At 65.2% G+C, this 57671-nt stretch carries 39 protein-coding genes, 1 tRNA gene, 3 rRNA genes and 2 pseudogenes (1 of these 45 running past the window's edge); 35 read left to right on the top strand and 10 right to left on the bottom strand.

Annotated features, from left to right (window positions below; translation table 11 throughout):
* The first annotated feature begins 60 nt into the window (after positions 1-60).
* The 3 genes from BVC93_RS25235 to BVC93_RS25245 all read left to right on the top strand — a co-directional run bounded on the left by BVC93_RS25235 (position 61) and on the right by BVC93_RS25245 (position 3813).
* Positions 61-3030 (top strand): acyl-CoA synthetase, encoded by a 2970-nt coding sequence (locus BVC93_RS25235; RefSeq protein ID WP_083739836.1) that lies wholly within the window; start codon positions 61-63, stop codon positions 3028-3030.
* Positions 3031-3150: 120 nt separating this feature from the next.
* Complete coding sequence (locus tag BVC93_RS25240) at positions 3151-3618, top strand: hypothetical protein (protein ID WP_157517071.1); 468 nt, start codon at positions 3151-3153, stop codon at positions 3616-3618.
* Positions 3619-3813: a Trm112 family protein gene (locus tag BVC93_RS25245; RefSeq protein WP_083739838.1), complete on the top strand. Its 195-nt coding sequence runs from the start codon at positions 3619-3621 to the stop codon at positions 3811-3813.
* Positions 3814-3869: 56 nt separating this feature from the next.
* Here BVC93_RS25245 and BVC93_RS25250 read toward each other — a convergent pair whose 3' ends face one another.
* Genes BVC93_RS25250 through BVC93_RS25260 form a run of 3 tightly spaced genes read right to left on the bottom strand, consistent with a single transcriptional unit; the run spans position 3870 to position 5988 of the window.
* On the bottom strand, positions 3870-4481 hold the full coding sequence (locus BVC93_RS25250; protein ID WP_083739839.1) for a TetR/AcrR family transcriptional regulator: 612 nt from the start codon (positions 4479-4481) through the stop codon (positions 3870-3872).
* A gap of 5 nt (positions 4482-4486) precedes the next feature.
* Positions 4487-5296 (bottom strand): ABC transporter permease, encoded by an 810-nt coding sequence (locus tag BVC93_RS25255; protein ID WP_083739840.1) that lies wholly within the window; start codon positions 5294-5296, stop codon positions 4487-4489.
* The gene (locus tag BVC93_RS25260; protein WP_083739841.1) at positions 5239-5988 is read right to left on the bottom strand and encodes an ABC transporter ATP-binding protein; all 750 of its coding nucleotides are present in this window, start codon (positions 5986-5988) and stop codon (positions 5239-5241) included. The genes BVC93_RS25255 and BVC93_RS25260 overlap by 58 nt, the downstream gene beginning before the upstream one ends.
* A 56-nt stretch (positions 5989-6044) precedes the next feature.
* Between BVC93_RS25260 and BVC93_RS25265 the strand changes: the two genes are divergently transcribed.
* The 23 genes from BVC93_RS25265 to BVC93_RS25370 all read left to right on the top strand — a co-directional run bounded on the left by BVC93_RS25265 (position 6045) and on the right by BVC93_RS25370 (position 31142).
* On the top strand, positions 6045-6650 hold the full coding sequence (locus BVC93_RS25265; RefSeq protein WP_083739842.1) for a DNA-3-methyladenine glycosylase: 606 nt from the start codon (positions 6045-6047) through the stop codon (positions 6648-6650).
* Positions 6651-6678: 28 nt separating this feature from the next.
* Positions 6679-7953 carry a tyrosine--tRNA ligase gene (gene tyrS / locus BVC93_RS25270; protein ID WP_083739843.1) on the top strand — a complete coding sequence of 425 codons (1275 nt, stop codon included), beginning with the start codon at positions 6679-6681 and terminating at the stop codon, positions 7951-7953.
* A 434-nt stretch (positions 7954-8387) separates the two neighbouring features.
* Positions 8388-9907 (top strand): 16S ribosomal RNA (locus BVC93_RS25275).
* A gap of 444 nt (positions 9908-10351) precedes the next feature.
* Positions 10352-13458, top strand: a 23S ribosomal RNA gene (locus BVC93_RS25280).
* 129 nt (positions 13459-13587) lie between these two features.
* A 5S ribosomal RNA gene (gene rrf / locus BVC93_RS25285) occupies positions 13588-13701 on the top strand.
* The 16S, 23S and 5S rRNA genes sit together here, the layout of an rRNA operon.
* A gap of 181 nt (positions 13702-13882) precedes the next feature.
* Positions 13883-14707, top strand: a complete 825-nt coding sequence (locus BVC93_RS25290; RefSeq protein WP_083739844.1) for a tetratricopeptide repeat protein — start codon at positions 13883-13885, stop codon at positions 14705-14707.
* Position 14708: 1 nt separating this feature from the next.
* Complete coding sequence (locus BVC93_RS25295; RefSeq protein WP_192860099.1) at positions 14709-15713, top strand: HAD-IIA family hydrolase; 1005 nt, start codon at positions 14709-14711, stop codon at positions 15711-15713.
* A gap of 13 nt (positions 15714-15726) precedes the next feature.
* Entirely contained in the window at positions 15727-15894 is a 168-nt protein-coding gene (locus tag BVC93_RS33660) for a hypothetical protein (protein WP_192860100.1), read from the top strand.
* 1 nt (position 15895) lies between these two features.
* The gene (locus BVC93_RS25300; RefSeq protein ID WP_083739846.1) at positions 15896-16702 is read left to right on the top strand and encodes a TlyA family RNA methyltransferase; all 807 of its coding nucleotides are present in this window, start codon (positions 15896-15898) and stop codon (positions 16700-16702) included.
* Positions 16699-17622, top strand: coding sequence for an NAD kinase (locus BVC93_RS25305; RefSeq protein ID WP_083739847.1), 924 nt, complete (start codon positions 16699-16701; stop codon positions 17620-17622). Before BVC93_RS25300 ends, BVC93_RS25305 begins: the two co-directional genes overlap by 4 nt.
* Before the next feature lie 4 nt (positions 17623-17626).
* Positions 17627-19393, top strand: a complete 1767-nt coding sequence (gene recN, locus BVC93_RS25310; RefSeq protein WP_083739848.1) for a DNA repair protein RecN — start codon at positions 17627-17629, stop codon at positions 19391-19393.
* 105 nt (positions 19394-19498) lie between these two features.
* Entirely contained in the window at positions 19499-20686 is a 1188-nt protein-coding gene (steA, locus tag BVC93_RS25315) for a putative cytokinetic ring protein SteA (protein ID WP_083741322.1), read from the top strand.
* The gene (locus tag BVC93_RS25320) at positions 20683-21624 is read left to right on the top strand and encodes a copper transporter (RefSeq protein ID WP_083741323.1); all 942 of its coding nucleotides are present in this window, start codon (positions 20683-20685) and stop codon (positions 21622-21624) included. Before steA ends, BVC93_RS25320 begins: the two co-directional genes overlap by 4 nt.
* Positions 21625-21734: 110 nt before the next feature.
* The gene (locus BVC93_RS25325) at positions 21735-23480 is read left to right on the top strand and encodes a CTP synthase (RefSeq protein ID WP_192860101.1); all 1746 of its coding nucleotides are present in this window, start codon (positions 21735-21737) and stop codon (positions 23478-23480) included.
* The gene (locus BVC93_RS25330; RefSeq protein ID WP_083739849.1) at positions 23470-24096 is read left to right on the top strand and encodes an NUDIX domain-containing protein; all 627 of its coding nucleotides are present in this window, start codon (positions 23470-23472) and stop codon (positions 24094-24096) included. Before BVC93_RS25325 ends, BVC93_RS25330 begins: the two co-directional genes overlap by 11 nt.
* A complete protein-coding gene (gene xerD, locus BVC93_RS25335) occupies positions 24093-25040 on the top strand; it encodes a site-specific tyrosine recombinase XerD (RefSeq protein ID WP_083739850.1) in 948 nt (315 codons plus the stop codon). The genes BVC93_RS25330 and xerD overlap by 4 nt, the downstream gene beginning before the upstream one ends.
* A gap of 69 nt (positions 25041-25109) precedes the next feature.
* Positions 25110-25976: a ParA family protein gene (locus BVC93_RS25340; RefSeq protein WP_083739851.1), complete on the top strand. Its 867-nt coding sequence runs from the start codon at positions 25110-25112 to the stop codon at positions 25974-25976.
* Positions 25964-26812: a segregation/condensation protein A gene (locus BVC93_RS25345; protein ID WP_192860424.1), complete on the top strand. Its 849-nt coding sequence runs from the start codon at positions 25964-25966 to the stop codon at positions 26810-26812. The genes BVC93_RS25340 and BVC93_RS25345 overlap by 13 nt, the downstream gene beginning before the upstream one ends.
* The gene (gene scpB / locus BVC93_RS25350; protein WP_083739852.1) at positions 26809-27504 is read left to right on the top strand and encodes an SMC-Scp complex subunit ScpB; all 696 of its coding nucleotides are present in this window, start codon (positions 26809-26811) and stop codon (positions 27502-27504) included. Before BVC93_RS25345 ends, scpB begins: the two co-directional genes overlap by 4 nt.
* A gap of 1 nt (position 27505) precedes the next feature.
* Positions 27506-28246 carry a pseudouridine synthase gene (locus BVC93_RS25355; protein WP_083739853.1) on the top strand — a complete coding sequence of 247 codons (741 nt, stop codon included), beginning with the start codon at positions 27506-27508 and terminating at the stop codon, positions 28244-28246.
* Positions 28243-28914 carry a (d)CMP kinase gene (gene cmk / locus BVC93_RS25360; RefSeq protein WP_083739854.1) on the top strand — a complete coding sequence of 224 codons (672 nt, stop codon included), beginning with the start codon at positions 28243-28245 and terminating at the stop codon, positions 28912-28914. Before BVC93_RS25355 ends, cmk begins: the two co-directional genes overlap by 4 nt.
* On the top strand, positions 28911-30335 hold the full coding sequence (der, locus tag BVC93_RS25365) for a ribosome biogenesis GTPase Der (RefSeq protein ID WP_083739855.1): 1425 nt from the start codon (positions 28911-28913) through the stop codon (positions 30333-30335). The genes cmk and der overlap by 4 nt, the downstream gene beginning before the upstream one ends.
* A gap of 39 nt (positions 30336-30374) precedes the next feature.
* Positions 30375-31142, top strand: a complete 768-nt coding sequence (locus tag BVC93_RS25370; protein ID WP_192860425.1) for a sulfite exporter TauE/SafE family protein — start codon at positions 30375-30377, stop codon at positions 31140-31142.
* A 6-nt stretch (positions 31143-31148) separates the two neighbouring features.
* On the opposite strand, the gene BVC93_RS25375 is transcribed toward BVC93_RS25370, so the two are convergent.
* Positions 31149-32633 (bottom strand): cryptochrome/photolyase family protein, encoded by a 1485-nt coding sequence (locus BVC93_RS25375; protein WP_083739857.1) that lies wholly within the window; start codon positions 32631-32633, stop codon positions 31149-31151.
* 100 nt (positions 32634-32733) lie between these two features.
* On the opposite strand from BVC93_RS25375, the gene BVC93_RS25380 reads away from it, so the two are divergent.
* A tRNA-Pro gene (locus tag BVC93_RS25380) sits at positions 32734-32807 on the top strand.
* Between the two features lie 369 nt (positions 32808-33176).
* The gene (locus BVC93_RS25385; protein ID WP_083739858.1) at positions 33177-33515 is read left to right on the top strand and encodes an RNA polymerase-binding protein RbpA; all 339 of its coding nucleotides are present in this window, start codon (positions 33177-33179) and stop codon (positions 33513-33515) included.
* Between the two features lie 197 nt (positions 33516-33712).
* On the opposite strand, the gene BVC93_RS25390 is transcribed toward BVC93_RS25385, so the two are convergent.
* On the bottom strand, positions 33713-33916 hold the full coding sequence (locus BVC93_RS25390; RefSeq protein WP_083739859.1) for a hypothetical protein: 204 nt from the start codon (positions 33914-33916) through the stop codon (positions 33713-33715).
* A gap of 503 nt (positions 33917-34419) precedes the next feature.
* On the opposite strand from BVC93_RS25390, the pseudogene BVC93_RS34180 reads away from it, so the two are divergent.
* Positions 34420-34622, top strand: a pseudogene (locus BVC93_RS34180) (glyoxalase/bleomycin resistance/dioxygenase family protein); the annotation flags it as partial.
* Between the two features lie 92 nt (positions 34623-34714).
* Positions 34715-35023, top strand: a complete 309-nt coding sequence (locus BVC93_RS25395) for a hypothetical protein (RefSeq protein WP_083739860.1) — start codon at positions 34715-34717, stop codon at positions 35021-35023.
* On the opposite strand, the gene BVC93_RS25400 is transcribed toward BVC93_RS25395, so the two are convergent.
* The 4 genes from BVC93_RS25400 to BVC93_RS25415 are packed head-to-tail and all read right to left on the bottom strand — an operon-like array spanning position 34981 to position 39883.
* The gene (locus tag BVC93_RS25400) at positions 34981-36417 is read right to left on the bottom strand and encodes a sugar nucleotide-binding protein (RefSeq protein ID WP_083739861.1); all 1437 of its coding nucleotides are present in this window, start codon (positions 36415-36417) and stop codon (positions 34981-34983) included. The two genes, BVC93_RS25395 and BVC93_RS25400, sit on opposite strands and share 43 nt — an antisense overlap.
* Positions 36418-36435: 18 nt before the next feature.
* Complete coding sequence (gene rfbB / locus BVC93_RS25405) at positions 36436-37434, bottom strand: dTDP-glucose 4,6-dehydratase (protein WP_083739862.1); 999 nt, start codon at positions 37432-37434, stop codon at positions 36436-36438.
* On the bottom strand, positions 37434-38303 hold the full coding sequence (rfbA, locus tag BVC93_RS25410; protein ID WP_083741326.1) for a glucose-1-phosphate thymidylyltransferase RfbA: 870 nt from the start codon (positions 38301-38303) through the stop codon (positions 37434-37436). The genes rfbB and rfbA overlap by 1 nt, the downstream gene beginning before the upstream one ends.
* Positions 38304-38314: 11 nt before the next feature.
* Positions 38315-39883 (bottom strand): hypothetical protein, encoded by a 1569-nt coding sequence (locus BVC93_RS25415; protein WP_157517073.1) that lies wholly within the window; start codon positions 39881-39883, stop codon positions 38315-38317.
* A 699-nt stretch (positions 39884-40582) separates the two neighbouring features.
* Here BVC93_RS25415 and BVC93_RS25420 point away from each other — a divergent pair.
* The 5 genes and pseudogenes from BVC93_RS25420 to BVC93_RS25445 all read left to right on the top strand — a co-directional run bounded on the left by BVC93_RS25420 (position 40583) and on the right by BVC93_RS25445 (position 55091).
* Positions 40583-42175, top strand: coding sequence for a PfaD family polyunsaturated fatty acid/polyketide biosynthesis protein (locus tag BVC93_RS25420; protein ID WP_236950115.1), 1593 nt, complete (start codon positions 40583-40585; stop codon positions 42173-42175).
* Between the two features lie 31 nt (positions 42176-42206).
* Entirely contained in the window at positions 42207-46040 is a 3834-nt protein-coding gene (locus tag BVC93_RS25425) for a type I polyketide synthase (RefSeq protein WP_192860102.1), read from the top strand.
* Positions 46041-46132: 92 nt separating this feature from the next.
* A pseudogene (locus BVC93_RS34830) lies at positions 46133-46420 on the top strand (phosphopantetheine-binding protein); the annotation flags it as partial.
* Between the two features lie 116 nt (positions 46421-46536).
* Entirely contained in the window at positions 46537-48828 is a 2292-nt protein-coding gene (locus tag BVC93_RS25440; protein WP_236950116.1) for an SDR family NAD(P)-dependent oxidoreductase, read from the top strand.
* Entirely contained in the window at positions 48825-55091 is a 6267-nt protein-coding gene (locus BVC93_RS25445; RefSeq protein WP_083739867.1) for a beta-ketoacyl synthase N-terminal-like domain-containing protein, read from the top strand. The genes BVC93_RS25440 and BVC93_RS25445 overlap by 4 nt, the downstream gene beginning before the upstream one ends.
* 7 nt (positions 55092-55098) lie before the next feature.
* Here the strand turns inward: BVC93_RS25445 and BVC93_RS33265 are convergent, their stop codons facing one another.
* On the bottom strand, positions 55099-57671 hold the 3' portion of the coding sequence (locus tag BVC93_RS33265) for an MMPL/RND family transporter (protein WP_236950117.1). Its footprint extends 340 nt past the window's final position; the window shows 2573 of its 2913 coding nt (coding positions 341-2913); the start codon falls outside the window, past its right edge; the stop codon is at positions 55099-55101.

Genomic DNA, 57671 nt, shown 5'->3' on the forward strand with positions numbered 1-57671 from the left:
TGGAATGATGTGCAGGCCGTCGGGGCGAGATGAGCAGGGCGCTGCGCAGGGAGCACTTGGATGGATCTGAACCTGACCGCGGTCACCAGGCCGGTAGAGCGGCTGGTGGCTACTGCTCAGAACGGCCTGGAGGTTCTGCGACTCGGCGGTCTGGAGACGGGTTCGGTGCCGTCGCCGTATCAGATCGTCGAGAGCGTGCCGATGTACAAGCTTCGGCGCTACTTCCCGCCCGACAGTAGACCCGGCCGGGCCAAGGTGGGTGCTCCGGTGCTCATGGTGCACCCGATGATGATGTCGGCCAATATGTTCGACGTCACCCGCGAAGACGGGGCCGTCGGCATCCTGCACTTTGCCGGTCTCGATCCGTGGGTGATCGATTTCGGTGAGCCCGACAAGGTCGAGGGCGGGATGCGGCGCACCCTCACCGACCACATCGTGGCGCTCAACGACGCTATCGACAGCATCAAGAAGACCACCGGGTCCGACGTCCACCTCGCCGGCTACTCGCAGGGTGGCATGTTCTGCTACCAGGCGGCGGCGCTGCGGCATTCGAAGGACATCGCCAGCATCATTGCCTTCGGTTCACCGGTGGACACCCTGGCCGCGCTGCCCCTGGGCATCCCGCCGAATCTCGGCGCCTTGGCCGCCGACTTCATGGCCGATCACGTGTTCAACCGGCTCGACATCACCGGTTGGATGGCCCGCACCGGCTTCCAGATGCTGGACCCGCTGAAGACGGCGAAGGCCCGGGTGGACTTCCTGCGCCAACTCCACGACCGGGAAGCTCTGCTGCCCCGGGAGCAACAGCGCCGGTTCCTGGACTCCGAAGGTTGGATCGCCTGGTCCGGACCTGCCGTGCAGGAACTGCTGAAGCAGTTCATCTCCCACAACCGGATGATGACCGGCGGCTTCGCCATCGACGGCCAGTTGCTGACACTCAGCGACATCACCTGCCCGGTGCTGGCCTTCGTCGGTGAGGTGGACGACATCGGTCAGCCGGCGTCGGTGCGTGGCATCAAGCGTGCCGCGCCCACCGCCGATGTCTACGAAACCACGCTGCGGGCTGGGCATTTCGGCCTGGTTGTGGGCTCGAAGGCCGCCGAGATCACCTGGCCCACCGTCGCGGACTGGGTGCTGTGGCTCAGTGGGCTCGGCCCCAAACCCGCCAACGTCGTCCCGATGCCGGACCAGACAGGCCAGCACACCGACAGTGGCGTGCCGCTGGCCTCCCGAGTGGCCCACGGAGTGGGGGAAGCCTCGGAGGTGGCGTTGTCACTGGCTCGCGGTGCCGCAGGCGCCGTGGTGGCCACCAACCGGTCGCTGCGCACCCTGGCCGTCGAAACGGCCCGCACGCTGCCGCGGCTGACCCGGCTGGGCCAGATCAACGACCACACCCGGATCTCGTTGGGCCGCATCCTGTCCGAACAGGCCCGCGGTGCCCCGGACGGCGAGTTCCTGCTGTTCGACGGTCGTGTGCATACCTACGAGGCCGTCGACCGTCGCATCAACAACGTGGTGCGCGGTCTCATCAAGGTCGGTATCCGCCAGGGCGATCACGTCGGCGTCCTCATGGAGACCCGACCCAGCGCGCTGGTCGCCATCGCCGCACTGTCGCGCCTCGGCGCCGTCGCGGTGTTGATGCCCCCCGACGGGGACCTGGCCGCCGCCGCCCGAGAAGGCGGTGTCGCCGAGATCCTCACCGACCCGCCCAACCTGGACGCCGCACTGCAGTTGTCACTGCAGGTGCTGGTGCTCGGTGGCGGTGACCTGCGTGAGCTGAACCTTCCCGACGACGCCGACGTCATCGACATGGAGCAGATCGACCCGGACGCGGTGGACCTGCCCGGCTGGTACCGGCCCAATCCCGGGCTGGCCCGCGACCGGGCCTTCGTCGCGTTCAGCACCGTCGGCGGACAGTTGGTGGCCAAGCAGATCTCGAACTACCGGTGGGCCATGTCGGCATTCGGCACCGCGTCCACCGCGGCGCTGGGTCGCGGGGACACGGTCTACTGCCTGACACCGCTACACCATCAGTCCGGTCTGCTCGTGGCACTCGGCGGCGCCGTGGTCGGCGGAGCGCGCATCGCCCTGTCGCGCGGACTCAACCCCCACACCTTCGTCCAAGAGGTCCGTCGCTACGGCGTCACCGTGGTGTCCTACACCTGGGCGATGCTGCGCGACGTCATCGACGACCCCGGGTTCGTCCTGCACGGCCACCACCCGGTACGGCTGTTCATCGGTTCCGGCATGCCTACCGGGCTGTGGCAGCGGGTCACCGATGCGTTCGCCCCCGCGCACGTGGTCGAGTTCTTCGCCACCACCGACGGGCAGGCCGTGCTGGCCAACGTGTCCGGCGCCAAGATCGGCAGCAAGGGGCGCCCGCTGCCCGGCAGTGGCCACGTGGCCTTGGCGGCCTACGATGCCGAATCCGATCTGATCGTCGAAGACGATCGGGGATTTGTGCGGCTCGCCGACACCGACGAAGTGGGTGTGTTGCTGGCTCGCTCGCGCGGGCCGATCGATCCCACTGCTGCGGTGAAGCGGGGTGTGTTCGCCCCGGCAGATACCTGGATCTCCACCGAGTACCTGTTTCGCCGGGATGGCGACGGGGACTACTGGCTGGTGGACAACCGCCCCGGCGTCCTGCGAACCGAGCGTGGCGTCGTGTACTCCGAGCCGATCACCAATGCCATCACCATGATTCCTGCGGTGGACCTGGCCGTCACCTACGGTGTGCAGGCCGGCGGCCGGCAGTTGGCGGTGACAGCATTGACGCTGCGTCCGGGCGCCACCGTCACTGCGGCCGATCTGGCCGAGGCGGTGGCGCATCTGGTGGTGGGGCTGCCGCCCGACATCGTGCACGTGGTGCCCGAGTTGCCGTTGACAGCCACCTATCGCCCGACCATCTCGGCACTTCGTGGTGCTGGGGTGCCCAAAGCCGGCCGCACCACCTGGCTTCTGGACCCGCGAACCGGTCAGTACAAGCGGCTGACCGCCGCCACCCGATCGCAGTTGGTGGATGCGGAGTAACACAGATGGTGCTGCTGGACGATAGCGCTGTTAGGCTCCCCGAGACAGCTGCGAGGCGTGGAACTCATCTGGGGCGCCTCCGACACATGCTCACAGGCATCGCGCTGCTGGAGGATCTTTATGACATCTCAGTCCGATAAGACGCCCACTCGTTGGCGGCGTGCCGCGGTGACCGGCCTGGCAGGCGCGGGTCTGGCCGCATCGATGATGCTCGGTTTCGCGGGCACCGCCAACGCCGACATCCTCGACGAGCTCGAGGCGCAGTACGGAACCGGTTCCGGCGGCGGCCAGATAGCCAACCTGCTCAACGACGCGATGGTGCTGCGTGCCCAGGGCATCCGTCCCAAGCCCGCTGATCTGCAGCAGGTGCAGGCCGCGGCCACCAACCGCGGACCCAACCAGGCCCCATTGGTGGGCGCGCTGCAGCAGACCGTGGCCAACCAGCAGAAGGTGCTGGCGCAGATGGGTCAGCAGAGCGGTCCCGGCGGCATCGGTTTCTCGATCAACCAGGGTCCGTGGCAGCCGAACGCGAATGGCAATCCGATGGTCCAGGAGCCGGACGCGATCTTCCCAATGCCCGGCCGGTAAGTGGTCGACGACAAGCTGCTGAGCATCATCGTCTGTCCCGCTGATCGGGGCCCGTTGATGTACACCGCAGATCTGCTGTACAACCCGCGGTTGCGCCGCGCTTACCGAATCGATGACGGCATCCCGGTGCTTCTGGTCGACGAGTCCCGTGAGGTGGGCGACGACGAGCACGCTCGTCTGGTGGGCGGCTCCTAGTCCGGTCGACGATGCGGCGACGAAGGAGCCGAGGAGAGAGGGCCGGACTACAAAGGTCAGTAGGTCGTCGGCAGTTCGCCGGTGAAGTACTGCTGCAGATTCGGTGCGATGGTGTCGATGATCTGATCGAGCGGTAGCGACGCCAGTGGTTCCAGCTTGAGAATGTGGCGCGCCATCACGACGCCGAGAATTTGGGTCGCGGCGAACTCGGCACGCAGGACCCCGGTGCCCACCGGATCATCGATCCGTGCCGCCAGAGTCTTCACCACGACATCGCGCAGGAACGACCGGAACATGTTGATGTCGTCGCCGGTCAGGGCCGAGCGCAGGGTGGCGACCATGCCTGCGCCCGCCTCGGAGTCCCACAGCGGCAGGATCAGCGCAGGGAGTGTGCGACCCAGCTCGGTGACCGGTGCGGTGGCCAGCGGCACCAGGATGTGGGCAGGGTCGACGGCCACATTGATCGCGGCGGTGAACAGCTTCTCCTTGGTGCCGAAGTAATGGTGCACCAGTGCGGAGTCGACGCCGGCGTCGGCGGCGATGGCGCGGATCGAGGTGTTGCCGACGCCGTTTCGCGCGAAGAGGTCGCGGGCGCTGGCGAGGATCCTGTCCCGGGTGTCGGATGTGCCGGTAGGACGGCCGGGCCGTCGGCGGTTCTCGGTCGTCACCGCGGCTATGGGGTCCGCCGTCGCAGCGTCACCGCTGCCAGACCCAGTGCCGCCGCTGCGAATGCCACAACCACCACGATGTCACGGACGGCGGTACCCGTCAGCTCGGGATGGGCTCCCACTTCGCGCAGCGCCTCGAGCCCGTAGCTGGCCGGCAGCATGTTGCTGATCCACTGCAGCCAATCCGGCATCAGCGCGCGCGGCACGATGATGCCGCACAGCAGCAGCTGAGGTACCACCACCACGGGCATGAACTGGACCGCCTGGAACTCGGTGCGGGCGAACGCGCTGCACAACAGTCCGAGACCGACGCCGAGGACGGCGTTGATGATGGCGATCACGAACACCCACACCGGGCTGCCCGCGGTGTCGAAACCGAGCAGCCAGAACGCGACCAGGCACGCGATGCTGGCCTGTGCCGCGGCGGCCAGCGAGAAGGCGGTGCCGTAGGCGGCCAGTAGGTCACCACGCCGCAGGGGAGTGGTGAGTATCCGTTCCAGGGTTCCCGAGACACGTTCGCGCTGCATGGAGATCGACGTGATCAGGAACATCACCACCAGCGGTAGCAATCCGAGCAACATCAGGCAGGCGGCGTTGAACGACGCGGGTGTGTTGTCGAACATGAAATACATCAGCACGATCACCAGCGTCGGAACCACCAGAATCATCGCGACACTGCGATGATCGCCGGCCAGCTGTCGCAGGATCCGGGCTGTGGTCGCGAGATAGGGCCCCAGCGTCGCACGCCGTGGGGCCGTCACGCCGCGGTGCTGTGCGTGATGACGGACAGGAATGCGGCCTCCAGTGAGCTGCATTGGGTGTCCTCTCTGAGTTGGGCGGGCGTGGTGTGGGCCAGCAGATGGCCGTCGCGCATCAGCAACAGATCGCCGCAGTGGTCGGCCTCGTCCATCACGTGGCTCGAGACCAGCAGGGTGGTGCCGCGGCGGGCGAGGTTGTTGAACCGGTCCCACAGCTCCACGCGAACCACCGGGTCCAGTCCGACGGTCGGTTCGTCGAGCACCAGCAGGTCTGGCTCACCGACCAGGGCGCAGGCCAGCGACACGCGACTGATTTGGCCGCCGGAAAGGTCAGCGCAGTAGCTGTCCCGATGGTCGGTGAGTCCGACCGAGGCGACCGCTTCGGCTGCCGCGGCGGGTGAGGCCCCGTACAGCGCGGCGAAGTAGCGCACATTGTCGATGACTTTGAGGTCGGCGTAAACCGTCGGGTTCTGCGTGACGTAGCCGACCCGATGGCGCAGGGTGTGTGATCCGGCTGGGTGGCCGAGGACCTTGACGGTGCCCGCCGCGATCACCTGAGTGCCCACGAGGCACCGCATCAGGGTGGTCTTGCCGCAGCCGGAAGGCCCGAGCAGGCCGGTGATGCTGCCGCGACTGATGGTCAGGCTGAGGTCGTGCAGCACGGTCCTCTTGCCGCGGACCACCCGCAATCCGGCGACGACGACAGCGTTTGCGCTGGTCATCAATTCATCATCCGATGAACTCATCATAGGATGAATATCCTCCCGCTTGCGTCCAGCGTCAAGGGGTTCGGCACAATCGCTGCATGCATCCACTGGCCGTCGATCCGGTGTCCGCCGCCTGTCGGCTCTTGGGTGCGCGCCTGCGCTCGCGTGGCGTCGAGTCGACGATCGTCGAGGTCGAGGCCTATGGCGGACCGGCAGACGGGCCGTGGCCCGACCCGGCGTCGCATTCGTTCCGCGGACCCGGCATCCGCAATTCGGTGATGTTCGGTCCGGCGGGTCTGCTCTACACCTACATGAGCCATGGCATTCACACCTGCGCCAACGTGGTGTGTGGTCCGGACGGAGATGCGGCCGCAGTGTTGGTGCGCGCCGCAGTGGTCGACGAAGGTGTCGAGATCGCGCAGAAGCGCCGCGGTGTGTCGGTCAGCACCCCAGCATTGGCCCGCGGCCCCGGCAATCTGTGTTCAGCTCTGGGAATTGTGATGTCGGACAATGGAACTGATCTCTTCTCCGCCTCGTCACCCGTCCGGCTGGAGCTCGCCGCCCCGCTTGAGCCCGTCACCGGCCCGCGGGTTGGGGTGAGCAGGGCCGCGGATCGGCCGTGGCGGTTCTGGCTTGCCGGGCGTCCCGAGGTTTCGGCATTCCGGCGCAGTCCGCGGGCTCCGGCGGTGGGGCTGTCGGACTAGCGCCGGGCCGGTGCGGGAAGATTTCCCCATGGGCACGACGATCCTCGACGAGTTGAACTGGCGCGGCCTCATTGCGCAGTCCACCGATTCCGACGCACTGGCCGACCAGTTCGCGGCGGGTCCGGTGACGGTCTACTCCGGGTTCGACCCCACCGCGCCCAGCCTGCACGCTGGGCATTTGGTCCCATTGCTGACGTTGCGCCGCCTCCAGGAAGCAGGCCACCGGCCCATCGTGATGGCCGGGGGAGCCACCGGAATGATCGGTGACCCGCGGGAGACCGGCGAGCGCACGCTGCACACCGCGGACGTGGTCGCCGATTGGGCTACCCGGATCCGTGGGCAGCTCGAACGATTCGTGATGTTCGACGAGTCACCTACGGGTGCCATTGTCGAGAACAATCTGAACTGGACCCAGGAACTATCGGCGATCGAGTTCCTGCGTGACGTCGGCAAGTACTTCTCGGTGAATGTGATGTTGGACCGAGATACAGTTCGGCGCCGCCTCGACGGCGAGGGCATCTCGTACACCGAGTTCAGCTACATGCTGTTGCAGGCCAACGACTTCGTGGAGCTGCACCGCAGGTACGGCTGCGGATTGCAGGTAGGAGGTTCCGACCAGTGGGGCAACATCATCGCCGGCGTCCGCCTGGTCCGGCAGAAGCTCGGAGCCACAGTGCATGCGATGACCACGCCGCTGGTCACCGATTCCACCGGGGCGAAGTTCGGCAAGTCCACCGGCGGCGGCAGCCTCTGGCTGGATCCGGAAATGACCAGCCCGTATGCCTGGTACCAGTACTTCGTCAACACTGCCGACGCGGACGTGGTCCCGTACCTCAAGTGGTTCACATTCCTGTCCTTCGACGAGATCGCCGAGCTTGACCAGGCGACCCGCGATCGACCGCATGAGCGTGCCGGCCAGCGTCGGTTGGCCAGGGAATTGACCAACCTGGTGCATGGAGAGGCGGCTACCGCCGCGGTGGAACATGCCAGCCAGGCTTTGTTCGGACGCGGTGAGTTGGGTGTCCTGGATGAATTGACGCTGGCAGCGGCGCTTCGGGAGACATCGGTGGCTGAGCTTTCGCCCGGTGGACCTGACGGCATCACCGATCTGCTGGTGGCCACCGGACTGGCCGCGAGCAGGGGCGCAGCCAAGCGCAACATCGCAGAAGGCGGGGTGTCGGTGAACAACGTCCGCATCACGACCGAGGACTGGACGCCGCACGCCTCGGACTTTCTGCACGGCCAGTGGCTGGTGCTGCGTCGAGGGAAGCGGAACGTGGCAGGCGTACGCCGGCTGACATGAGAGCCGGGAGGCAGCCGGTCTCGTGAACGGCTGGCGTCGATTCCCTCGTCTGGAAACAGCGATCTACCAGGCGATTTGACTCTGAGTTTCCAGAGCCGTAACTTAATCCAGGTCAGAGCGACCCGGCCAAGCCGGAGAGCGCGAAGACCTCCCCGGGAATCAGCCTGGTAACAGGTTGTTCCTGATAGTCCGCAGTACGAACCAGTGGCCGATGAGGCCGAAGATTTGTCGCGGGCCAGGGGAGAAATGCAGGTCTGTTGTTTGAGAACTCAATAGTGTGTTTGGTGGTTTTTGTTTGTTGACCGCATCTGTGGGGGGACTCCCCGTCTTCCTGCTTGTGGGTGTGGTTGTTTTTTGATGCCAGTTTTTGGTGTCTTTTGTTTGTGATCGGATTTTTCTGATTCGAATTCTGCCTGGCTTTGGCTGGGGGTTTTTGTTTGGAGAGTTTGATCCTGGCTCAGGACGAACGCTGGCGGCGTGCTTAACACATGCAAGTCGAACGGAAAGGCCCTTCGGGGTGCTCGAGTGGCGAACGGGTGAGTAACACGTGGGTGATCTGCCCTGCACTTTGGGATAAGCCTGGGAAACTGGGTCTAATACCGAATATGATCATTGGCTTCATGGCTGGTGGTGGAAAGCTTTTGCGGTGTGGGATGGGCCCGCGGCCTATCAGCTTGTTGGTGGGGTAATGGCCTACCAAGGCGACGACGGGTAGCCGGCCTGAGAGGGTGACCGGCCACACTGGGACTGAGATACGGCCCAGACTCCTACGGGAGGCAGCAGTGGGGAATATTGCACAATGGGCGCAAGCCTGATGCAGCGACGCCGCGTGAGGGATGACGGCCTTCGGGTTGTAAACCTCTTTCAGCAGGGACGAAGCGCAAGTGACGGTACCTGCAGAAGAAGGACCGGCCAACTACGTGCCAGCAGCCGCGGTAATACGTAGGGTCCGAGCGTTGTCCGGAATTACTGGGCGTAAAGAGCTCGTAGGTGGTTTGTCGCGTTGTTCGTGAAAACTCACAGCTTAACTGTGGGCGTGCGGGCGATACGGGCAGACTAGAGTACTGCAGGGGAGACTGGAATTCCTGGTGTAGCGGTGGAATGCGCAGATATCAGGAGGAACACCGGTGGCGAAGGCGGGTCTCTGGGCAGTAACTGACGCTGAGGAGCGAAAGCGTGGGGAGCGAACAGGATTAGATACCCTGGTAGTCCACGCCGTAAACGGTGGGTACTAGGTGTGGGTTTCCTTCCTTGGGATCCGTGCCGTAGCTAACGCATTAAGTACCCCGCCTGGGGAGTACGGCCGCAAGGCTAAAACTCAAAGGAATTGACGGGGGCCCGCACAAGCGGCGGAGCATGTGGATTAATTCGATGCAACGCGAAGAACCTTACCTGGGTTTGACATGCACAGGACGCGTCTAGAGATAGGCGTTCCCTTGTGGCCTGTGTGCAGGTGGTGCATGGCTGTCGTCAGCTCGTGTCGTGAGATGTTGGGTTAAGTCCCGCAACGAGCGCAACCCTTGTCTCATGTTGCCAGCACGTTATGGTGGGGACTCGTGAGAGACTGCCGGGGTCAACTCGGAGGAAGGTGGGGATGACGTCAAGTCATCATGCCCCTTATGTCCAGGGCTTCACACATGCTACAATGGCCGGTACAAAGGGCTGCGATGCCGTGAGGTGGAGCGAATCCTTTCAAAGCCGGTCTCAGTTCGGATCGGGGTCTGCAACTCGACCCCGTGAAGTCGGAGTCGCTAGTAATCGCAGATCAGCAACGCTGCGGTGAATACGTTCCCGGGCCTTGTACACACCGCCCGTCACGTCATGAAAGTCGGTAACACCCGAAGCCGGTGGCCTAACCCCTTGTGGGAGGGAGCCGTCGAAGGTGGGATCGGCGATTGGGACGAAGTCGTAACAAGGTAGCCGTACCGGAAGGTGCGGCTGGATCACCTCCTTTCTAAGGAGCACCACGTAGTTTCGGGTCGGCCCGCATCGTGCGGATCACCGATGTCCCGGACGGAAACGTTGGTTGGCCGGTGCCTGTAGTGGGTGTCGGTCTGGTGCATAAAGTTGTAGAGCAAACTCAAAAACCTTGTCCTGGTTGGTCTTTCGAGGCTGGTTGGGGTTGCAGGGGGTCATCGAACACACTGTTGGGCTTTGAGGCAGCAGCCTTGCGGCGCCGTTCCCGGTGGGGGATGTGCGCCGGCCCGTATCGCCGGATCGTTGGATGTGGTGGTGGTGGGTGTTGTTGTCGCTCCATCTTGGTGGTGGGGTGTGGTGTTTGATTTGTGGATAGTGGTTGCGAGCATCTAGCGCGCAAGAGTCTGCTCGGGTTCCTTTGGGGGTTCGGGTGGTTGTTGTGTGCACTTAATGATGTGCAATTTTTGCTCATTTTTGGTTTTTGTAAGTGTTTAAGGGCGCATGGTGGATGCCTTGGCACTGGGAGCCGATGAAGGACGTAGGAGGCTGCGATAAGCCTCGGGGAGGTGTCAACCGACCGGTGATCCGAGGATGTCCGAATGGGGAAACCCGGCACGAGTGATGTCGTGTCACCCAACGCTGAATGTATAGGCGTTGGGGGGAACGCGGGGAAGTGAAACATCTCAGTACCCGTAGGAAGAGAAAACAATTGTGATTCCGTGAGTAGTGGCGAGCGAAAGCGGAGGATGGCTAAACCGTGCGCATGTGATACCCGGCGGGGGTTGTGTGTGCGGTGTTGTGGGGTCAACGTTCTTCAGTCCGCCGACTGGGGCAGCAGTGAGAAAATGATGTGTTAGGCGAAGTGGCTTGGGATGGCCTGCCGTAGACGGTGAGAGCCCGGTAGTCGAAAACATGTTGTCTGTTGTCGTTGTGTCCCCGAGTAGCAGCGGGCCCGTGGAATCTGCTGTGAATCTGCCGGGACCACCCGGTAAGCCTGAATACTTCTCAGTGACCGATAGCGGATTAGTACCGTGAGGGAATGGTGAAAAGTACCCCGGGAGGGGAGTGAAATAGTACCTGAAACCGTGCGCTTACAATCCGTCAGAGCCCTCCTTTGTGGTGGGGTGATGGCGTGCCTTTTGAAGAATGAGCCTGCGAGTCAGGGGCATGTCGCGAGGTTAACCCGGGTGGGGTAGCCGTAGCGAAAGCGAGTCTGAATAGGGCGTATCCCCGTATGGGGTGTAGTGGCGTGTTCTGGACCCGAAGCGGAGTGATCTACCCATGGCCAGGGTGAAGCGCGGGTAAGACCGTGTGGAGGCCCGAACCCACTTAGGTTGAAGACTGAGGGGATGAGTTGTGGGTAGGGGTGAAAGGCCAATCAAACTCCGTGATAGCTGGTTCTCCCCGAAATGCATTTAGGTGCAGCGTTGCGTGTTTCTTGCCGGAGGTAGAGCTACTGGATGGCCGATGGGCCTCACAAGGTTACTGACGTCAGCCAAACTCCGAATGCCGGTAAGTGTAAGCGTGGCAGTGAGACGGCGGGGGATAAGCTCCGTGCGTCGAGAGGGAAACAGCCCAGATCGCCGGCTAAGGCCCCTAAGCGTGTGCTAAGTGGAAAAGGATGTGCAGTCGCGAAGACAACCAGGAGGTTGGCTTAGAAGCAGCCACCCTTGAAAGAGTGCGTAATAGCTCACTGGTCAAGTGATTGTGCGCCGATAATGTAGCGGGGCTCAAGCACACCGCCGAAGCCGCGGCAATACGTAAGTATTGGGTAGGGGAGCGTCCTGCATCCGGTGAAGCAGCCGAGTGATCGAGTTGTGGAGGGTGTGGGAGTGAGAATGCAGGCATGAGTAGCGATAAGGCAAGTGAGAACCTTGCCCGCCGAAAGACCAAGGGTTCCTGGGCCAGGCCAGTCCGCCCAGGGTGAGTCGGGACCTAAGGCGAGGCCGACAGGCGTAGTCGATGGACAACGGGTTGATATTCCCGTACCCGTGTGAGCGCGTCCCTGATGAATCAGCGGTACTAACCGCCCAAATCCAGATCCACGGATCCCTTCGGGGTGATGGTTTCTGGGGCTGCGCGGGACCTTCGCTGGTAGTAGTCAAGCGATGGGGTGACGCAGGAAGGTAGCCGTACCAGTCAGTGGTAATACTGGGGCAAGCCTGTAGGGAGTTGGATAGGTAAATCCGTCCAGCACATATCCTGAGAGGTGATGCATAACCGTATGAGGTGAATTCGGTGATCCTATGCTGCCGAGAAAAGCCTCTAGCGAGCTCTCACACGGCCCGTACCCCAAACCAACACAGGTGGTCAGGTAGAGAATACCAAGGCGTACGAGTGAACTATGGTTAAGGAACTCGGCAAAATACCCCCGTAACTTCGGGAGAAGGGGGACCTACATACCGTCAACACCTTTGCGGTGGGCAGCGGGAGTGGGTCGCAGAAACCAGTGAGAAGCGACTGTTTACTAAAAACACAGGTCCGTGCGAAGTCGCAAGACGATGTATACGGACTGACGCCTGCCCGGTGCTGGAAGGTTAAGAGGACCCGTTAATCGTAAGGTGAAGCGGAGAATTTAAGCCCCAGTAAACGGCGGTGGTAACTATAACCATCCTAAGGTAGCGAAATTCCTTGTCGGGTAAGTTCCGACCTGCACGAATGGCGTAACGACTTCTCAACTGTCTCAACCATAGACTCGGCGAAATTGCACTACGAGTAAAGATGCTCGTTACGCGCGGCAGGACGAAAAGACCCCGGGACCTTCACTACAACTTGGTATTGGCGTTCGATACGGTTTGTGTAGGATAGGTGGGAGACTGTGAAGCTCACACGCCAGTGTGGGTGGAGTCGTTGTTGAAATACCACTCTGATCGTATTGGACTTCTAACTTCGAACCGTATATCCGGTTCAGGGACAGTGCCTGGTGGGTAGTTTAACTGGGGCGGTTGCCTCCTAAAATGTAACGGAGGCGCCCAAAGGTTCCCTCAACCTGGACGGCAATCAGGTGTTGAGTGCAAGTGCACAAGGGAGCTTGACTGTGAGACGTACATGTCGAGCAGGGACGAAAGTCGGGACTAGTGATCCGGCACCCCCGAGTGGAAGGGGTGTCGCTCAACGGATAAAAGGTACCCCGGGGATAACAGGCTGATCTTCCCCAAGAGTCCATATCGACGGGATGGTTTGGCACCTCGATGTCGGCTCGTCGCATCCTGGGGCTGGAGCAGGTCCCAAGGGTTGGGCTGTTCGCCCATTAAAGCGGCACGCGAGCTGGGTTTAGAACGTCGTGAGACAGTTCGGTCTCTATCCGCCGCGCGCGTCAGAAACTTGAGGAAATCTGTCCCTAGTACGAGAGGACCGGGACGGACGAACCTCTGGTATACCAGTTGTTCCGCCAGGAGCACGGCTGGATAGCCACGTTCGGACAGGATAACCGCTGAAAGCATCTAAGCGGGAAACCCCTTCCAAGACCAGGTTTCTCACCCTCTAGGAGGGATAAGGCCCCCCGCAGACCACGGGATCGATAGGCCAGACCTGTACACACAGCAATGTGTTAGGGAACTGGCACTAACCGGCCGAAAACTTACAACAACCTCCATTATTGCTGCTCGCAACCACGCAACCACATCTCACAACGCACTCCACCACCAAAAACACTTGTTCTTGGACACGGACCGAAACCCCCACACCCGGGGTGTTTCGCCGACAAGAAAATAGAGTTACGGCGGTCATAGCGACAGGGAAACGCCCGGTCCCATCCCGAACCCGGAAGCTAAGCCTGTCAGCGCCGATGATACTGCCCTGCACGGGCGGAAAAGTAGGACACCGCCGAACACACATTGAGAAATGCCCCCCACGCAAGTGGGGGGCATTTCTATTTGTCGGCCGCTCTTTCGGAAAATGGCGAGCAACGGCGTCGGAAACAAAGGCGATTTGTCGTCGGGGAATGGCGAATTGTGGCTAAAACGCTGCTACCCGTATCCTGACGTGGAGGTTACGAGCCGGAAAGGCAGCAGTGGTCGAGAACAGAGGTGGTGGAGACCGCCGGTCAGGGCGCCCCGACCGTGATGGCGCACCGCGGTGGAAAGACCGGGCGAAGCCGCCGGCACGATCAGGCCCCGACCGGGCGCGTCGCACCCAGCCGCGTCCGCAGCATGACGGCGACGCCGAGAACCGGCCTGCAGGCCCGCGGATTCCGCCGAACATCGACGCCAAGCAGTTGGCCCCCGATGTGCGCCGTGAGTTGAGCACTCTCGACAAGACGACTGCCGACACCATCGCCCGCCATCTCGTGGCGGCAGGTGAACTCCTCGATGAGGATCCCGAAGCGGCCTTGGAGCACGCACGTGCGGCACGTCAGCGCTCGGGGCGTATCGCCGCCATCCGCGAGGCCGTCGGCATCGCCGCCTACCACTGCGGCGACTGGGCACAGGCACTCTCGGAGCTGCGGGCTGCCAAGCGGATGGGTGCCAAATCCGAACTGCTGGCTCTCATCGCCGACTGCGAGCGGGGCGTGGGTCGACCGGAGCGTGCCATCGAGCTGGCACGCAGTGCCGAAGCTCTGGCGCTGACCGGTGATGAGGCCGATGAGCTGCGCATCGTCGTTGCCGGAGCTCGCGCCGACATGGGCCAGTTAGAGCAGGCACTGGCAGTCCTGGCGTCACCGCCGCTGGACCCCACCCGTGCTGGGCAGACCGCCGCTCGGCTGTTCTATGCGTACGCAGAAGCCCTGCTGGCGCTGGGCCGCAACGAGGAAGCGTTGCAGTGGTTCTTCCATGCCGCCAGTGCGGACACCGACGGCGTCACCGACGCCGAAGACCGCATCAGTGAGCTCGCCTGACGTGACGACCTTTGCCGAACACTTTGATTGCCTGCTGCTTGACCTCGACGGAACCGTGTTCCGTGGGCACGAGCCCACCGAGGGCGCCGTGGAAGCACTGGCACAGGCGTCGTCGCGGACATTCTTCGTCACCAACAACGCTTCACGCAGCGCCGGCGAGGTCGCCGAGCACCTGACCGAACTCGGGTTCGCGGCCGACAGCGCCGACGTCGTGACCAGCGCCCAGGGCGCGGCCCGGCTGCTGGTTCGACAACTGCCCGCGGGTGCGCCCGTACTCGTGGTCGGTACGGAGGCGCTGGCACAGGAAGTCGCCGCCGTCGGGTTGCGACCGGTGCGGCTGTTCAGTGACGACCCGGTGGCTGTGGTGCAAGGGCACAATCCGCAGACCGGGTGGTCGGATCTGGCCGAGGCCGCGTTGGCCATCCGTTCCGGTGCACTCTGGGTCGCCGCCAATGTCGACCGCACCCTGCCGACCGAGCGAGGGCTGCTGCCGGGCAACGGATCCATGGTGGCTGCCGTGCGGGCCGCCACCGACAGCGAACCTCAGGTGGCGGGTAAACCTGCGCCGACGCTGATGGAAGATGCGTTGTCGCGGGGGGAGTTTCAGGCGGCCCTGGTTGTTGGCGACCGGCTCGACACCGACATCGCCGGTGCCAACGCCGCGCAGCTGCCCAGCCTGATGGTGCTCACCGGCGTCAACAGCGCCAGCGATGCCGTGCATGCCGTGCCTGCTCAGCGACCGACCTTCATCGCGCAGGACCTGCGATCACTGCACGCCGACACTGAGTCCTGTGCCGTGGCTCCGCATCCTGCCTGGCAGGTGTACGTCGACGGCGACACGGTGAGGGTGTCGGCAACGGGCGAGCCTCCTGGGGAGGACGGGTTGTCGGTGGTGCGGGCGACAGCCAGAGCTGTCTGGGACGCCGCACCGTCCGCATCGCAGTACACGATCTGCGCCGGCGACAACACCGCGGCGGCGGCGCTACAACGCTGGTCGATCAGCTAGCGTTGGTGCCGATATGAGTACCGACGCAGATCAGATCCGCACGCAGTTCGAGGCGTTGTTGGCCGAAGTGCCAGACGTCGCGCATGACGGCCGCGATGTGGACCTCGACGACGTTGCGGCCCGCCTCGAGCAGGCCCACGACGTCTTGGTGCAGGCACTGGAATCGGTGGAGAAGGGCTGAAGTGGCACGGCGCACTCGCGTCGACGCCGAATTGGTTCGTCGCGGCCTGGCCCGGTCCCGTCAGCAGGCAGCTGAGCTCATAGAGGCGGGCCGTGTCCTGGTTGACGGTATGCCAGCCACCAAACCCGCCACGGCTATCGCGCTGACGGCCACACTCAAAGTCGAAGCGGGAGAGCGTAGTTGGGTCTCCCGCGGCGCCCACAAACTGATCGGTGCGCTTGACGCATTCGGCCTCGATGTCAGTGGCCGCCGCTGTCTGGACGCCGGTGCGTCCACCGGGGGATTCACCGAGGTGCTGCTGGATCGCGGGGCCCGCGAAGTGGTGGCCGTCGACGTCGGTTACGGGCAGCTGGCCTGGCCGGTGCGTTCCGATGAGCGAGTCCGGGTGTTCGAGCGCACCAATGTCCGCGAGCTCACCCCGGAGGTCATCGGAGGCACGGTGGAGGCGGTGGTTGCTGATCTGTCGTTCATCTCGTTGTCCACTGTGTTGCCCGCGCTGACCCGGTGTTCGTCGGCCGACGCCGATATCGTTCCCATGGTGAAGCCCCAGTTCGAGGTGGGTAAGGGCCAGGTCGGTGCCGGTGGAGTGGTGTCGGATCCGCTGCTGCGTCAGTCCGCGGTGCTCGGTGTCGCACGCCGGGCAGCGGAGCTGAACTGGCACACCGTGGGGGTGGTGGCGAGTCCGCTGCCAGGACCATCTGGCAACGTGGAGTACTTCCTGTGGCTGCGCAGCGACACCGACCGCGCTTTGCGCGGTGCCGATCTGGACGCAGCCATCCGCACAGCCGTCGACGAGGGGCCGCAATGACGTGCGACCGCACGATCCTGCTGGTGGTACACACCGGCCGACCAGAAGCCACCGAGGTGGCCCGCCGGGTCGAAAAGGTGATGGGTGAGCACGGCATCGGACTGAAGATGCTGTCCGCCGAAGCCGTCGACCGCGGAAGCCTGCACCTCAATCCCGACGACATGCGCGCACTCGGGGTCGAGATAGAGGTGGTCGACGCCGACGAGAACGCGGCTGCGGGCTGCGAGATGGTGCTGGTGCTCGGTGGCGACGGCACCTTCCTGCGTGCCGCCGAACTGGCCCGCAACGTGGACATACCGGTGCTTGGGGTGAACCTGGGTCGCATCGGCTTCCTCGCCGAGGCCGAGGCCGACAACCTCGACTCCGTCCTGGACCATGTGATCCAGCGCAACTACCGGGTGGAGACGCGGATGACGCTTGACGTCGCGATCCGGGTGGACGGCGAGATCGTCGAGCGTGGCTGGGCCTTGAACGAAGCCAGCTTGGAGAAGAGTCCGCGCCTGGGCGTGCTGGGTGTGGTCGTCGAGATCGACGGCCGCCCGGTGTCGTCGTTCGGTTGCGACGGCGTGCTCATCGCCACGCCCACCGGCTCCACCGCCTATGCGTTCTCGTCGGGTGGCCCGGTGGTGTGGCCGGACCTCGAGGCCATCCTGGTGGTGCCCAACAACGCACACGCACTGTTCGCCCGTCCCATGGTCACCAGCCCCAATGCCACCATCGCCGTCGAGATCGAATCCACCGGCTATGACGCGCTGGTGTTCTGCGACGGGCGCAGACAGATGAAGCTGCCCGCAGGTGGGCGGCTGGAGGCCACCCGTTGCGGCACCCCGGTCAAGTGGGTGCGCCTCGACAGTGCCCCGTTCACCGACCGGCTGGTGCGCAAGTTCCGCCTGCCGGTCACCGGCTGGCGCGGGCAGTAGCACTGTGCTGGCCGAGATTCGCATTCAGGCTCTGGGCGCCATCAGCGCGGCCAACGCCGAGTTCGACCGTGGCCTGACGGTGCTCACCGGTGAGACCGGCACCGGCAAGACCATGGTGGTGACGGGCCTGCACCTGCTCGGGGGAGCCCGCGCTGATGCCAACCGCGTGCGCTCGGGTGCCGAGAAGGCCGTGGTCGAAGGCCGCTTCACCACTGTGGAGCTGGACGCGTCGTTGACCTCCGAGATCGACGAGATCCTGGAATCGTCGGGGTCCGAGCGTGATGACGACGGCAGTGTCATTGCCCTGCGGTCGGTCAGTCGCGAAGGCCCGTCTCGGGCGTACCTCGGCGGGCGCAGTGTCCCGGCGAAATCGTTGAGCACCTTCACCACCCAACTGTTGACGCTGCACGGCCAGAACGACCAGCTGCGGCTGATGCGCCCCGACGAGCAGCGCGGTGCCCTGGACCGTTTCGCCGACGTCGACGCCAAGCTGGAGAAGTACCGGACGCTGCGCCAGCAGTGGCTGGCGGCACGTCGTGATCTCCTCGAACGCACCGACCGGGCCCGAGATCTGGCACAGGAGGCCGATCGCCTGCAGTTTGCGCTCAACGAAATCGACACCGTGGACCCGCAGTCCGGCGAGGACGAGGCGTTGGTGGCCGATATCCGGCGGCTCTCTGAACTGGACGCGCTGCGGGAAGCCGCCGCGACGGCGCGGGCGGCGTTGTCGGGGGTTCTCGACGATGCCGACGGTGGCAGCGAAGTGTCGGCCACCAGCGCCATCGGTGCGGCGGTCAGTGCCCTGGACTCCTGCGACGATGCCGCACTGCAGGCGTTGGGCCGTCAGCTCGCCGAAGCGCTGACCGTGGTGGGTGACGTGTCCCGCGAGATCGGTGGGATCCTGTCGGGGCTGCCCACCGACGCCAGCACCTTGGAGTCGAAACTGGCTCGTCAGGCCGAGCTGAGGTCGCTGACCCGCAAGTACGCCGCCGACGTCGACGGCGTGCTGAGCTGGGCGGCCGAGTCCCGGGCTCGGTTGTCGCAGCTCGACGTGTCCGAGGAAGCTTTGGCCGAGCTGGGCACGAAGGTGGACGAGTTGGCCGCCAAGGTGGCCAAGGCCGCCGCCGATCTGAGCGCGGTCCGCACCAAGGCCGCCAAAGGACTGGCCAAGGCGGTCACCGCTGAGCTGGCCGGACTGGCGATGACCAATGCCGAGTTCACCATCACGGTCTCGCCGCTGCCGGCTCGCGAGGACGACACCGCTCCGGTGACCCTGGCTTCGGGGCAGAGAGTTCACGCCGGATCACACGGCGTCGATCTGGTGGAGTTCGGGTTCACCGCACACAGGGGCGGCAACGTCCTGCCGTTGGGCAAGAGCGCCTCCGGAGGTGAACTATCCCGGGTGATGCTTGCACTGGAGGTGGTACTGGCCGCCTCCGCTGAAGGCACCACGATGGTGTTCGACGAAGTGGATGCCGGTGTGGGCGGGCGGGCTGCCGTACAGATCGGGCGCAGGCTGGCGAGGCTGGCTCGTACCCACCAGGTCATCGTCGTCACGCACCTGCCGCAGGTGGCGGCCTACGCCGACACCCACCTGGTGGTGGCGCCGCTGGGCAAGAACGGCACCAGCGGTGTGCAGCGGCTGGGCGACGACGACCGGGTAGCCGAACTGGCGCGGATGCTGGCGGGTCTGGGGGAGACGGACACCGGCCGAGCGCACGCCAAGGAACTCCTCGAGGCCGCACGGCGGGATCGCGAGGACGCCACGTAGCACCGGCTTCGGAGCTGTTACTGATGTGACGCAATGTGACTTGTGAGGCTGGTGTTACGGCGCGCCTCCCTAGCAATGCGGCAATTCGGTTACAGAATCACCGCCATGCGGATGGCAGCGCTTCTCTCACGTAACGGCAGCTCCCGACCTGGCGTCATGGGTACCGCCCGTGTCGACCGCGACATCGACCGACTGCTGCGGCGAGTCGAGCCCGGGGACATCGTTGTCCTCGACGTCCTCGATCTCGACCGCGCCACCGCCGACGCCCTCGTGGACGCCAACATCGCCGGCGTCGTCAACGCATCACCGTCCATCTCGGGCCGTTACCCCAATCTCGGCCCCGAGGTGTTGGTGGGCAACGGCATCACCTTGATCGACGAGACCGGCCCCGACGTCTTCAAGAAGATCAAGGACGGCGCCAAGATCCGGCTGCACAACGGTGGCGTGTACGCCGGCGACCGTCGGCTGGCGCTCGGTGCCGAACGGTCCGACGAAGACATCAACGAGATGATGCACGAGGCCAAGAGTGGTCTGGTGGCACACCTGGAAGCATTCGCGGGCAATACCATCGAATTCATCCGCAGTGAGAGCCCGCTGCTGATCGACGGCATCGGAATCCCCGACATCGACGTGGACCTGCGCCGCCGCCATGTCGTAGTGGTGGCGGAAGAGCCTTGTGCCGCTGAGGATCTCAAAGCGCTGAAGCCATTCATCAAGGAGTACCAGCCGGTGCTGATCGGCGTCGGCACGGGTGCCGACCTGATTCGCAAGGCCGGTTATCGCCCGCAGCTGATCGTCGGCGATCCCGAGCAGATCAGCGCTGATGCACTGAAGTCCGGCGCCCAGGTGGTGCTGCCCGCAGACGCCGACGGACATGCACAGGGCCTCGAGCGCATCCAGGATCTCGGTGTCGGAGCCATGACCTTCCCCGCCGCCGGCTCGGCTGCCGATCTGGCGCTGCTGTTGGCCGATCACCATGGTGCCGCGTTGATCGTCACCGCCGGGCACACGGCCAGCATCGAAGAGTTCTTCGACCGGACCCGGCAGCGCACCAACCCGTCGACCTTCCTGACCCGTCTGAAGGTGGGGGAGAAGCTGGTGGACGCCAAGGCCGTCGCGACGCTGTACCGCAGCCGGATCTCCGGCGGCTCGATCGCGATGCTGGTGCTCGCGATGCTGGTGGCCGTCATCGTCGCGCTGATGGTGTCGCAGACCGACGCCGTGGTCATCGACTGGGTGGTGCAGTACTGGCACAAGTTCTCGCAGTGGGTTCAGCACTGGGTGACCTCGTGATCACCCTGCGCTCACATGCCATCTCGCTGGCCGCGGTGTTCCTGGCGCTGGCCATCGGGGTGGTGCTGGGGTCGGGTCTGTTGTCCGACACGCTGCTCTCTGGTTTGCGGGATGAGAAGCGGGACCTGCACGGCCAGATCAACGAGCTCACCGACGAGAAGAATGTGCTGAACGAGAGGCTCAGTGCTGCAAACGATTTCGATACGCAGGTAGCTGGGCGCATCGTCGGCGCCGCACTGGCCGAGAAGTCTGTGGTGCTGTTTCGTACCCCGGATGCCGACGACGGCGACGTCGATGCGGTGGCGCGGATCATCGGTCAGGCCGGGGGCACCGTCACCGCCACGCTCGAACTCACCCAGGAGTTCGTCGACGCCAACTCGGCCGAGAAACTACGCACTGTCGTCGGGTCCTCGGTGCTGCCCGCCGGTACGCAGCTCAGTTCGACGCTGGTGGACCAGGGCTCGCAAGCGGGCGATCTGCTGGGCATCGCCTTGCTGACGCCGCGCGACCCGGCGGCCCCGAGGGTCAACGACGAGCAGCGCGAGACGGTGTTGGCCTCGCTTCGCGAGACCGGATTCCTGTCCTATCCCGACGGTGCTATCGGGGCGGCCGACGCCGCTGTGGTGGTCACCGGCGCCGGACTGGGTGACGACGCGGGTAATCAGGGGGCCACCGTTGCGCGGTTCGCCGCGGCACTGGCGCCGCACGGTTCCGGAGTGGTGCTGGCCGGTCGAGACGGCTCCGCCAGTGGCACCGCCGCCGTCGCCGTGGTGCGGTCCGACCCGAGCTTGAACGCTGTGGTGAGCACCGTCGACGACGTGGGTGTGGAGTCCGGCCGCATCACCACTGTGCTGGGCGTCCAGGATCTGGCGGCCGGTGGCAAACCCGGGCAGTACGGTGTCGGGCAGGGTGCGACGGCGGTCACCGTCACCCAATAGCGACCGCACCGGCGCGTTGGCGACAGCTTGTCGGCGTCGGTGTTAAGGTGAGATTCCGTGGGTCAGCAGGCCCAAGCCGCGTTTCTGCTGCTTTGTTTTCCACGGGAAGGATGCACTTGCCATCGTTACGCAAGCACCCGCAAACCGCCACCAAGCACATCTTCGTCAGCGGTGGCGTGGTGTCCTCGCTCGGCAAGGGGCTGACCGCGAGTAGCCTCGGCCAGTTGCTCACCGCGCGGGGTCTGTACGTGACGATGCAGAAGCTCGATCCGTACCTCAACGTCGACCCCGGCACCATGAATCCCTTCCAGCACGGTGAAGTGTTCGTCACCGAGGACGGCGCCGAGACAGACCTCGACGTCGGCCACTACGAGCGCTTCCTGGACCGCGATCTCTCCGGCCATGCCAATGTCACCACGGGCCAGGTGTATTCGGCGGTGATCGCCAAGGAACGCCGCGGTGAGTACCTCGGTGACACCGTGCAGGTCATCCCGCACATCACCGACGAGATCAAGAACCGCATCCTGGCCATGGCTGTGCCGGATGCCAACGGCAACCGCCCGGACGTGGTGATCACCGAGATCGGCGGCACCGTCGGCGACATCGAATCGCTGCCGTTCCTGGAGGCTGCCCGGCAGGTTCGCCACGAGGTGGGGCGGGAGAACTGCTTTTTCCTGCACGTCTCGCTGGTGCCCTACCTCAAGCCCTCGGGTGAGCTGAAGACCAAACCCACGCAGCACTCGGTTGCTGCGTTGCGCAACATCGGTATCACCCCGGACGCGCTGATCCTGCGCTGCGACCGGGACGTGCCGGAGTCGCTGAAGGACAAGATCGCGCTGATGTGCGACGTGGACGTCGACGGTGTCATCTCGACCCCCGATGCGCCGTCCATCTACGAGATCCCCAAGGTGCTGCACCGCGAGGAGCTCGACGCCTACGTGATCCGACGGCTCAACCTACCGTTCCGTGACGTCGACTGGACGCAGTGGAACGACCTGCTGAGCCGGGTGCACGATCCCAAGGAGACCGTGCGAATCGCGTTGGTGGGCAAGTACATCGATCTCTCCGACGCCTACCTTTCGGTGGCCGAGGCTTTGCGTGCCGGTGGCTTCAAGCACTACACCAAGGTCGAGATCCGGTGGGTGCCTTCCGACGACTGCGAATCGGCGTCGGGTGCGGCCGCCGAACTAGACGACGTGCACGGTGTGCTGATCCCCGGCGGTTTCGGCATCCGCGGTATCGAAGGCAAGGTCGGCGCCATCAACTACGCCCGCAGGCGGGGCATCCCGGTGCTCGGATTGTGTCTGGGCCTGCAGTGCATCGTCATCGAGGCGGCGCGCTCGGTAGGGCTCACCGAGGCCAGCTCGGCAGAGTTCGATCCCGACACCCCTGACCCGGTGATCTCCACCATGGCCGACCAGGAGGAGATCGTCGCCGGCGAGGCCGACCTGGGTGGCACCATGCGGCTGGGCGCGTATCCGGCTGTGTTGCAGAAGAATTCGATTGTCGCCAACGCCTATGGTGCCGTCGAGGTGTCCGAGCGGCACCGGCACCGCTACGAGGTCAACAACGCCTATCGAGACAAGATCGCGGAGAGTGGGCTGCGGTTCTCCGGCACCTCACCCGACGGTCATCTCGTCGAGTTCGTCGAGTATCCCAAGGACGTGCATCCGTTCCTGGTCGGCACTCAGGCCCACCCGGAGCTCAAGAGCCGCCCCACTCGGCCGCACCCGTTGTTCGCCGCGTTCATCGGTGCGGCCATCGACTACAAGGTGGCCGAGCGGCTGCCGCTCGACACTGAACAGCATTCCAACGGTGCGCAGTTGGTCGCCGAGTCGTCCTCACATGGCGCCTGACCACAGTTTTGCGACCGTCGCCAGTGAGACGGTGTACACCGGCAAGATCTTCGCGCTGCGCGCCGACGAAGTCAGCATGCCCGGGGGCGGTACGGCCCGCCGCGAGGTGGTGGAGCATTTCGGTGCGGTGGCAGTGGCGGCACTCGACGAGCAGGACCAGATAGTCCTGGTGTATCAGTACCGTCACCCGCTGGGCCGTCGGCTCTGGGAGCTGCCCGCCGGCCTGCTCGACATCGACGGTGAGGACCCGTCTCTCACGGCGCAACGCGAGCTGGTCGAAGAGGCGGGTTTGGCGGCCGAGAACTGGAGTGTGCTCGTCGACGTCGACTCGGCACCGGGATTCAGCGACGAGAGTGTGCGGCTCTATCTGGCCACCGGGCTGCGCGACGTCGAGCGCCCCGAGGCGCATGACGAAGAGGCCGACATGCGCACCGAGCGGGTGCCACTGGCCGACGCGGTGCGGCGGGTGTTCAGCGGTGAGATCGTCAATTCCCTTGCCGTGGCTGGAATCCTCGCGGCGTGGGCGGTGCGCGAGGGCGTAGCGCAACCACGTCCGGTGGACGCTGAATGGGTAGACCGGCCCACCAGGTTCGCCGAGCGCGTGGCCGGCCGATGACCACCGTCGCGACGTCGCTGGATCATCAGTTGCAGGGGTATCTCGACCACCTGACGATCGAACGCGGTGTCGCGGCCAACACCCTCAGCTCGTACCGCCGAGACCTGCGCCGTTATCACGAACACCTCACCGCCCGGGGAATCGGCGACCTGGCTGACGTCACCGAGGCCGACGTCAGCGACTTCCTGGTGGAACTTCGCCGCGGCGACGCCGATAGCGGGACGGTCGCGCTGTCGGCGGTCTCGGCGGCCCGTGCGGTGATCGCGGTGCGTGGGCTGCACAAGTTCGCCACCGCAGAAGGTCTCACCACCGTCGATGTCGCCAGGGCGGTGAAACCACCCACCCCCGGACGTCGGCTGCCCAAGAGTCTGTCTGTCGACGAGGTGATCGCGCTGCTGGAAGGCGCCGGCGGAGACGACGCCTCCGACGGCCCGCTGACGCTGCGAAATCGGGCTCTGCTGGAACTGCTCTACTCAACCGGCGCCCGTATCTCCGAGGCTGTCGGCCTGGACGTCGACGACATCGACACCGAGGCGCGCTCGGTGCTGCTTCGCGGCAAGGGCGGCAAGCAACGGCTGGTTCCCGTCGGTAGGCCGGCCGTCGCCGCGCTCGACGCCTACCTGGTGCGCGGACGCCCCGACCTGGCGCGGCGCGGGCGCGGCACCCCGGCCATCTTCCTCAACGCCCGCGGTGGTCGGCTGTCCCGGCAAAGCGCCTGGCAGGTGCTCCAGGACTCGGCTGAGCGGGCCGGAATCTCGGCGGCGGTGTCTCCGCACACCCTGCGGCACAGTTTCGCCACCCACCTGCTCGACGGTGGTGCCGACGTCCGCGTCGTCCAGGAACTCCTCGGTCACGCCTCGGTGACCACCACCCAGATCTACACCCTGGTGACCGTGCACGCCCTGCGTGAAGTGTGGGCCGGCGCCCATCCGCGGGCACGCTAGCCATATCTGCTGGTGAGATTACGTGTGGGTCTCGCTGCGCGGGCGTAGTGAACCGTTAGACTTTCCCGGATGTCCGCCGACGATACTGCTGACGAGCTGCCGCTCGGCCTCACTGGTCGTCCGCCGCGGTCGATTCCCGAGCCCGCACCGCTGAACAGCCACGGGCCGGCAACGGTCATCGCCATGTGCAACCAGAAGGGTGGCGTCGGCAAGACCACGTCGACGATCAACCTCGGTGCCGCGTTGGCCGACTACGGCCGCCGCGTCCTGCTGGTGGACCTGGACCCCCAGGGCGCGCTGTCGGCAGGACTCGGGGTGCCGCACTACGACCTGGACAACACCGTGCACAACCTGCTGGTGGAGCCGCGGGTGTCCATCGACGAGGTGATCATCAAGACCCGGGTGGCCGGGCTGGACCTGGTGCCCAGCAACATCGACCTGTCCGCCGCGGAGATCCAGCTGGTCAACGAGGTGGGCCGCGAGCAGACCCTGGCCCGTGCGCTGTATCCGGTGCTGGACCGCTACGACTACGTGCTGATCGACTGCCAGCCCTCGCTGGGCCTGTTGACCGTCAACGGGCTGGCCTGCTCCGACGGGGTGATCATCCCCACCGAGTGTGAGTACTTCTCGCTGCGTGGGCTGGCGCTGCTCACCGACACCGTGGCCAAGGTGCATGACCGACTGAACCCGCGGCTGTCCATCAGCGGCATTCTGATCACCCGCTACGACGCCCGCACCGTCAACGCCCGCGAGGTGATGGCAAGGGTGGTCGAGCGGTTCGGCGATCTGGTGTTCGACACCGTGATCACCCGCACCGTGCGCTTCCCCGAGACCAGTGTGGCCGGCGAGCCCATCACCAGTTGGGCGCCGAAATCCACTGGCGCACAAGCGTATCGATCTCTGGCCCGCGAGGTCATCGACCGATTCGGCACGTGAGCGAGCCTCAGACTCCCGAGCAGGAGGACACCCAGGCCGGATTCAAGGTCAAGCTGAGCAATTTCGAAGGCCCCTTCGATCTGCTGTTGCAGTTGATCTTCGCGCACCGCCTCGACGTCACCGAAGTGGCACTGCACCAGGTCACCGACGACTTCATCGCCTACACCAAGCAGTTCGGGTCCCAGCTCTCCCTCGAGGAGACCACGGCGTTTCTCGTGGTGGCGGCCACGTTGCTGGACCTCAAGGCGGCCCGGCTATTGCCGGCCGGGCAGGTCGAGGACGACGAGGACATGGCGCTGCTGGAAGTGCGCGATCTGCTCTTCGCGCGTCTGCTGCAGTACCGCGCCTTCAAGCACGTCGCGCAGATGTTCGCCGAACTGGAGGCCAGCGCGCTGCGCAGCTACCCGCGCGCAGTGTCGCTGGAGGACCGGTTCGCCGACTTGCTGCCCGAAGTGATGTTGGGTGTCGACGGCGCGGCCTTCGCGCAGATCGCCGCCACGGCCTTCGCCCCGCGACCGGTTCCCACGGTGGCCACCGATCACATCCACTACTCACGGGTGTCGGTCCCTGAACAGGCCGAGATCATGCTGCGCTTTCTCGAGCAGCGCGGGTCCGGGGAATGGGCCAGCTTCGGCGAACTGGTGGCTGACTGTGACACACCGGTGCAGATCGTCGGCCGCTTCCTGGCGCTGCTCGAACTCTACCGAGCCAGGGCGGTAGCATTCGAGCAAGCAGAACCACTTGGTGTGCTCCAGGTTTCATGGACCGGAGACAGCCCGACCAGCCAAGAAATTCAGGTGGACGACGAGTCGGCGGAAGAACGGGATCAATCATGACCGACGAGGTTTCCGACGACCTCGGCGTGGACGTCCCCACCCTCGAACTGGACTCTCCTGAACTCGATGACGACGAACTCGAACGGGTGCTGGAGGCGTTGCTGCTCGTGGTCGACACTCCCGTCACACTCGAGCAGCTGACGTCGGCCACCGACCAGCCCGCTGACCGGATCGCGGCCACACTGCAGCAGATGGCCGCAGGGCTGGCCGCCCGCGACAGTGGCATCGACCTGCGTGAGGCAGCGGGCGGCTGGCGGATGTACACCCGATCGCGTTACGCGCCGTACGTGGAACGGTTGCTGCTCGACGGCGCCCGGTCCAAGCTGACCCGCGCTGCTCTGGAGACGCTTGCGGTGATCGCCTACCGCCAGCCGGTGACCCGGGCCCGGGTCAGCGCCGTGCGCGGGGTCAACGTCGACGCGGTGATCCGCACCCTGGTGGCCCGCGGGCTGATCACCGAAGCGGGCACCGACCCCGACACCGGTGCCGTGACGTTCGCCACCACGGAACTGTTCCTGGAGCGCTTGGGGTTGACCTCCCTGACCGATCTACCCGACATCGCGCCGTTGTTGCCCGGTGTCGACGTGATCGACGACATCAGCGAGAACCTCGAAACCGAGCCTCGCTTCATGAAACTGAATCCGGCGGCCGCCCCCGAAGTGCCGCCGGCAATCGAGATGGACGAGGACTGAGATGGCTGAAGAGGGCATACGCCTGCAAAAGGTGTTGTCACAGGCGGGCATCGCCTCCCGGCGGGTGGCCGAACGCATGATCACCGATGGCCGCGTGGAGGTCGACGGGCATATCGTCACCGAGTTGGGTTCCAGGGTGGACCCTGCGGTGTCGGTGATCCGGGTCGACGGCGTCCGCGTCCAGGTCGACGACGAACTGATGTACCTGGCGCTGAACAAACCGATCGGCATGTACTCGACCATGTCCGACGAACTGGGTCGCCCCTGTATCGGTGACGTGGTGGAGCACCGGGTGCGGGGGAACAAGAAGCTGTTCCACGTCGGTCGTCTCGACGCCGACACCGAGGGCCTGATCCTGCTGACCAACGACGGGGAGCTGGCCCACCGGTTGACGCACCCGTCGTATGAGATCCCGAAAACGTATCTGGCGACGGTCTCCGGCAAGGTACCCAAGGGCTTGGGTAACACGTTGCGTGAGGGTGTCGAGCTCGACGACGGACCCGCCAGTGTCGACGATTTCTCTCTGGTCGACACCATCCCCGGTAAGTCACTGGTACGGGTGACGTTGCACGAGGGCCGTAACCGCATCGTGCGCCGCCTGCTCGAACACGTCGGCTTCCCGGTCGAGGCGCTGGTGCGCACGGCCATCGGCGACGTGACGTTGGGCGAGCAGAAGATCGAGACCATCCGGGTGTTGACCCGCAAGGAAGTCGGCGAGTTGTACAAGGCGGTCGGCCTGTGAGTGTGGTTGCCATCGACGGGCCTGCGGGTACCGGAAAGTCCTCTGTGTCAAGGGGTTTGGCGCGTGGCCTACAGGCCCGCTATCTCGACACCGGCGCGATGTACCGCATCGTGACCCTGGGGGTGCTGCGGTCTGGGGTCGCCCTCGACGACCCTGCGGCCATTGCGGCGGTCGAGGTTCCGGTGTCGGTGGGATACGACCCTGACGAGGACCGTGCCTACCTGGCCGACGAGGACGTCTCGGCAGAGATCCGCGGTGATGCCGTCACCGGCGCGGTATCCGCGGTCTCCGCGGTGCCGGAGGTACGCACCCGTCTGGTGGCCCTGCAACGCCAATTGGCCTCGGAAGCAGGCAGTGTCGTGGTCGAGGGTCGCGACATCGGCACGGTGGTGCTGCCGGACGCCGACGTCAAGATCTTCCTGACCGCTTCGGCGGAGACCCGCGCACGGCGGCGCAACGATCAGAACGTCGCCGCCGGATTCCCCGACGACTACGAGGGTGTGCTGGCTGATGTTCAGCGCCGCGACCACCTCGATTCCACCAGGGCGGTTTCGCCGTTGCGCGCCGCCGACGACGCGCTGGTGGTCGACACCAGTGACATGACGCAGGACCAGGTGATCGCGCACCTGCTCGATCTTGTGCACCAGAGCAGCGGAGCGATGCGATGAGCGAAGAGTCTTTCCCCTCAGACGGAGTCTGGAACGACGAAAGCGACTGGGATGTCGTCGGTTCGGAGTTCGCCGAGGACCTCGAGGCTTTCAGCGGACCGCCACCGGTGGTGGCGGTGGTGGGTCGGCCCAACGTCGGTAAGTCGACATTGGTCAACCGCATCCTGGGCCGCCGTGAGGCCGTTGTGCAGGATCTTCCCGGCGTCACCCGCGACCGGGTGTCCTACGAAGCGCTCTACACCGGCCGCCGGTTCATGGTTCAGGACACCGGCGGGTGGGAGCCCGACGCCAAGGGCCTGCAGCAGTTGGTGGCCGAGCAGGCGGCGGTGGCCATGCGCACCGCCGACGTCATCATCATGGTGGTCGACGCTCAGGTGGGCGCCACCTCCGGAGATGAAGCCGCGGCGAAGATCCTGCGTCGCTCCGGCAAGCCGGTGTTTTTGGCGGCCAACAAGATCGACGGCGAGAGGCAGGAGCCGGACGCCGCGGCGCTGTGGTCGCTGGGGCTGGGCGAGCCGTACCCGGTGAGTGCGATGCACGGCCGCGGCGTGGCGGACCTGTTGGACGAGGTGCTCAAGGTCCTGCCCGAGGTCTCCGAGATTGCCGGCAGCACCGGCGGGGGACCGCGCCGGGTCGCGTTGGTGGGCAAACCCAACGTGGGCAAGAGCTCGCTGTTGAACCGGCTGGCCGGTGATGAGCGCTCGGTGGTGCACGACGTGGCGGGAACCACTGTCGACCCGGTGGACTCGCTGATCGAATTGGGCGGCAAGACGTGGCGTTTCGTCGACACTGCCGGTCTGCGTCGCAAGGTGGGGCAGGCCAGCGGCCATGAGTTCTACGCCTCGGTGCGCACCCACGGCGCCATCGATGCCGCCGAAGTGGCGATCATCTTGATCGACGCGTCCAAACCGCTGACCGAGCAGGACCAACGGATCCTGACGATGGTCATCGAGGCCGGCCGCGCGGTGGTACTTGCGTTCAACAAGTGGGACCTGGTGGACGAGGACCGGCGCTACCTGTTGGAAAAAGAGATCGACCTCGACTTGGCGCAGGTGCAGTGGGCACCGCGGGTGAACATCTCCGCGATGACAGGGCGCGCGGTGCAGAAGCTGGTACCGGCGTTGGAGACGTCGCTGGCATCGTGGGACACCCGCATCCCCACTGGCCGACTCAACACCTTCCTCAAAGAGGTCATCGCGGCCACGCCGCCGCCGGTGCGCGGCGGCAAGCAACCCCGGGTGCTGTTTGCCACCCAGGCCACCTCACGTCCGCCCACCTTCGTGTTGTTCACCAGTGGGTTCCTCGAGGCCGGCTACCGACGCTTCCTCGAGCGTCGACTGCGTGAGACGTTCGGGTTCGAAGGCAGCCCCATCCGGATCAACGTGCGGGTGCGCGAGAAGCGGGGCGCGCGCTCGCGCTGACGCGGCCTCGATAGGGTTGCCCGAGTGTCCGTCACTCACATGATCCTGATCGCGTTGGCCGGAGTCGGAGCGGGAGCAATCAACGCAGTGGTCGGGTCGGGCACCTTGATCACCTTCCCGACGCTGGTCGCACTCGGATTTCCGCCGGTCACAGCCACGATGTCCAACGCGGTGGGCCTGGTGGCCGGTGGAGTGTCCGGGACCTGGGGCTACCGCCGCGAACTCAAGGGGCAGGGCAGGCTGCTGAAGTGGCAGATGCCCGCCTCGTTCCTGGGGTCGCTGGTGGGAGCGTGGTTACTGCTGCACCTACCGGACAAGGTCTTCATCCAGGTTGTTCCCGTGCTGTTGGTCGCGGCCCTGGTGTTGGTGGTCCTGGGGCCCCGGATTCAGGCGTGGGCGCGTCGGCGGGCCGAGATAGCCGGCAACCCGCCAGGTCACCTACCGCCGGCCAAACTGACCGCACTGGTGGCCGGCACTTTTGCCGTGGGAATCTACGGCGGCTACTTCACCGCTGCCCAAGGCATCCTGCTGGTCGGCATCATGGGCGCGCTGCTCACCGAGTCGATGCAGCAGATGAACGCGGTGAAGAACCTGCTGTCGCTCATCGTGAATCTGGTTGCCGCCGTGGCCTACACGGTGGTGGCGTTCGACCGCATCAGCTGGTTGGTGGTGTTGTTGATCGCGGTGGGCTCGACCATCGGCGGCTTCCTCGGCGCGCATTACGGCCGTCGACTCTCGCCCGGAGTGCTGCGCGCGGTGATCGTGGTGGTGGGCCTGATCGGATTGTGGCGGCTGCTCACGGTCTAGTTGTGATCAGAAGGTGCTGCGGTCGATTTCCTGTTCCAGCACGGCGTCGAGGTCTTTGAGGCGGTCCATGGACGACACCATCCGCTGCGTGCGGTTGTTCTTCTCCAGCAGGTCGCGGTGCCGATTCACGAAGGCCCAGTACCCGGCAGTGAACGGGCAGGCGTCCTCGCCGAGGCGCTTCTTGGGGTCGTAGGCGCAGCTGCCGCAGTGGTCGCTCATCTTGTTGATGTAGGCGCCACCGGAGGTGTACGGCTTGGTCGCCAACAGGCCCCCGTCGGCGTGCTGGCTCATGCCGACGACGTTGGTGGGCATTACCCAGCGGAAGCCGTCGACGTAGGTGGTGGCGAACCATTCGGTGAGTTCATCGGGCCGGTAGCCGCGCTGTAGCGCGTGGCTGCCGAGGATCATCAGCCGTTGGATGTGGTGGGTCCACCCGCGGTCGCGGACGCCTTGCAACGCGTGGCGCAGGCATTCGGCGGTGACGGTGTCGGAGTCCAGATCGGCCCACCACTGCGGTAGTGGTGTGGTGGCGCCCAGCTTGTTCTTGCGGGTGTAGTCCGCACCGAAGTGCCAGTACAGGTGCCACATGTACTCCCGCCAGCCGAGGATCTGGCGGATGAATCCCTCGACCGCTGCCAGCGGCGCCTGACCGTCGCGGTACGCCTGCTCAGCGGCGTGCACGGCGTCCAATGGGTGCAGCACCCCGAGGTTCAACGGCACCGACAGCAGCGAATGCGACATTGCCCAGTCCTGGCCCAACATCGCATCCTCGAAGCGACCGAACGTGCCGAGACGGTGTTCGATGAACCGCTGCAGTGCGCGCCTGGCTTCGGCCGGTGTGACGGCGAACAGGCGGGGACCGTCGACGCCCACGGTGTCCAGTTTCATGGTGTCGAGGTCTTTGCGGATCTGCTGGTCGATGTCGTCTTCGCGCGGCTGGTAGGGCTTGGGAACCTCGAGCGTCGTCTGCTTTCGGGGTGGCGGTTCGCGATTGTCGTGGTCGTAGTTCCACGTGCCGCCCTCCGGTTCGGAGCCGCGCATCAAGATGTCGAAGCGACGGCGTTGGTCGCGGTAGAAGTCCTCCATGCGGAACTTGGTGCGCTCGCCGGCCCAGTGTTCGAACTCTTGACGTCCAAGTGCAAACGTCGGTGTGGGTAGGACGTCTTTGATCAGACCTTGCTTGCGGAGTCGGTGGACGAATTTCTCTGCGGCATGCGAGGTGGGTTCGTGCACCAGGACTGGGCGGCCGAACTGCTCGAGAGCCTCGGTGTAGGTGTCGGCCCGGACCAGGGTGGCGCGGTCGCCGAGGTCCTTTTCTGCGTGCCGCAGCGCCGAGAGAACGAGGTGCAGTTTCTGGCGGTGGTAGCGCCGCTTGGTCAGCGCGGACTTGGCTTCGACCAGCAGCACCTGGCGGTGCGCGTGCTGGCCGCCGTAGACCGCCGGGCCGAGTTGGTCGGCGAACAGCCACAGAGGAGTGTCGTCCTTCGTCACGGTGTGGGGATGCCCACTGCGCGGCGGGTCACCGCGGTTTCGGTTCCCGGGTCACGCTGATGTAAGCTTTCGACCGCTGCCGGCGATCCCGGCAGCGCCGCGGGCTGTGGCGCAGCTTGGTAGCGCACTTGACTGGGGGTCAAGTGGTCGCAGGTTCAAATCCTGTCAGCCCGACTTAGGCCAGAGGCGGTTTCTCGGAAACGAGGAGCCGCCTCCATTTGTCGGCTTACCTAAACGCTCGGTGTGTCGTCGCCGGAATGTTCTCCGCTGAGCGGTGTCACACGATGTGCCCACGGACGTCCAACTTCGTGGTGAGCTGATCTCCCCGGCGGTCACCCGAAAGGGCGTCTGGGAGCACTTGCATAGACGCCCTAGATACTCTATGCGCTAGGCTTGAGGCAGAACCTCCGTTTGACGGGCATGCAGGCATACAGTGCGCCAAAGGTGCGTAGCGGTTCGGACAACGACCCTCTGCCTCTCGAAACGGATTGCCGTGCAACCGAAGTTCACTGAATCACTCCGCCTAGTCCGCGACCGCTGACGATGGCCAACCAACGCATCAAAGGTAGCCGCCTTGGTGCCATCAGCTATGAAACCGAACGCAACACGGGCCCTACGCCGACTCATGTCGCGCGTTACCGCACTCCGGACGGCAAAGAGTTCGACGTTCCGTTCGCCACTGACGCCGAGATCCCCGGCGTTTGGGCATGCCGTAACGGGATGGAGGGGCTCCTGCTGGACGGTGAGGCACCCATGCCGAAGAAGGGCAAGCGGGTCCGCACCCATTGGGACATGGTGTTGGAACGTCGCACTGTCGAGGAACTCGAGACCCTGTTGAAAGAGCGGCTGGCAATCATCGAGTTACGCCGCCGGGGCAGCTAGCTTGATCGCCTCGACTGCGCGGCTGCCGGATGGGCCCGCGCTGCCGTGACAACGAGGAAGATCTGCTTGGAATGCTTCCGGAAGTTGTATCCCGACAAAGCGCTACGAAGGATCACGCTCGGCCGCGAATGTGCTGAGTGCCGCGCGGTGACAGAGCAAGCCGAACAGATGGTTCCCGTCGACTCGGGTAACTGAGATCAGGTGCGGCGGCGAAAACGACTGTGATGCTTGCGCTTTTCGTCGCCGCTGACCTCGGTCCAGAGGCCTGCTGCGTACGTGGTGGGCTGCGCGGCGCCGACGCGGATGATCTCCAGTGAGCCGTCACCGTGCTTGGCAAAGCGATCGCCGAATCTGGCGAACTCGTCGGTGCCGCCGTCGCTGCGCGTCACTTGTACTGTCATTGCCTATTTCCTCTGTGGACAAGCCTTTTGGGCGCAGCTGAGGCCGCGCGGTCCGACAGGTGGTCGGACCGCGGTACCAGGGTGACGGCTAGTGCTTCTTGGCGTGTAGAACATCCTCGGATCACGGCTGGCCGGCTTGGCCTGCGCGCTTGTCGGCGCGCTTCTCTTTGAGCGACTTGCCGGATTTCTTGGTCATGCTCTGGCGAGGTGACTTGTCGGCCATGGCGGCCCCTTCGATGTGGGAACCTGAGCGGTCCCTATGCCACGACCATACACGCCCGCAGCTCCTAACCTCCGTCGTTGAATGATCCCGGCGTGGTTCGGTGAAATTTCTTGGAGTTCACCGGTTTTAGCGAGGATTCGGCTGGTAGGCGCGAATTCATGTGCAGCAGTTCAGATCCAAGGCGGCGCACGACACCTGCAGGGCCTCGGGGCGGATGCGGTGATGGACGTTCACGCTGCGCCGCTCGGATTCCACCAGGCCAGGCCTTGCGTAACTGTCCGAGGTGGTTCTCGTGGAGAACCCAGACCAAGGTGGGCGCTTCAACCACCTCGGCGTGGAAGTGGAATCCAGTAAAACGGTCCACTCCGAGGTTGCCCGACCCGCCGAGGCGGGCATGTTCACCGAGCAGTGGGGGTGTACACGGTCTTGGCCAGCTCCGAAAACTGCGGTGCCACCCCGGCGCGTCGGGGATCCTGCTGCTGAGGTGAACACCACGTGGCTACGGCGTCACGGTTCGGCCTACCACCCGGCGATTCGCCGCCCATAGATAGGGCGGTCACGATAGGAATCTGGGGGTGAGCACCCACCACGTGAACTTGACCCCGCAGGAGTCCGCGTTGATTGCCGAGAGTCATCCCGACGCTCTGGCACGCATGGACGAGAAGCTGTTGAAAGATCTGCAGACCCGCCTGCGCCAGGCCCGGGAGAAGAACTTCAGCCTGCTGCGCCGCCAGGGTGCGGCGCGGGTGGAGGCCGAAGGCGCCCGTGGCTCGGCTGCGCCGGCCAATGAGAAACGCGGCGAGAAGGTGGAGATCTTCGACGAAGCTCTGGCGCGGGTAGATCAGCGACTAAACGAGGTGAGCGCCGACTCCGAACGCACGTAGGCTGCCAGCGACTCCCCGGCGTCGGCCGGGGTGAAGCCGGTGGCGCTGATCTTCGCCAGGTCGAGCGTGCTGCTGGCGGGACGCGGCGCCACCGGAGTTGTGGTCGTGGCGAAGTACTGCGCTGTCGACACCCCGCGTACGCGCTGCGGGTCGTGGCCGGCCAGCGCAAACGTCTGGCGCGCGATGTCGGCCCAGGAGTTCGTTGGACCAGATCCGGTGACGTTGTAAGTCCCATACGGCGCCTGTGTGTCGGTCAGGTGTCGAATGGCCCGCGCAAGCTCGGAGGTGAACGTCAACCGTCCGAACTGGTCGTCGACGACGGCGGGGTCGATGCCGCGGTCGGCCAGCGTCAGCATGGTCCGTACGAAGTTGCGGCCCGCACCCACCACCCAGGACGTGCGCAGGACGTAGTGGCGCGCCACGGTGGCGACGATCTGATCGCCCGCCGCCTTGGTCTGTCCGTACACGCCGAGTGGTGATACGGGATCGCTTTCGAGGTACGGCCGTGCCGCGGTGCCGTCGAAAACGTAGTCGGAGGACACATGCACCAGTGTGATCCCGTTGGCGGCGGCGATGCGCGCCAGTGCGGCCACGCCGGTGACATTGACCGCCCAGGCAGCGGTGCGTCCGTCGGGTGTCTCGGCGGCATCCACGGCAGTGTAGGCCGAGGCGTTGATGATGGTGTCGTAGTCGCGCCACGGTCGAGACGACTCCACCGATCCCGACGTCAGGTCCAGATCGTCGCGACTGGCGAATTCGACATGGGCCGCATCGGCATACGTAGTGCGCAGCGCCTGCCCCAACTGGCCAGAAGCGCCTATCACCAGCGTCTTTCGTGGCGGGACTGGCGTGACGTCGGCCAACATCGGTTGGGCACGGTCCTTGGCGGAAAGCTCCGCGCGCTCCAGTGGGATCGGCCAGGAAATGCCCAGTGTCTGATCTCCCGGATGCACCGACGGATAGTCGACGTCGGAGCAGTAGTGATCATTGACCAGGTAGGTGAAGACGGTGCCGGGTTCCAGCGTCTGGAAAGAGTTGCCCACCCCGCGAGGCACGAACACCGCACGCGAGGGATCGAGTTCGGCAGTGACGACGGTGCCGAACGTCGGTCCGGCCCGCAGGTCCACCCAAGCGCCGAAGATCCTTCCGGTGGCCACCGAGACGAACTTGTCCCACGGCTCGGCATGAACGCCGCGGGTGGTGCCCACCGAATCGTTGAAGGAGACGTTGTTCTGCACCGGTCCGAAGTCGGGCATGCCGGCAGCCACCATCTTGGCACGCTGCCAGTTCTCCTTGAACCACCCGCGGCTGTCACCATGCACCGGCAGTTCCCACACCGTCAACCCTGGAATGGGCGTGCTGGTGGCGCCCAGGGCGTTACCGTACTTCGTCAACGTTGTTCCGTCACTCCACTATTGGCCGAGCTGCGCGTAGAACGCCTCGGTGGTGTCTTTAGCAGGCGCCCACCACTGCTCATGGGTGCGATACCAGTCGATGGTCGCGGCGAGACCATGCTCGAAGTCACCATAGCGCGGCGTCCAGCCCAACTCGGTATGCAGTTTGGTCGAGTCGATGGCATACCGCAGGTCGTGCCCGGTGCGGTCGGCCACGTGGTCGTAGGCGCACACATCCTGGCCCATCAACGCGAGGATCAGCTCCACCACGGTCTTGTTGTCCTTCTCCCCATTGGCGCCGATGAGGTAGGTCTCGCCGATGCGTCCCTGCTCGAGGATCAACAGCACTGCCGATGAATGGTCGTCGGCGTGGATCCAGTCACGCACGTTGCGACCCTCGCCGTAGAGCTTGGGGCGCATACCCCGCAGCACGTTGGTGATCTGACGGGGGATGAACTTCTCGACATGCTGGTAGGGGCCATAGTTGTTGGAGCAGTTCGAGATCGTCGCCTTCACCCCGAAAGACCTGGTCCACGCTCGTACCAGCAGATCGCTGCCGGCCTTGGTCGACGAGTACGGCGATGACGGGTTGTAGGGGCTGGACTCGGTGAACCTGGTGGGATCGTCCAGTGCCAGGTCGCCGTAGACCTCATCGGTGGAGACGTGGTGAAACCGCTTGTCGTGACGGCGAACTGCTTCCAGCAGGGTGAACGTCCCGACGACGTTGGAATGCAGGAACGGGTCGGGAAAGGCCAATGAATTGTCGTTGTGCGATTCGGCTGCGTAGTGCACTACCGCGTCGGCTTCGTCCACCAGGACGTCGACCAGGCCGGCGTCGGCGATGTCGCCGTGGACGAAGGTCACGCGATCTTCGGGCAGGCCGGCCAGGGATGCGCGGTTGCCGGCATAGGTCAGCCGATCCAGCACGGTGACCTGATGGTCGGTATGGGCGGTGACATGGTGGACAAAGTTGGAACCGATGAATCCTGCGCCACCGGTGACGAGCAGCCGGCCCACTAGCGCCCCATCTCCAGCAGGTCCAGCAGATAGTTGCCGTAGCCCGACTTCACCAGCTGGGTCGCGCGGTCACACAGTTCGTCGTCGGTGAGAAACCCCTGTCGCCAACCGATTTCCTCGGGTACCCCGATCTTCAAACCGGTACGGCGCTCCATGGTGCGGACGAAGTCGGCGGCGTCAGTCATGTGGTCGAATGTCCCGGTGTCCAACCAGGCGGTGCCGCGGGGCAGCACCTCGACCCGCAGACGGCCCTGCTCCAGATAGGCTCTGTTGATGTCGGTGATCTCATACTCACCTCGCGAACTGGGCTTCAGATCCCGCGCAATGGACACCACGTCGTTGTCGTAGAAATACAGTCCGGGGACGGCGTAGTTGCTCTTGGGCTGCTTCGGCTTCTCCTCCAACGACACCACCATGCCGGTGGAGTCGAACTCCACCACACCGTAGGCAGACGGTTCGGCCACCCAGTAGGCGAAGATCGCGCCACCGTCGACATCGGTGAAACGGCTGAGCTGAGTGCCCAGACCGGGCCCGTACAGCAGGTTGTCACCCAACACCAGTGCCACCTTGTCGGCTCCGATGAACTCGGCGCCGATTGTGAACGCCTGGGCCAGTCCGTCCGGTGACGCTTGTTGGGCGAACGTGATGCAGACTCCGAACCGCGATCCGTCACCGAGCAGACGTTCAAAACCCTCGGCGTCATGGGGAGTGGTGATCACCAGGATGTCGCGGATGCCGGCCAGCATCAGCGTTGACAGCGGGTAATAGATCATCGGTTTGTCGTAGACCGGGATCAACTGCTTGGACACGCCGAGCGTGATCGGATGCAGCCGGGTTCCCGATCCACCCGCGAGGATGATTCCCCTCACGGCACTGTCGTTCACTGCGGACTGTCCTGTGTGTCTTGGCTTTCGGATGTGGCGGACGATGTGTCCTTGCCGTTGTCGCCCGTGTCATCACCGGAGTCCTCGGTGCTGGTCTGCGTGACGTCGGATGGTGACTCGGTCGGAGATTCGGTGTCGTCTTCGGCTGGTTCAACGTCGGTGTCTGTGTCGGCGTCGACATCGGTGGTCTCGTCGTCCGCCGGCTCGGTGTCGGTGACCGGTTCGGGGTCGCTGTCGTCGGGGTCCGTGCTGTCGGAGGTTGTGGTGTCGGAGGATGTGGTGAGGCTCAGCGGCGTCGACGGCGTCGTGTCCTCGGTGTCGGTTGTCGCCGTGGTGGTGGACTCGGCCTCGACGGGTGTGTCGTCGCCGACCAGCTCGGTGCTCTCCGGTGTGGCAGCTGTGGTGGTGAGGGCGGCGACCGCGTTCTTGATGGCCTCCGGGATGGTCAGTAACCCAGGCCAGGGATTGGCGGGGCCGTCCGGGCCATCCGGATCGTGACCGTAGAGAAAGGCATTGACCACTTCGCCGGGTGTCCGTGCCAATGCGTTGAGGGTCGCCTGGAGATCGCCTGCCGCCGCGGACGATGACGCGGTACCCAACGACCGTGAGGCCGCCTGCGCTGCGCTGCTCACCGGAGAGAAGATGATCCCGAGTGCGATGCCGGGTCCCGACTGCAGTACGGTCGCGCCGTTCTGTAGGAACGACAGCGCTATGGCCAGCGGTCCGGTGGCGGTCACCGTGTTGTTGCTGCCGAAGAGGTTGAAAGCTGCTGACAACAATGAAGTTCCGGCTTCGACAATGACCTGGTTGCCGCTGCCCAGGAAGTTCGCTGCTGTGGCGAGGATGCCCGCCACCTCAACCACGCTGTCGCTGAGGTAGTTGACGGCGCCCCCGAAGAAGTTCTGCACCAACACCGTGCCGTTGCCGAGCAGGTTGAGAGCCAGCGCGCCCAGAAGGCCCGCTGTGGTTGATTGCTGTCCAGTGCCTCCGGGTGAGACGCCGAGCGCGAGATTGAGCAGTCCGATCGCCGAGGCGATCCCCGGACCCAGCTGCACCACGAGGTTTGCCACACCACTGGTACCGCTGGGCTCGGGGTACTGGCTACCGGTGCCGTTGCCGACGCCGAGAACCAGGTTCAGGCCACCGAGTGCCGCAGAACCTCCCGGACCCAACTGCAGCGCAAGGTTTCCGGCCCCGATGACACTGGTGGTTTGTGGACCGGTGCCGTTGATGCCCAAAGCGAGGCTGAGAGTCCCGATCATGGAAGCAGTGCCTTGACCGAGCTGGCTGGCCAGGCTGAAGAAGGAGGTCAGCGCATTGGCTGCCGCACTGTTGCCAACAGCCGAGGTGAAGGTGAACAGGCTGGCGGACACGGCAGCGCTGGCGCTGTTGCCCAGGGCGAGCGCACCGCTGAAGTAGCCGGTGGTCGCATCAGCCTGCGCCCCTTCGCCTATCGCGATGGCATAGCTGGTCAGGTTGCTGGTGCAGCCGTTCCCGTTGCCGATCCCGAAGATCGAGAAGCACGTGGCGCTGGCAGTGGGCGCCACGTGTAACGGCGCTGCCACAAGTGCACTTGTGACCATTACTGCTGCGATAGATCTTCTAGCCCGAACTGGATTCATCGACATCCTTGTTCCCCCGCGGGTGATACCGAATGCCGGATGCTACGCGGTGAGGCATCGTCGCCGGGTGGTTTTCCGAAACGCTTCTCGCACGGTCGAGTTCGACGAGGATGCCGGCAAAGTCCGCCCGACGCCGCCGGGGCTTCAGTGAGTGGATGCTGAATAAAGCTGATCCAGAACGGTACTGGGGGTGCTGTCGCAGGCCACGATGATCCGGCAGATTCGTGGGTCTCGAGATCTGGGCGCTCGCGTCCTCGAGCTGGCCTCGCGTCCCCGAAACCAGCGCCGCGGCGCCGCGGCGCCGGGGCCTGCGAGGGCTGCTGCGCGGCCGGAGGCGACTGCGCCTCGGGCATGAGCCGCCCGAGGTGATGCAGTGCATGGGGGCGTGTAGCTAAGTCAATGGTGGAAATCCTCACGACCTGATGTGCAAGCGACGCTGCGCGCAGCAGGGCTGCGCGAGTGCTGAGCGGTAGAACAGCATCTTGAGTGAGTTTGCCAGAAACGTATCCTAACGATGTCACACCATGAAGCTAGCAAATAATGCCATCCCATGGCAGTTGCCCGATTTCGGTTGACTCGCACAAAACCGACCTCAGCGTAAATTTTGCGGTTAGAGTGCCGATCGTGCGGGGAGCTCTGACGGTGTCTGATTATGTAAACGACGCTTCAGCGGCATTGCTCAATCGGACGGACGTCTTGGAGGCGCTCGGGGCGATTCGCAGGCCGGTGGCAGTGGTCGGTTCGGTCCATGGGCCGCGGGCTGTCCTATTGGACGAAGCCGGGGTACTCACGCCTGAGATCATGCGCCAGGACCTGCTGGCGGTACTGCCTCCGGTGTATCCCGAATGGCTGGGTGAGCGCGGCTTCACCGCGACCCACCGCGTGCGCTTCCCCTATGTGATCGGGGAGATGGCGCGCGGCATCGCTACCGCCCAGATGACGGTCGAAGGTGTGCGCGCCGGCGTGATGGCCTTCTTCGGCAGTGCCGGGCTGGACCTCGGTTCCATCGAGGCGGGAGTGCGCGAGATTCAGGGGGCACTCGGCCGTGACGCCGGGGGCTGGGGCGCCAACCTGATCCACAATGTCCACAACCAGCGTCTCGAACTCGCCACAGTTGACCTCTTCCACCGCCTGGGCGTTCGCTATGTCTCGGCGTCGGCTTTCATGCGATTGACTCCGGCGATCGTGCTCTATGCCGTGAAAGGCCTGCGCTGCAATGTAAGCGGTCAGATAGTGCGTTCCGGGCGCATCTTCGCGAAGGTGTCTCGTGATGAGGTTGCCCGACATTTCCTCTCGCCCGCTCCGCAAGCGATGTTGCGGGCACTGGTCGCCGAAGGCCGCATCACCGAAGACGAAGCCCGGCTGGCTGCCGGCATCCCGATCGCCGAAGACATCACCGCCGAGGCGGATTCCGGTGGACACACGGACAATCGAGCGCTGACAGTGCTTCTGCCGCGGCTCATCGGCCTGCGTGACTCGATCGCCGCCGAATACCGATACTCGGTTCTGCCGAGAGTGGGTGCGGCGGGTGGAATCGGTACGCCAGCCGCTGTCGCGGCCGCGTTTGCCGCGGGTGCCGCCTACGTCCTCACCGGGTCGGTGAACCAGTCGGCGGTGGAGAGCGGGCTGTCGGCCGACGCTCGCAGCCTGTTGGCCCTCGCCGAATCAACCGACGTGGCAATGGCTCCCGCCTCGGACATGTTCGAGATGGGGGTTACGGTGCAGGTTCTCAAGCGTGGCACCATGTTCGCTCAGCGAGGCCAGCGACTGGGCGATTTCTACCGGCGCTATTCGTCGTTCGACGAAGCCCCCGCCGACGAACTGAAGAATCTCGAGAAGTCGGTGCTGGGTCGTGGCGTGGACGAGATCTGGTCCGAGACCGAATCTTTCTTCTCCGAGTCCGACCCGGAGCAGGTCGAACGCGCATACGCCGATCCGAAGCATCGTATGGCGCTGGTGTTCCGCTGGTATCTGTTCATGGGCTCCCAGTGGGCGCGCGACGGCCACGCCGAACGGCGCGCCGACTACCAGATCTGGTGTGGGCCGGCCATGGGTGCTTTCAACGAATGGGTGCGGGGAACGTTCCTCGAACCGGTGGAAGCACGCACGGTGCGCCAGATCGCGCTCAACCTGCTAGAGGGTGCCGCAGCAGTGACACGCGCCGGGCAGCTGCGTGCCGCCGGTGTCGCCACACCGGCCTCCGCCTTCGACTTCCGTCCACGTCCCCTCGGATGATCTCGTCTTCGTCCGGCCGATGAGAGGTGCCATGACCGACTCGAAACAGCACTCGCTCACCACTCCGATCGCCGTGATAGGAATGACGGCCATCTATCCGGGAGAGCCTGGGCTCGAAGGCTATTGGCGTACCGTCACCGGTGGTCGCGACGCGATCGGCGAGGTGCCACCTTCGCATTGGCTGATCGAGGATTACTTCGACCCAGATCCCAAGGCGCCGGACCGGACCTACTGCAAACGCGGCGGCTTCATCGAGCCGGTGCTGTTCGACCCCGTCCGATTCGGTCTCCCACCGAAGGCGTTGCCGTCCACGGATTCGGCTCAGATACTGGCCCTGATAGCCGCCAGGAAAGTCCTCGACGAGGCGATGCGCGGGGGAGCCGCGGTAGACCTCGACAGGGTTGACGTGGTGCTCGGCGTCGCGTCCACCACCGAACTGGTGGTTCAGATGGGCTCACGCATGCAGCGCCCGGTGTGGCGTAAGGCACTGTTGGAGAACGGTTTGACCGAAGACGAGGCCGACGAGATCTGCCAAGACATCGCCGATCAGTATCCGACGTGGCAGGAGAGCACCTTCCCCGGGTTGCTCGGCAATGTCGTGGCCGGACGGGTGGCCAACCGGCTGGACCTGGGTGGTAGCAACTTCGTGGTGGACGCCGCGTGCGCGAGCTCGTTGTCAGCGCTGCAGACGGCACTGCACCGGCTCTACCTACACGAGTCGGATCTAGTGTTGACCGGCGGAGTCGACGCCCTCAACGACGTCATGATGTTCATGTGCTTCTCCAAAACCCCGGCGTTCTCTGCCTCGGGTGACTGTAGGCCGTTCTCCGATGCTGCCGACGGCACCATCATCGGTGAGGGGGTCGGCATGCTCGCCCTCAAACGGCTCGACGACGCCGAGCGTGACGGTGATCCGATCCACGCTGTCATCCGGGGCCTTGGCTCGTCGTCCGATGGCCGGGCCTCCAGCGTGTACGCCCCCCGCTCGGAGGGCCAGGCCAAAGCGCTCCGGCGCGCCTACGAACGCGCCGGCTATGGGCCCTCCGCCGTTGAACTCGTCGAAGCGCACGGCACCGCCACCAAGGCGGGTGACGTCGCCGAATTCGCGGGTCTGAAAAGTGTGTTCACCGATGAGTCGGCGCGCTGCGCCCTCGGCTCGGTCAAGTCCCAGATCGGCCACACCAAAGCGGCGGCTGGTGCCGCTGGCCTCATCAAGGCCGTTCTGGCACTGCAACATTCGACGCTGCCAGGCACCCTGAAAGTCGATCGTCCCAATCCCGCGCTCGGGTTGGACGGCACCCCGTTTTATGTCAACGCGCAGACCCGCCCGTGGGTACGCACCGGTGATCAGCCCCGGCGCGCAGCGGTCAGCTCCTTTGGTTTCGGTGGCAGTAACTTCCACGTGACGGTGGAGGAGTACCGCGGCGCGCAGCGGGCCAAACGATTGCGGACACTGCCCTCGGAACTCGTGGCGTTGAGCGCGGTGTCCGGGGCGCAGCTGGAGCAGAAGGTTGCGGCTGTGGCCGCCGCGGCGCGCAGCGGCGAGAGCCTGGCCCGGATCGCCCACGACTGCGCCCACGAGTTCGACGCCTCGCAGATAGCCCGAGCCGGCCTGGTCGCCACAGATGTCGCACAGCTGGGTACTCTTGCCGATCGCCTGGGGACCGCGCTGGCGCAGGGTACCGCCGCCCAGCTCAAGGATCCCAACATCGCTGTCGGTGTAGGGCCGGTCCGGGACGGAAAGACAGCCTTTCTGTTCCCCGGTCAGGGCAGCCAGTATGTCGGTATGGGCGCCGACCTCGCGCTGGCATTCCCCGAGGCGCTGCGCGCCTGGGATGCGCTCGACGGCGACCTCGCCGATCTTCACCGGGTGGTGTTTCCCGAGCCGGCTTTCGACACGGCCGAAGCGGACGCACAGAAGGCCACTCTCACAGCGATGGAGAATGCCCAACCCGCCATTGCCACAGCAAGTCTGTCTCAACTGGCACTGCTGGCCTCACTTGGTGTCACCGCGGATGCCGCCGCCGGCCACAGTTTCGGTGAGGTGACCGCGCTGGCCGCCGCAGGTGTTCTACCTGTCGAGCGGCTGGTCGAGACGGCCCGCACCCGCGGTGTGCTGATGGCCGAGGCCGGCCGCGGACAGGACGGCGCCATGCTGGCCGTCACCGCCGGCGCCGAAGCTGTTCGGGCGCTGCTCGATTCGAAGCCACAAGACGTCGGCACCCTGGTCATCGCCAATGACAATGCGCCCACTCAGGTGGTGGTCGCGGGATACCAGTCCGATATCGGCTGGGTGGAGGCCGCGGCCAAAGCGGCGGGACTGACCACCGTCCGGCTCCCAGTGGCATCGGCGTTCCACTCGCCGATAGTGGCGGCCAGCTCGGCGCCGTTGACCGCGTACCTCAACACTCTCGACCTGGGTCAGGCCCGCTTCCCGGTCTATTCGAACGCCACCGCCCAAATCTACGGCGACTCGGTGGCAGGCCAACTCGGCGACCAGGTCCGACAGTCCGTTCGGTTCCGCGAGATGATCGAGACGATGGCCCACGACGGCGTCACCCGCTTCATCGAAGTCGGCCCGGGTCGGGTGCTGACCCGGCTGGTGGGACAGATCCTCGCCGGCACACCACATACGGCTGTGGCCCTGGACGATCCGAAGGCCCACGGACTGCTGGGCTGGCATCGCGGCCTGGCTGCCCTGGTTGCCGACGGCGTGGCACTGGACCTCGTCGCCCTCTTCCAGTCTTATGACACCCCCGACAAGTACGAACCGCCTGCGGCACATGCCGTCAGGGTGGGAGGAGCAAACCTTGGCAAGCCCTATCCGCCGGTGGACGGCAAAGTCGTGATCACACCCAAACGCGCCCGGGTGAAGGAGCGCGCAACGCCGCCGCCGGCTGTGACTTCGCCCCCGGTTGCCCAGGTACCCCAACCGGTTGCGGTGCTCCAGCGGATGGACGCTCCGCCGTTGGTCGAAACCGCCGAGCCCACAACCGCCGTGCAGCCGGCGGTCACCGTCGCCGCGCAGGCACCGCTGTCCACGGACGCATGGAGCGTGATCGACCGCATCCAGAAGGAAACCGCTGATCAGCATCAACGCTATCTGGACGTGGTGACCCAGAGTCATCAGGCGTTCCTGGGTATGGCCGCACAGATGATGGCCGAGATAGTCGGGGACCGCACACCCGGCGCCGTCTCGACCACCGCCGTGTCACTGCCACCGACACCGGCGAAAACTGGTGTTCCCGAAGCTGTCCCAGCGCCGACTGCAAGTGCTCCTGTCGTGCCGGTGGTGCCGCCGCTAGCCCCGGAGCCCGTGACTGCGCCGGTGGTGGCTGAGTCGGTTGGTGATGTGGTGTTGTCCATCGTGTCTGAGAAGACGGGGTATCCGGTGCAGATGTTGGGGCTGGATATGGAGATGGAGGCTGAGCTGGGGATCGATTCGATCAAGCAGGTGGAGATCTTGGCGGCGTTGCAGGGGCGGTTCCCGGGGGCGCCGGAGGTTGCGGCGTCGGAGTTGGCGCGGTTGCGCACGTTGCAGGATGTGGTCGATTCGTTGGCGGAGTTCGGTTCTGGTGGCGTGGTTGGTGTGACTGCGCCGGTGGTGGCTGAGTCGGTTGGTGATGTGGTGTTGTCCATCGTGTCTGAGAAGACGGGGTATCCGGTGCAGATGTTGGGGCTGGATATGGAGATGGAGGCTGAGCTGGGGATCGATTCGATCAAGCAGGTGGAGATCTTGGCGGCGTTGCAGGGGCGGTTCCCGGGGCGCCGGAGGTTGCGGCGTCGGAGTTGGCGCGGTTGCGCACGTTGCAGGATGTGGTCGATTCGTTGGCGGAGTTCGGTTCTGGTGGCGTGGTTGGTGTGACTGCGCCGGTGGTGGCTGAGTCGGTTGGTGATGTGGTGTTGTCCATCGTGTCTGAGAAGACGGGGTATCCGGTGCAGATGTTGGGGCTGGATATGGAGATGGAGGCTGAGCTGGGGATCGATTCGATCAAGCAGGTGGAGATCTTGGCGGCGTTGCAGGGGCGGTTCCCGGGGGCGCCGGAGGTTGCGGCGTCGGAGTTGGCGCGGTTGCGCACGTTGCAGGATGTGGTCGATTCGTTGGCGGAGTTCGGTTCTGGTGGCGTGGTTGGTGTGACTGCGCCGGTGGTGGCTGAGTCGGTTGGTGATGTGGTGTTGTCCATCGTGTCTGAGAAGACGGGGTATCCGGTGCAGATGTTGGGGCTGGATATGGAGATGGAGGCTGAGCTGGGGATCGATTCGATCAAGCAGGTGGAGATCTTGGCGGCGTTGCAGGGGCGGTTCCCGGGGCGCCGGAGGTTGCGGCGTCGGAGTTGGCGCGGTTGCGCACGCTGCAGGACGTGGTCGACACCGTCGGTGGCCTCGGGTCGGTCGAGGAGTCGGAAACCTTTGCCTCAGAGCAGGAGTTGGGGGACTCGCCCCCACCCGGCGGGCTGCGCAGTACCCAGGTCGAATTCCGCAGCGTTCCGCCGAGCGGATTCGCCATGGCCGGACTACGCGACGGTGAGGTGTTCATCACCCGCGAGGACCCCGCGTTCGCCGCGTCGCTGGAACAGGTGATGGCCTCCCACGAGATCAAGGCCCGCGTCGTCGATACGGTGCCCGAGCATGCGAGTGCCGTCATCAGCCTCGCCGCGCTGGGCCCGGTGGCCTCGGCCCAAGACGGTGTGGACATGCATCTGCGTGCCTTCCACGCGGCCCGCAGCGTCGCCAGGAGCACCGCACATTCACGGTTGTTCGTCACCGTGCAGTCCACCGGCGGCCGGTTCGCCGAATCCGATGTGCCGGTGGGTGTCGCCGCCCTGGCCAAAACCGCCGCGTGGGAATGGCCCAACGGTTCGGTCCGGGCGATCGACATGGAAACCCCGGACGCTCACCGGCTGGCAGCCGAGTTGCTCGCGGGGGGCAGCGGTGTCGAGGTCGCGCTGCGTGACGACGGCACCCGGTTGGTCGCGGTTGACGACACCGACATGTCATCCATGGGGGAGACCATCAGTGTCGCCGAGGGCGGCGTTGTCGTGGTGACCGGCGGCGCACGTGGTGTCACGGCTCATTCGGCACTCGCGTTGGCCAAACGCCACGGCCTGCGGCTGGCCCTGCTGGGCCGCACCCCGCTTCGTGAACAGACAGCCCAGGACTCAACGGGGAACACCGTCACCGAGATCGCCACCACACTGGCCGCATCAGCTCGATCCAGGGGAGAGAACCTCACGCTGCCCGAGGCGCGGGCGCAGGCGGCACAACTGCTGGCGGAGAGAGAAGTTCGACGCACTCTGGCCGCGGCCCAACACCAGGGGACCTCCGCGAGCTACTTTGCCGCCGATATCGCCGACCGGGCGGAACTGGGACGCGTACTGGACCGGGTGCGCCACACCATGGGCCCCATCGTCGGCGTGGTGCACGGTGCGGGCGTGCTTGCCGACAAGCGTCTTGAAGACCTCGACGATCACCAATTCACCACCGTGTTCAGCACCAAGGTGATCGGCGCTGAAGCACTACTGGACGAAACCGCCTCGGACAACCTGCGCTTCATCTCGTTGTTCTCGTCCATCGCGGCCCGGGCAGGCAATCCGGGCCAGTGCGCCTACGCCGCGGCCAACGCAGCACTGGAAGCCATCGCCGCTCGCGAAGCCGTCAAGCGCGGCAACGAGTGTGTGGTCCGTGCCTTCGGGTGGGGCCCCTGGGACGGTGGCATGGTCGATGCCACTCTCAAGAGTCGCTTCCTGGACTCCGGGGTCGGGGTCATCCCACTCGACGACGGTGCTCAGTTCTTCGCCGACCACGCTCTGCGTCGCTCACCGGTCACCGCCGTGGTGGTGGCGGCGCCGGCGCAACCCCGGCTGCGAACGGCACGCCTGGATTGGGACGTCTCCACCGAGATTCTGCCCATTCTCGCCGATCACCAGGTTCGTGGCCGCGTGGTGGTGCCCGTGGTCATTGTCCTGGACGCCATGTTGCGGGCCGCCGAGGGCCTGCTCGCCGGAGAACGGTGTGTGGTGCAGGACTTCCAGGTGCTGTCCGGCGTCACCTTCGCTGAACGTGAGAAGCAGGAACTCACACTCGATTTCGAACCCACGGGCGCGTCCTATGCCGTCAGCGTCCTCGACGGTGAGGGGCGCAGACGCTACCGCGCCGTGCTGTCACCCGACAGCGGACCGGCCACGTCCCCGCGCCTGTTCGTGCCGGAGGTTACGGGTGCCCCCTGGCCGATGAGCGTGGCCGACGCCTACTCCGGTCCGCTCTTCCACGGGCCCCGGTTCGCCGCCATCAAGGATCTCGGTGCGGTGGGCGACGGCGGTGGCACCGCAACCGTCCGCAGTCTCGGTGAACTCGGTTGGCCACAGGACAATTGGGCCATCGATCCGGCCGGCGTGGATGGTGGGCTCCAGCTGGGCATTCTCTGGGCAAGCACGCACGGTCACCCCCTGGTGCTCCCGGTGCGCATCCGACGTGCGGTGCTGCACCGCCCGGCCGGAGCGGGCAGCCTGCGCTGCCGACTGGCCGCTCATCGAGTCAGCGACAAACAGGTCGACTTCGACATCGTGCTGGACACCACCGACGGCGAGTTGGTGGCCGAACTCGCCGGCGTCGAGTTCTATGTCGCCGGCGCTGGTGCGGACACCCCGGCGTGAGTGATTTCGAGCCCGTCGCCATCGTCGGGCGCAGCTGCATCCTGCCCGGTGCCAGCACACCGGACGAGTTGTTCCATGCGACGTTGAACAGGCGCAGCCTGCTGACGCCCACGCCACGCGAACACTGGCGAGGCGTTGACCCCGCAACGTTGCAGGCCAGCCGCAAGACCGGCCTTCGTGTCGCGTCTGCCACCGGCGGCTACGTCGACCCGGCGTTCGATCTGTCCCAAACAGTGCTACCCATACCGGGTTTCGCGGATCTGGACCCCATTGTCCACTGGCTCGCCCACTGCGCCCAGCGGGCGCTCGACGGCACTGCTGCCGATCCGCGGACCGGGCTGATCGTCGGCAACCTCTCCTACCCCAGCACGTCGAACACCGAGTTCGTGGAAGGCGTGTGGAACAACCGGAGTGACGTCGACCCCCGCAACCGGTTCAACTCCGGCCTTCCGATTCAACTGGTGGCCTCGGCCATGCGGATGACCGGGCCGGCTTTCGCGCTGGATGCCGCCTGCGCGTCGTCGCTGTACGCCATCAAGCTCGCCTGCGATGCCCTGCACGACGGTGAGGCCGACGTGATGCTGGCCGGCGGCGTGAACGGCGCCGACGACCTGTTCCTGCATCTGGGCTTCACCTCACTGCAGGCACTGAGCCCAACGGGGCGTTCGCGCCCGTTCCACGTCGAAGCCGACGGTCTGGTGCCCTCTGCCGGCGCTGCACTGGTGGCGTTGCGCCGACTCGAGGACGCCCAGCGACGCGGTGACCACATCCTCGGGGTGATCACCGGTATCGGGCTGTCCAACGACGGCAGGCAGAGTGGCTTTCTGGCACCCGCCGTCTCGGGTCAGACCAGGGCGATGTCGGCGGCACTGGCGCAGGCCGGGCTCAACCCGTCCGACATCGACTATGTGGACTGTCACGCCACCGGCACGCCGCTTGGCGATGCGACCGAACTGGAGAGCATCCTGTCCGCCTACGGCGACGTGCCGCTGAAACTGGGCGCGTTGAAAGGCAATCTCGGACACACCATCACCGTCTCCGGCGCGGCCAGCCTGATCAATGTCCTGTCCGCCATGCAGGCCGGTGGGATACCACCAGCACTGTGCGACAGGCCGATCGACGCACTCGGCGACACCCCGTTTTCGTTGGTCACCGAGTCCTCGTCCTGGGACAGCACGCTCAAACGCGCGGCAGTCAGCAACTTCGGGTTCGGTGGCAACAACGCTCACCTCATCGTGGAGAGCTACGTCCCGACGCGACAGCCGGCCCGGACGCCGTCTCGTCCCGCCGGTGACATCGTGATCTGCGGTCTGGGGGTCCTCACCGGTGAGACCGATGATGCCAGCGCATTCCGGCGTCGCGCGCTCGGCCCACCCAACCCGGTGACGCCGATGCACACCGTGGCACTCGAGCTCGCCGGGCTGGGCTTCCCACCCAACGAGTTGAAAGCCAGTCTCAGCCAACAGACCGCGATGCTCGCGGCTGCGGGGCAGGCCCTCGAGCATGTCGTGACTGACCCGGATCGCACCGGGGTGATAGTCGGTATGGGCTGTGACGCCACCATCGCCCGACAGCGGCTGCGGGTGCTGCACTCCGATGATGATCAGTGGCTGTCCGTCAACGCCGAGTCGGCCCCGCAGTTGACCGCCGACGGGGTGGTGGGCACGATGCCGAACATCCCGGCCAACCGGATCCACGCCCAACGCGACTTCCGTGGGTTCGGCTTCACCGTCTCCAGTGAGGAGTTGTCCGCACTCACCGCCTTGCGTCTCGCCGCGCGAGCCCTGCGCAGCGGAGAGCTCGACGCAGTGGTGGCCGGTGCGGTCGACATGTGTTGCGAGCCGGCGCATCAGCACGCCGCAGAAGCGCTCGACATCGGGTCTGTTCCTGGTGACGCTGCGGTGGCGTTTGTCCTCAAACGCCGCCGCGACGCCGAAGCCGCCGGTGAGCCGATCATCGCGGTGTTGGACACCGACCACAGCGCTGCGGAACCCAACATCGCGGCGCAGCGTTTCGGTCACACTCATGCGGCGAGTGCGGCAGTGGAAGTGGCGGTCAGGGCTCTGGCAGTGCAATCGCGCGTCCGAGTGGACCGCGGCGGTGCGCAACCAGCGCCGGGCGGCACCCGTTCGGGTGTGGTGATGGAGTCGATCAGCGGACACACCGACGGCATCGCGGTATCCGCTGTGGCCGGACCTCCCGAACCACTGGCCGCCGGCGTGATACCGGTGTCCGAACGCTACGCCGGTGACAGTCGCGAAGACCTGCGCCACCGGATGGAACGCGGTGAAACAGGCGGAAACGGCCCCGTCCGTTGCGCTTTGGTGGCCGACAACCCGTCGGCCCTGGACACGGTTCGACGTGCGTCAGTGCAGCGACTGAATGCGGGCCAGGTCCCTGCGGGCCCCGGGGTGGCGTTCGCTGACGGTCCTGTCCCCGGTGAGCTGGCGTTCACGTTCACCGGTGCCGCCGCGGCCTACCCGGGTGCAGGACGAGACCTCCTGCTGGCCTGGCCGGAAATCGGTGACGCGCTGGCCGCGCGCCTGTCCGGAGTCGGTGATCTGGCGCGTGCGATGTACGGCGCCGATGTGACGACGCTGGATCCGCGCGCCCAGCTGACCGGGTGCGCGGTGGTGTGTCAGTCGCACGCCGAGTTCTCCCGCACCGTGCTGGGGCTGTCTCCGACGGCCGCCATCGGATTGTCGTCGGGGGAGACCAACGCCATGCTGGCCTTCGGGGTCTGGCGTGACCTCGAGGACATGCTGACCGAGATCGAGGCGTCGGGCATGTACGGCGACCAGCTCACCGGCGGCTGCCGGGTGGCGGCGGCGGACTGGGGCCTGGGCGATCGACCGGCGCCGTGGGAGTGCTGGCGGATCACCGCTCCCAGGGCGGTGGTGGAGGCTGCGCTGGCCGCCGAGCCTCGTGCCTACATGACCATCGTGCAGGCGCCCGACGACTGTGTGATCGGTGGTGACCCGGCGGCGTGCCGCCGGGTGATCAACACGATCGACGGTGCGATGGCGATCCCACTCGGACTGGACATGGTGATCCACTGCAGTGCGATGGCTCCCTTCGCCGACACGTGGCGGCGGATCCACTGGCGTGAGACCCACGACGTCCCCGGAGTCCGCTTCTACAGCAACGCCCACAACCGCGCGTACACGCCGACCAGAGACGCTGCAGCGGAGGCGATCACGAGGCAGGCACTCGAGCCCATCGATTTTCCCGCCACCATCCTGCAGGCGTGGCAGGACGGTGTGCGGGTGTTCGTCGAGCACGGCCCGCGCGGCATCCTGACCGGAGCCGTGCCCAAGATTCTCGGTGACCGGCCCCACGTCGCGGTGGCCCTGGACGCCCAGGAACGACGCGGGCTTCGGGCACTCACCGAATCCGTGTCCAAATTGTGGGTGCACGGGGTGACGGTGGACGCCGAGGCTGTGGAGACGCGGCTGCGTGAGCTCGCCGAGCCGGCAGCAGCGACGAGCACCCATGCCATCACCTTGCCTGCACACTGGCCGGACATCGTGTCAGTTCATGAGGCGTCCAGGAAGGAAGAGGCACCGATGCCGGCGTCAGACCCTGAAGCAGTTCAGACGATGCCGCCTGCACCGGGTCACCCCATGCCCTTGGTACTACCTGCACCCGAGGTCGTACTCCCCAGCGCCACAGTGGTTCCCGAAGATCTTCGGGTGCCTGTGACGGTCAGCGACACGATGACCGCCGCGTTGAGCCTGGTGGCCTCGGCAGGTGAGGCCCACGCGGCGTACGTAGAGCGGCAGGCGCAGGCACACGCGGCCTTCTTGAGCATGCGGGCCGAGATGGTGGCGCTGGCGACCGGCCGCCGGACCACGGCGCCCGCTGCTGTGTCCAGCTTAGCGCCGGTTGTGCAGCAGCCAGTCGCGCCGCCACCGCCGCCTGCGATGCCACCGGTCCAACAGGAGACACCGCAGCCGTTGTGGTCGCGGGCTCAGCTGGAAATCCTGGCGGGCGGCAACATCTCGGATGTCTTCGGGCCGGTGTTCGCCGAACTCGATCGTTACCCGCGGCTGGTTCGTATGCCTCAACCGCCGTTGCTGCTGGCAGACCGGGTGATGAGCATCGAGGGCGAACCCGCCACGATGGGCACCGGCCGCATCGTCACCGAGACCGACGTGGACCCGGACGCCTGGTACATGCACAACGGTCGGATGGCGCCGGGGGTGGTGATCGAGTCCGGCCAGGCCGATCTGCTGTTGGCGTCCTGGCTGGGTGCTGACTTCACCAATCGCAGCGAGCGGGTGTACCGCCTGCTCGGCTGCGACCTGACGTTCATGGGTGAGCTCCCGCGTGCCGGTGACACGCTGCGCTACGACATCCACATCGACGGGCACGCCAAAACCGGTGACACGCGGTTGTTCTTCTTCCACTACGACTGCTATATCGGTGACCGGTTGATGATTTCGGTGCGCAACGGTCAGGCCGGGTTCTTCTCCGATGACGAACTCGCCCAGTCCGATGGTGTGCTGTGGGAGGCTGCGGCCGACGCCCCCATGGAGGGCGCGCGGCGGGACGAGCCACCCTGTGTGACGACGAAGACATCATTTGACCGCGCCGATCTCGACGCGTTCGTCGATGGCCATGCATACGCCTGTTTCGGTGCCGGGTTCGAACGGGCGGCGGCGCACACACGCACGCCGGCGACTGCAGGTGGCCGGTTACGGCTGTTCGACGAGGTCGCCGAATTCGATCCAGTGGGCGGACCGTGGGGGCGTGGGTATCTGCGCGCCACTTCGGAAGTCCCGACCGACGCCTGGTTCTACGACGGGCACTTCAAGAACGACCCCTGCATGCCGGGCACCTTGATGGCTGATGCCGCCACGCAGGCCCTGTCGTTTGCGATGGCTGCCTACGGTTTCACCATCGAACGTGACGGCTGGCGCTTCGAGCCGGTACCGGACGAGTTGGCGCGCTTCGTGTGTCGCGGACAGGTGATCCCGGACTGGGACCACCACCTGGACTACGAGGTGTTCATCGAGGAGATCATCGACGGGCCGACGCCCACCGTGTACGCAGCGCTGCTGTGTCGCAGCGACGGTTTCAAGGTCTTCCACTGCCGCCGATTCGGGATGCGCCTGGTGCCGGACTGGCCGATGCCGGAAGCGCCCGGCCCGGCGCGGGCGCTGGCCAACGGCAAGGATGTCCGCGGTGACTACGGCGCGCTGCTGGCTTGCGCACGGGGCAAGCCGTCGGATGCCTTCGGCGCCCTGTATGCGCCGTTCGACGGCACGCGGCGGGCACCGCGGCTACCCGATGAGCCGTACCACTTCGTCTCCCGGATCCTCAGTATCGACTGCCCGCCCGGGGTTCCCACGCCCGGCGGCACGGTGGTCGCGGAATACGATGTCCCGGTTGGCGAATGGTACTTCGCCGACGGCAACAGCGGTGCTGTACCGCTGTCGGTGTTGATCGAGATCCTGCTACAACCGTGCGGGTGGCTGTCGTCGTACATGGGATTTGCCGCCAACCGCCCCGACGACGTGGTGTTCCGCAATCTCGACGGCAACGACGTGGTGCTGCACAAGCCCGCGGGTGTCGGCACGCTGAAGGTGACCTCCAGTCTGTCGCGCTTCGCCGAAGGCGGCGGGTCGACCATCGTGTTCTTCGACGTCGTGTGCACCCAGGGTGACGACGTTGTGATGACGATGAAGACGGCGTTCGGGTTCTTCAGCCCGGAGGCACTGAAGAACCAGGTGGGGTTGCGGGTCACACCGGATGCTCTGCAGGTTCTTTCAGATCCCGCGCCGGTGACGGTGGACTATGCCGACCTCGCTGGTGTCCCCGGGCTGGCCCAGGGACGCCTGCAGGTGATCGACCGCTTCGGATTCTGGCCAGGTGGGGGAGAGGCCGGGCTGGGACGGCTGGTGGCCGAATACGACGTCCATCCCGAAGCGTGGTTCTTCAAAGCGCATTTCTTCCAGGACCCGGTACAACCTGGTTCGCTCGGGCTGGAGGCCATGCAGCAGGCCGCACGCGCCACGGTGCGGCTGGCAGGACTTGCCGGTGACGGATCGGTGTTCGAACCGGTGGCCGCGGGCCAGTCGTTCAACTGGAGGTTCCGCGGTCAGGTGGTACCCACCAACAGGCGGACCCGCTCGGAGATCGAGATCCTTTCCACCACAAGCGATGACCGCGGCACGCTGATTCTGTTCAAGGGCGCGTTCTGGGTCGACGACCTGTGCATCTACGACACCACGGGAATGGGAGTTCGCGTCCTCGGGTGATCCGGGCTCAGGCCTTGGGGCCGACGAACTCGATGGTGTCGGGGTCGCGGGCGTCGCGCAGCAACAGCTCGCGCACCACCGGCCTCGGCCCCACCGGTCGCAGCATCTGGCTGGCGGGCCGCGGTCGAACCAGCTGCGGCCACCAGAACCACCTGCCCAGCAGCGCCGCAATGGACGGGGTGAGAAACGCCCGGACCACCAGGGTGTCGAACAGCAGCCCGATCCCGATGGTGGTACCCACCTGGCCGATGATCCGCAAATCACTGAACACCATGGCGGCCATGGTGAATGCGAACACCAGACCCGCGTTGGTCACCACCTTGCCGGTACCACCTATGGCCCGGATGATGCCGGTGTTGATGCCCGCTGCGACCTCCTCCTTCATGCGGGAGACCAGCAACAGGTTGTAGTCCGACCCCACACCCAGCAGGACGATCACCGCCATCGGCAACACCATCCAGTGCAGGTTGATACCGAGGATGTGCTGCCAGATCAGCACGGACAGACCGAACGACGAGCCCAATGAAAGTGCGACCGTGCCCACGATCACCAGAGCCGCGATGAAGCTCCTGGTGATGAACAGCATGATCAGGAAGATCAGGCACAGAGCACTGACGGCGGCAATCCACAGGTCCCACTTGGAACCGTCTTGCAGATCCTTGAACGTCGAAGCGCTGCCGGCGATGTAGACCTCGGCGTCGCGCAGCGGGGTGGTCTTCAGTGCCTCCTCGGCGGCCGTCTTGATCTCGTCGATCCGTGCCAGTGCCTCGGGAGAACCGGGATCCCCCTTGTGGGAGATGATGAATCGGGCAGCCTTGCCGTCGGGGGAGAGGAAGGAAGCCATGGCCTTCTGGAAATCCGGGTTCTGGAAGACTTCCGGCGGCAGGTAGAACGAATCGTCGTTCTTCGCCTCGTCGAAGGCCATGCCCATCGCGGTGGAATCCTGGGTGGAGTCGTTCATCACCTCGAAGATCCCGGCCATGGTGCTGTGCATGGTCAGCATCATCCGGTGCATCGATTCCATGTTGTCGATGAGCTTCGGCATCACGTCGAGCAGCTGCGGCAGCAGCTGGTCCATCTTGTCCAGTTCGACCACCAGTTCGTCCATCTTGGCCGTCAGGACGTCCACGCCGTCGATGGAGTCGAAGATGCTGCGCAGTGACCAGCAGATGGGGATGTTGAAACAGTGTGGTTCCCAGTAGAGGTAGTTGCGCAGTGGCCGAAAGAAGTCGTCGAAGGTGGCGACGTTGTCGCGCAGGTCCTTCAGAATCGCGGTCATGTCTTTGGTGCCGTTGATCGAGTTGTGGGTCAGTTCGGTGACCTCGCGCTGGATGTCGTACATCCGCTTCGTGATCGCAACCTGTCTGCCGATCAAGTCGGCTTGGGCGAGCAGGTCGTCGACCCGCTTGCGCATGTGCTCCATCATCTGTTGCTGACCGGCGTTCTGCATGCTGATCATGAACGGGATGGAGGTGTGTTCGATCGGTGTCCCCTCGGGCCGGGTGATGCCCTGTACCCGTGACACCCCGGGCACCCGGAAGATCGCCTTGGCGAGTTTGTGCAACACGATGAAGTCTTCGGGATTGCGCATGTCGTGCCCGGTCTCGATCATCAGGATGTCGGGCATCATCCGGGCCTGGGAGAAATGCCGGTCCGCCGCCGCATACCCCTGATTGGCCGGAACCTCGTCGGGGATGTAGCGTCGGTCGTCGAAACTGGTCCGGTAACCCGGCAGGGCCACCAGCCCCATCAAGGTCACCGCCAGCGTCGCAGCGAAAATCGGTCCGGGCCAACGGACTATGGCAGTGCCGATGCGTCGCCACCGGCGCATCCCGATTCGGCGGGTGGGGTCGAAGAGGCGGAATCGGCCGCCGAGGGTCAGCACCGCCGGTACCAGGCTGAGTGCCACCACAACCGCCACCAGCATGCCCACCGCGCATGGCACCCCGATGGTCTGAAAGATCGGCATCCGGGTGAAGCTCAAGCACAACAGTGCCCCGGCGATGGTGAGCCCGGAGCCCAGCACCACGGGGGCCACACTCCGGTAAGTGGTGTAGTACGCCGTCTCCGGGTCCTCACCGGACTGACGGGCTTCCTGGTATCTGCCGAAGAAGAAGATGCCGTAGTCGGTCCCGGCAGCCATGGCCAGCGCGACAAGAAGATTTACCGCGAACGTGGACAACAGGACGAGATCGTGGTGGCCGAGGAAGGCGACGAATCCGCGGGCGGCGAACAGCTCGATACCCACGGTCATCAACAGCACCACCACGGTGATCACCGAACGATAGACGATCATCAAGACGACGAAGATGATCACGGCGCCGATCAGGGTCATCTTCAGGATGGATCGTTCGCCGCTGTGCTGCATATCGCCGACGAGAGCGCCGGGACCGGTGACATAGGTCTTGACGCCCGGCGGTGGCGGAATGCGGTTCACGATGTCCCGCACCGCTTCTGCGGACTGTTGGCCGATGGTGGTGCCGTTGTCGCCGACGAGATTCAGCTGGACGTAGACGGCCTTGCCGTCCGGGCTCTGCGCGCCGGCGGCGGTCAGGCGGTCCCCCCACAGATCCTGGACAT

This window comes from Mycobacterium sp. MS1601 (assembly GCF_001984215.1).
Taxonomy (GTDB): domain Bacteria; phylum Actinomycetota; class Actinomycetes; order Mycobacteriales; family Mycobacteriaceae; genus Mycobacterium.

Coding starts and splice junctions, on each gene's coding strand:
- BVC93_RS25235 (WP_083739836.1), top strand. CDS start 61: ATGGATCTGAACCTGACCGCGGTCACCAGGCCGGTAGAGCGGCTGGTG.
- BVC93_RS25240 (WP_157517071.1), top strand. CDS start 3,151: ATGACATCTCAGTCCGATAAGACGCCCACTCGTTGGCGGCGTGCCGCG.
- BVC93_RS25255 (WP_083739840.1), bottom strand. CDS start 5,296: ATGCAGCTCACTGGAGGCCGCATTCCTGTCCGTCATCACGCACAGCAC.
- BVC93_RS25260 (WP_083739841.1), bottom strand. CDS start 5,988: ATGATGAGTTCATCGGATGATGAATTGATGACCAGCGCAAACGCTGTC.
- BVC93_RS25265 (WP_083739842.1), top strand. CDS start 6,045: ATGCATCCACTGGCCGTCGATCCGGTGTCCGCCGCCTGTCGGCTCTTG.
- tyrS (WP_083739843.1), top strand. CDS start 6,679: ATGGGCACGACGATCCTCGACGAGTTGAACTGGCGCGGCCTCATTGCG.
- BVC93_RS33660 (WP_192860100.1), top strand. CDS start 15,727: ATGAGTACCGACGCAGATCAGATCCGCACGCAGTTCGAGGCGTTGTTG.
- BVC93_RS25305 (WP_083739847.1), top strand. CDS start 16,699: ATGACGTGCGACCGCACGATCCTGCTGGTGGTACACACCGGCCGACCA.
- steA (WP_083741322.1), top strand. CDS start 19,499: ATGCGGATGGCAGCGCTTCTCTCACGTAACGGCAGCTCCCGACCTGGC.
- BVC93_RS25325 (WP_192860101.1), top strand. CDS start 21,735: ATGCACTTGCCATCGTTACGCAAGCACCCGCAAACCGCCACCAAGCAC.
- BVC93_RS25330 (WP_083739849.1), top strand. CDS start 23,470: ATGGCGCCTGACCACAGTTTTGCGACCGTCGCCAGTGAGACGGTGTAC.
- xerD (WP_083739850.1), top strand. CDS start 24,093: ATGACCACCGTCGCGACGTCGCTGGATCATCAGTTGCAGGGGTATCTC.
- BVC93_RS25340 (WP_083739851.1), top strand. CDS start 25,110: ATGTCCGCCGACGATACTGCTGACGAGCTGCCGCTCGGCCTCACTGGT.
- scpB (WP_083739852.1), top strand. CDS start 26,809: ATGACCGACGAGGTTTCCGACGACCTCGGCGTGGACGTCCCCACCCTC.
- BVC93_RS25355 (WP_083739853.1), top strand. CDS start 27,506: ATGGCTGAAGAGGGCATACGCCTGCAAAAGGTGTTGTCACAGGCGGGC.
- der (WP_083739855.1), top strand. CDS start 28,911: ATGAGCGAAGAGTCTTTCCCCTCAGACGGAGTCTGGAACGACGAAAGC.
- BVC93_RS25370 (WP_192860425.1), top strand. CDS start 30,375: ATGATCCTGATCGCGTTGGCCGGAGTCGGAGCGGGAGCAATCAACGCA.
- BVC93_RS25385 (WP_083739858.1), top strand. CDS start 33,177: ATGGCCAACCAACGCATCAAAGGTAGCCGCCTTGGTGCCATCAGCTAT.
- BVC93_RS25390 (WP_083739859.1), bottom strand. CDS start 33,916: ATGACAGTACAAGTGACGCGCAGCGACGGCGGCACCGACGAGTTCGCC.
- BVC93_RS25425 (WP_192860102.1), top strand. CDS start 42,207: ATGACCGACTCGAAACAGCACTCGCTCACCACTCCGATCGCCGTGATA.